The sequence below is a fragment of the Amphibacillus cookii genome (assembly GCF_016908375.1).
GTDB classification, from domain to species: domain Bacteria; phylum Bacillota; class Bacilli; order Bacillales; family Amphibacillaceae; genus Amphibacillus_C; species Amphibacillus_C cookii.
Genome location: NZ_JAFBDS010000015.1, coordinates 1 through 47,920, shown reverse-complemented (window position 1 = coordinate 47,920; position 47,920 = coordinate 1). Strand labels below are relative to the sequence as shown.

The window sequence follows — 47,920 nt, the reverse complement described above, 5'->3', positions numbered from 1 at the left end:
ACATTCAAGCAGCATAATCCGACTTGAATATTTGTGAAATTCATCTATAAAATTGCCGGCAAAAATTCTCACCAACGTCATTTGACAAAGAACCAAAAATAAAACGAACCTTCAATCAGTGTGGGGGTTCGTTCATCCCCTACTGATTGAAGGTTCGCTTTATGTTAAAGCAATACTTTTTTGCCGTGTTAAAATCGCTTCTGCATTTTTTACCCGTTCTTCAGAAGGTGGCTCTATGCCTTCTAACGGATAAGATAGACCTAAATTCTCCCATTTATAAACACCTAACTTATGATAGGGCAAGACATCAATTCGATCGACATTGGATAGTGTCGCAATAAAATCTGACAGTCGTTGCAGCAATTGATCGTCATCGCTACCACCCGGAACTAACACGTGACGTACCCAGATTGGCACTTGCTTCTCATCCAAATAGCGCGCCATATCAAGAATATGTTCATTAGACACACCGGTAAGTTCTTTATGCTTATCATGATCAATTTGTTTCAAATCGAATAAAATCAAATCCGTTACTTCCATTAGTTCATCTAAGGTTTTAATAAAACGAGGGGAACGACTGAAACAGCCACCAGATGTATCAATACACGTATGAACACCCAATTTCTTAAGTTCAGTAAATAATTCAAGTAAAAATTCCGCTTGAATCAATGGTTCTCCACCACTAACTGTCACACCACCATTAGAAGACTCGAAAAATGGAATATAAGATTTAACATCTTCCACTATCTCTTGAACCGTCATCTCTTTACCACCGGTCATCTTCCACGTATCTGGGTTATGGCAAAATTGGCAACGTAATAGGCACCCCTGAGTAAAGATGATATATCGCAAACCAGGGCCATCTACTGTACCTAAGGTTTCTATTGAATGAATGCGACCTTTCATGTTGTTCCCCTCCTTAATTTGATAAAACGAAACTTCAATCTATGGGCGTGTTGTTCTTCACCCACGGATTGGTAGTTGAGTGAATTTAGCGTCCACCTAAATACATGAGCTACTCTCTATTTTATGGCAGCGATTTACGGACGGTTATCTGTGATAAAAGTAGGAGAAGATAAATCTTCTCCTACTTTTAGAATTATTTATAAACTTTCGTGGAACGTACGATTAATGACATCGATTTGTTGTTCTCTTGTTAATTTAATGAAGTTAACAGCATAGCCAGACACACGAATAGTCAATTGCGGATATTCTTCAGGGTGCTCCATGGCATCCAATAATGTTTCACGGTCAAATACGTTAACATTTAAGTGATGACCTTTTTTCTTAGCATACCCATCAAGCATCGCCGCAAGGTTTGCTTTTTGCGTGTCTATATCTTTACCAAGCGCTTTAGGAACAATTGAGAATGTGTTGGAAATACCATCTAATGAATAGTCATACGGCATTTTAGCAACAGAATTCAATGATGCTAACGAACCATTTGTATCACGACCATGTAATGGATTAGCTCCAGGTGCGAATGGTTCTCCCGCTTTTCGACCATCTGGTGTATTTCCTGTTTTCTTACCGTATACAACATTAGACGTAATGGTAAGAATAGATTGCGTATGAACAGATTGACGGTATGTTTTATGCATTTTCACCTTGTTCATAAACGCTTTAACTAAATCAGCAGCAATCTCGTCGACACGATCATCATTGTTACCGTATTTAGGGTAATCACCTTCGATTTCATAATCAATAGCAATACCATCTTCATCGCGAATCGTCCGAACTTTCGCATGTTTAATTGCACTTAATGAGTCGGCAACAACTGATAGACCCGCAATACCACAAGCCATCGTACGTAAGACTTCACGATCATGAAGTGCCATTTCAATTCTTTCATAGCTGTATTTATCATGCATGAAATGGATAATGTTAAGTGCATTCACATAAACACCAGCTAGCCAATCTAACATGACATCATACTTTTTCTTAACTTCATCATAATCTAAATATTCAGAAGTGATTGGTGCATAGTTAGGTGCTACTTGCGCTTTCGACTTTTCATCGACACCACCATTAATCGCATAAAGTAAAGCTTTTGCTAAGTTTACACGAGCACCGAAGAATTGCATTTGCTTACCAATACGCATCGCTGATACACAACACGCAATACCATAGTCATCACCATAATGGGTGCGCATCAGATCGTCATTTTCATACTGGATTGAGCTTGTTTTGATCGACATAGCAGCACAATATTTTTTATAGTTATCTGGTAACTGTTCAGACCATAACACCGTTAAGTTTGGCTCTGGCGCTGGACCTAAGTTATCTAACGTGTGTAAGAAACGGTAAGAGTTCTTTGTTACTAACGGACGTCCATCTTCAGCAATACCTGCTAGTGATTCTGTCACCCAAGTTGGGTCACCACTAAATAATTCATTATATTCAGGTGTTCTAGCAAATTTAACTAGACGTAATTTCATAACAAAGTGATCAACTAATTCTTGCACTTCTTCTTCAGTTAACACACCATTCTCCAGATCACGTTCAACATAAATATCTAAAAATGTTGAGACACGACCGAGACTCATCGCAGCACCATTTTGTTCTTTAATTGCTGCTAAATAGCCAAGGTATAACCATTGGAAAGCTTCTTGAGCAGTGGTTGCCGGCTTAGAAATATCGAATCCGTAAATATCCCCTAATTGCTTAAGTTCTTGAAGGGCACGAATTTGCTCCATATACTCTTCACGATCACGGATAATATCTTCTGACATGACACCATTTCCACCAATTAAATCAAGTTCAGCTTTTTTCACTTCAATTAATTTGTCTGTACCATAAAGTGCCACGCGGCGATAGTCACCAATAATTCGACCACGACCATAAGCATCAGGTAAACCCGTTACTACTCCTGCACGACGTGCCGCTCTAATCTCTGGGGTATAAGCATCAAATACACCTTGATTATGTGTTTTACGATAATCCGTAAAGATCTTCTCTACTTCCTCATCCAACTTATATCCATAAGATTCTGCTGACACTTGCGCCATACGAATACCACCAAATGGTTGTAAAGAACGTTTGAAAGGTACATCCGTTTGTACACCGACAACCTTCTCTTTACCTTTATCTAGATAACCTGCATCGTGTGAAGTAATGGTTGATACAATTTTTGTATCTAAATCATAAACACCACCACGTTCACGTTCTTCTTTTGTTAAATCCATAACGCGATCCCACAATGCTTTCGTTGCATCTGTCGGTCCAGCTAAAAACTCTTCATTACCCTCATATAAATTGAAATTTTTTAAAATAAAGTCACGGACATCAATTTCTTTTTGCCAGTTACCATCAACGAAACCATTCCAAGGATTATTTTTTGTAACTTCTTCTGCTACTTTCATTTCCGTTACCTCCTCATTTTTTAACACTTTTTTAATACCATATCATCTTACTTAAAGTATATACCCTTACTAGCTAAAAATAAAGTGAAAAAGATCACATTTTAAAACTGTTATAATAAAAGTTCATATTTTGTTCAAATTTTAGTCAACTAAAGCGATGATATAGTATCTAAATTATGATAACGCTATATTAGCTGTTTTTATCGCATTTTAATTAATTGAAATTGAAGTTATACATTGTCCTTTTTAACACATAATTCATTCTGTGTCATTCTGTATTACTTATTTTATATATTAATATTAATACAGGTGAATCTGAATGGATTCCAAATATCAACAAATTCCTCTTGCTTCACCGTTTGTCATAACCTCCTATCCAAAGGCATATACTAACACCACTGTGCTTATTACTTTACTTATCTTTTATTTGTGACCATTATATAAATAAGGAGGCGATATAAAGTGAATAACTTTATCTTTAACAACCCTACAAAACTTATTTTTGGTAAGGATATGTTAAACCATTTAAAAGAAGAGATCCCCACTTATGGTAATCGTGTGCTACTCGTTTATGGTGGAGGTAGCATCAAGCGCAATGGACTCTACCAGGAAGTGCTTGATCTTTTAAATGAAATAAACGCTGAAATATTTGAGTTATCAGGTGTCGAGCCAAACCCACGCGTCACGACAGCGCGTAAGGGGATTGAGATCTGCAAAAATGAGCAAATTGATTTTATCTTAGCTGTTGGTGGTGGAAGTACAATTGACTGTGTCAAAGCTATTGCAGCTGGCGCCAAATCGGAGCATGACATCTGGGATATTGTTACAAAAAAATATCAAGCTAAAGATGCATTGCCGTTCGGAACTGTCCTTACGTTAGCAGCAACTGGTTCGGAAATGAATGCAGGCTCGGTGATTACGAATTGGGAAACAAACGAAAAGCATGGATGGGGAAGTGCGGTCACTTATCCTAGATTTTCTATTTTAGATCCTACATATACATATACTGTCCCACGCGATCAGACTGTATATGGGATCGTTGATATGATGTCACATGCACTTGAACATTATTTCCATCACGAAACCAATACGCCATTTCAAGATCGGATGGTAGAAGGTTTATTAAAAACAGTAATCGAAACGGGCCCTAAACTGCTAGCTGACCTTGAAAATTACCAGCATCGTGCTACTATTTTATACTGTGGGACAATGGCTTTAAATGGGATGGTCAATATGGGCTATCAAGGCGATTGGGCAACACATAACTTAGAGCATGCTGTTTCTGCTGTTCACGACATTCCGCACGGCGGTGGTCTTGCTATTCTATTTCCAAATTGGATGACCCATGTTCTAGATGAGAATGTTGGTCGCTTCAAACAATTCGCCATACGTGTATTTGATATTGACCCTGTAAATCAATCGGATCGCGAAATAGCTTTAGCTGGAATAAAAGCTTTAAGAGATTTTTGGAATACAATTGATGCACCTAGCCGTTTGGCTGACTATAATATTAATGAAGAAACTATTGAAGAAATGGCGGATAAAACGGTCATTGCCAACCCTACTTTCGGAAGATTCAAACCGCTCACCCGTGAGGATTCAATCGCTATTTACAAAGCCAGTTTATAAAATAATGTGATGGTGTGATTTTTTACTCACACCATCTTTTTTCTTAGAAGCCCCTTTTACAATAGAAAGAAAAATTCGTTGAATAAAACGAACTTTCAATCAGCGAATCAGGCACTAGCGTCCGTTAGCGCAGGGCTAAATAGATTAGCTCTATGATGTTGTAGCGAGCGTTTTACGGTCGGTTATCTATAATAAAATAGACTCACTTTCCACAGACGAACACCCGATCCTCCTGCCAAAACCCATGCAAATCTCTATTGCATACAACACCCTCTGATTCAATTCATTTCTCCCATTAAATAAAATAGAAGGAATTGTTCTTAGTATAAAAATTTTTGATCAGCACATACTACTAAATATTAATTATAGTAGGTGATAAATAATGAATGAACAAGAACTGAAACAAACCATTATAACCATCTTAGATGATCATCAAATTGGGACAATGGCTACTATCGCTAACAACCGCCCCCATTCTCGTTATATGACTTTTTTTCATGATGACTTCACCCTTTACACCGCTACATCCAAAGATACACATAAAGTAGACGATTTACGTCAAAATCCATATGTCCATATTATTATTGGCTATTCTTATGAGGGAATTGGCGACCAATACTTAGAGATTGAGGGACAATGCGAATTACATGATGAACCCTTGATTAAAGAACGATTATGGAATGACAAATTAAAACATTGGTTCTCTGGGCCAGAAGATCCCAATTATCTAGTGCTTAAAATTTCCCCTTCCGAGTTCCACCTTAAAAATACTAATGACCATCAAGGCCATCGTTATAAACCGACAATGTCAGATTAGAATTAAGGGCTGTTATAACCCTTATTCTAATCTAACTACAACAATCACAAACTAAAAACAGTATATTTTTGCTAATAATTAATTTCAATAAACAGCCACAGACCTTGTCACATCAAGGATTTAATCCTTAAAAAACTTAGTTGTTTAATTAATGTGAATAATTTCACAAACCTGTCACATTTATGTGATTTTGTAAGCGTATACAGATGTTATGATGAAATCAGAAAGAGTGAGGGGGGATCAGATGATATTAACAACATGGAAAGATTTTGGAACAGATGCTGAGTTCTATACGCAAGCAAACTTCGAAGAAGAAGTTGATGACAACTTCGAAGGTGTGTATTTTGAAGAGGGAAAAGACATTCCAAATTATATCTGGACAACGCAATATGTTGTTGTCATTAAGAACAATACTAGAATGTTTAACGATGTCTCATTTGTTAAAGTTCCTCGTAACCCGTCGGTCCTTGCTTAAGTGTTATTTTTTTAAGCTTGTTTGCTCATTATTTCACATAAATTATTAGGAGGGAAAACCTATGGTCACAAAAGTTGAAAAGAAAAATGAAGTAAAAGAACCTAGTGTAGAAGAAAGCATCGATGCGTTAGCAAATAACGCTCAAAAAGCTTTAAAGGAAATGAAAAAATTAACTCAAGAACAAGTTAATGACATTATTAAAGAGATGGCATTAGCTGGTCTAGATAAACATATGTATCTAGCAAAATTAGCAGTTGAAGAAACCGGACGAGGTGTATATGAAGATAAAATTATTAAAAACATCTTTGCTACTGAATATGTTTATCACAACGTAAAATATGATAAAACAATTGGTGTCATCAGTGAAAATGAACATGAAGGCATCGTAGAAATTGCTGAACCGATTGGTGTTGTTGCCGGTGTAACACCTGTAACTAATCCAACATCTACGACCATGTTCAAATCTATCATTTCAATTAAAACAGGTAACCCAATCATCTTTGCATTCCACCCATCCGCACAGAAATGTAGCTCTGAAGCAGCACGTATTCTATATGAAGCTGCAGTTAAAGCAGGGGCTCCAGAACACTGTATTCAATGGGTTGAAAAACCTTCAATTGAAGGTACACAAGCATTAATGAAACACCCTCAGATAGCAACAATATTGGCTACAGGCGGACCAGGAATGGTTAAGTCAGCATATAGCTCTGGTAAACCAGCGCTTGGTGTAGGTGCAGGTAACGTTCCTTGCTATATCAATAAATCAGCCAATGTCAAAAGAGCTGTCAATGACCTTATTTTATCTAAAACGTTCGATAATGGAATGATCTGTGCATCAGAACAAGCAATGATCGTTGATAAAGAAATCTATGATCAAGTAAAACAAGAAATGATTGATAACAACTGTCACTTCTTAACAGCAGCTGAAAAAACGAAAGTTGAAAAGCTTGTTATTAATGAAGATACTTGCGCGGTTAACCCAAAAATCGTTGGTATGAAACCAGTGAAGATTGCTGAGATGGCAGGCGTTAAAGTACCTGAAGATACAAAAATTCTAATTGCAGAACTAACTGGTGTTGGACCGGATCATCCACTTTCACGCGAGAAATTAAGCCCAGTCTTAGCAGCATTTAAAGTAAATAATGCAGAAGAAGGTTTACAACGCGCTGAAGAAATGCTTGAATTTGGCGGTTTAGGGCACTCAGCAGTCATCCACGCAAATGATCAAGAGGTAATTGATGCATTTGGTGCACGAATGAAAGCTGGTCGTCTGATCACAAATGCTCCATCTTCTCAAGGGGCGATCGGGGACATTTACAATGCTTATATTCCGTCATTAACATTAGGTTGTGGTTCTTATGGCGGTAACTCAGTATCTACAAACGTTGGTGCTATGCACTTAATTAATGTTAAAAAAATGGCGAGAAGGAATAATAATATGCAATGGTTTAAAGTTCCACCAAAAGTTTATTTCGAAAAAAATTCAGTTCAATATTTAGCGAAAATGCCTAATATCACAAAAGCTTTTATCGTTACTGATCCTATGATGGTTAAACTTGGTTATGTCGATAAAGTTCTCTACCACTTACGCAAACGCTCTGACTACGTACACTGCGAAATTTTCTCTGACGTAGAACCAGATCCATCGAAAGAAACGGTTATGCGTGGAGCAGAAGCAATGAATGCATTCAATCCTGATGTTATTATTGCTCTTGGTGGCGGTTCAGCAATGGATGCGGCTAAAGGAATGTGGCTATTCCACGAACATCCAGACACTGACTTTAACGGTCTTAAACAAAAATTCTTAGATATTCGTAAACGTGTTTATAAATATCCTGAATTAGGACAAAAAGCACAATTTGTTGCGATCCCAACAACATCTGGTACTGGCTCTGAAGTTACTTCATTCTCAGTAATTACAGATAAGCAACAAAATGTAAAATATCCATTAGCTGATTATGAGTTAACACCTGATGTGGCAATCATTGACCCGCAATTTGTAATGACTGTACCAAAAGTAGTTACAGCCGACACTGGGATGGATGTACTGACACATGCGATTGAAGCTTATGTTTCAAATATGGCTAATGATTACACGGATGGTTTAGCCATTAAAGCGATTCAACTTGTATTCGAATACTTACCAAAAGCTTATCACAATGGTAATGATGAAGTTGCACGCGAAAAAATGCATAATGCATCTACGATTGCAGGGATGGCATTCGCTAATGCTTTCTTAGGTATTAATCACAGCTTGGCACATAAACTAGGTGCAGAGTTCCATATCGCTCACGGTCGTGCGAATGCAATTCTAATGCCACACGTTATTCGCTACAACGCTAAAAAGCCAAGTAAATTTGTTTCATTCCCTAAATATGAGCACTTTATTGCGGACCAGCGTTATGCTGAAATCGCAAAAGCTTTAGACTTACCTGCTAAGACGACTGAAGAAGGTGTTGAAAGCTTAGTCAATGCCATTTACAAACTAGCTAAAGAACTTAATATCCCAATGAGTATTGCTGAAAATGGTGTTAGCAAAAAAGATTTTGAAGCTAAAGTTGATTATTTAGCAGACCGTGCCTTTGAAGATCAATGTACAACAGCTAATCCGAAGTTGCCACTAGTAACTGAACTAGCTGAAGTTTATCGCAACACATTTAAAGGTTAACTTTCACTCCCCTATTTTAATATTTATATACCAAGAAGTCCTTCGTTTTAGTTGACGAAGGACTTCTCTTTTTGTTCTAGTTGCTGCAATCGGTTTACATTACGACTAATCAGGTCATCTAAATACTGATTTATATCACTAGGAAGCTGTGAATCTTCTGATAAGACTAAACCTTCTTGACTACTTTTCAGCAGCAGCCATAATAAATAGCTCACCCATTTATTTTGAGGCTCTTCTCCTACTATAGCAGCCTCTAGATCGACTGCTAACTGCTGCAACATATTTTCTGTAAACATTACCTACCCCCTAACTCGTCACATTTAGTAACAAAGGATTATCAACTGGTAAACCTTCTTCATCCCTATTACTATAATAGAAAGCATCTATTTTAAATCTATATTTCTCTTTAGCCGGCCAAGTCAATGTTAAAGGTAAAGGTTCAGCTCGATCTGCTCGATTAACTTTCTCACCCAAATAGCTAAACCAATATTCGCCGTCCTCATTATGATGATCTTCTAAGAGCTTCCAGTTGGCTTTGATTTTTTGCTGTCCTCCCCTATCCGTAGCTAATAAGTATTTTCCAGATATTTGATAACGAACAGACGCATCTATCCTAACGCAAATCAATAAGTTTTCTAGTGGTTTGACTGTCCCATTAAGTATATGATAACTCATATTTATACAAGACCATTCGTCGCTTTGATTTGATATATCAATTGACGAAGCCAAAAAAGAGATAACTTTATTTAAACTAGCATTTTGACTAGAATGATCTGATGCTTTTTCATAAAGCTCCTGCCAACTACGATCCAAAGCTTCTAGTTTCCCCTTTACTTCCAACCATGATACCACTGTTATACACCCCCATTACATTTTATAGTTGAATGACTTTAATTATGAATGCTTTTACCTCTATTCAGATCAGTAATTTAAAAGGCACAACTTGTCCTTACCCTTTTAAGTTATCCGTGTTAATGTGTTTACCATTCTTCGGGATTGAAATTTTCAACTTTCTCGCTATCCGCTTTTTTATTTACATATAAAACGAAACTTCACGTCCTTTTCCACAGATGGTTATTTGAATGAATCAGGACATTAGCGGCCGTTAACGCCCACCAAAATAAATTTACCTCTACCATCTATTTTGGGGTGGGCGGTTACGGACGGTTATCTTTGATAAAAAAAGAGCTATTTTCACTTTTTATGAAAATAACTCAAATAATTCACCTATTTCTTAGGCGGACAAGGTTTCGATGTCCCAGGAAAAACAACCGGACATTGTGGTGGAACAACCGGGGTCGGACATTCATCAACAGCTAACAGATCACGCGGCTCACAGAAACTTGCTTCTAATTCTAATGTAACATCTGCAACAGATTGAACGCTTTGGCATACATTTAAAGAAATATCTACACTCTCTAATGCGGTTGCAACACAGTTTACAGTTGCACTACAGGTTACATCTGAAATCCGAACAACGAGCCGTGTACCTTCTGGCGCACATAAGAAAACAGATTCAGGAATCTCAATCTCGATCGGATCAGATATTTCTAAAAATGGGGTGGTTCCGTCAAAACCAGTAAATTCAACAACTAGCGATAATGTCTTTTCAAAGCTAACACGTTGCAATTCTACTACTACACCATCAATTATAAATTCGCGATCTTGTCTATCCGCCGTTTCAACGACAGTAATTTCCGCATTTTGTGGCAGTGGATTTCCGGTGGCTGGATCTATTAAATAGCATCTTACTGCTAAATTGCTAACGGTTGGCCCACAAGGATCAATAGCAAGGGCACCGATATCAGCTGCTGGTACATTTTGATTTACTGTTTCTTGAAGAATAACCCAGTCATAAACCTTCTCCGCATTAAAGCAAAGCAATTCTTCTTCGGGATGCGGTGGTCGATTTAACATATGCTCTACTCCTTTACTGATTATTTTTATTTCAATAACAAAATATGTGTATAACCTTATTATGCTCTGTGCGATAGTCTATTTTCAGGTCATTTTATTCAAAATGGGCATCTGTTCACCATTATTCAACTTTATGAAACACCTAAGCTAAAAACATGCATATATTATAATGTATGCTAATGCCCGAGGTGAATAAAAGTGAAAGATGTAAATGAGGATTGGCCTACTTTAAAGGAGCGCTATCAAAAAATAATTAGAAGTTATCAAGCAAATGATTTGAGCCATGCATATAGTACACTCCAACACAAATATCATGAGGTCGTTAAAGCACTTAATCAACAAATCGAGAAAAATACACAACTCGTTGAGCAGCTGAATAAGCAAGAAAATAAGATGAACAGTTTACAAGATACATTGAAAGAAAAAGAATCCTTAATAACGAAAGAAATAATTGAATCTCATGTTATTGATTCGTTAATATTTCATATAAAGGCATTTAATCAGTTAATCACGATCCTGTCGCATTCTGATTTAGAATCCCATTTAAAGGAGGTGGAGTGGATTATGTTTGAAACAACCGAAAAAAAGACCGATTCAACTGAGGAAGCAACTCACCCTGTTAATCATGATGAAATAATTGATAACGAGGGGAATGGTAACAAAGAGACGCCTAAACTTTTTAACTTTCAAGATCTTCAATCTTATCAAAACGCCTACCTATTACCTATAAAAAAAGAACAACAAAATCAAGCCGTAACTACACCAAGATTTTACTATAATAAAAAGAAAGTCTTAGAAAAGCTAAAAGAAAAACAAATGAAAAAAATCTTAGAAGATTATCCTATCGAAAAACCTCTAAACCAAAGCAATAATCAGGAACCCAGTCAACAAATTGCTCAGCCTGAAGCGCCGGAACCTACTACTGAAAACGAACCCACTCAGACTAATATTGACCAAGAATCATTTACTGAAGAAAAAATAAAGATAGAGAAACCCTTTCATCTTATATTGAGAAAGTTAAGAGACTTATTTGGCATAACACATCATTAGCTTGAAAATCTCATGTGCGCCTCCCCATACCAATATCCGAACTTAAACGTATTATAATAGTATGTTACGTTTAAGGGAGGGGAAAAGATGGCAAAGAGAAGAGTGATCAAAGCAACACCTGTCAAACGATCAGGAGGATGTGGATGCGGCAAAAAAAAAGTCATAAAAAATAAACCACTCAACTTTCGCACACTGAAATAATCATTTAACCTTAATCGTGTTCAATAGACTCGGTATTCAATAGGCGCGTTGACTTTACTTCTGCATGGATGAGCCGCATGCGACCTTCTCATACGTTTTGCACGTTATTTCGTTCCGAAAAACAACGGATTCTCTTTTCGCGGGGATGGCTTCAGCTAACTTGAGTCGCAAAGATCACTCCTCAAGTGGTTTTGACTGGGCAAAGTTAGCTCAAGCCACGCCCACGGATTGAAGGTTCATTTTATCATCCTTTTTAAAAACGCATTCGCTTACCTTTCTAGCGAATGCGCTTCTATAACCGTATGTTTATTGTTTTAAGTTGAATAGACCTCATTAACGATCCAGATATTCAACGATAAATTGAAGATAGCTCGCTAGCCCTGCTATACTTAAAATAGTGATTAGCCATTGAAAAAAAGCGGGGAAATAATATAAACCCACTAATAAAAAGATAGCTGACCATATTGAAACACACCAATGACAGGCATAAAGCTCACCAAAAAAATAACGAGCTCCTGTCCCTCTCCCCTTTATGGTGACCTCTATATGATCTTCTCCTAGCGGTTGTTCCCGCTCCTCAAGTAAATAGTTTCTTAATTTACTCGAAATAAAATCATAACGAAGCAAACGCATCAAGCGAAAGGTAGCGATAATAACTAGGAAGAACTCAAAACCTGTCACCACATTAGTCCACCTGCCTTTCTTTCCCTCTTTTTAGTTAGTTTATGCAAGACAGGTATGACGTGACAAAGCATTTGATTACTTTTTCCAAATTTGCACACGATTATTTAGCTCTGACACGACAACTTCCGTATTAAAAAAGGCACTTAAAACAGGGGCCGTTACCAATTGTTTCGTTAGACCACTATGAAATACTTTCCCCTCCCTTAACATTAAAGTGTTTGTGAAGATCGGTATGATTTCATCAACGTGATGCGTCACGTAAAGAATAGTTGGTGCGCGGTCCATAGAGGCAATTTGATCGACCGCCTCAAGTAATTGTTCCTTCGCCAAAAAATCTAAACCGTTGGTTGGCTCATCTAAAATAAGTAATTTAGGCTCATCCATTAATGCTCGGGCAATCATGACACGTTGACGTTCACCTTGAGACAACGTGTAGAAAGATCGGTTCGCGTAATCAAAACACCCTAACTGTTTTAATAATTGCTTTGCTCGCTCTCGCATCTTATCTGTCGGTGTCTCATATAAGCCAATTGAGGCAAATCCTCCACTTAATACAATTTGATAAGCACTATCACTCTCATAAAATCTTGATTGGAGGGTCTGCGAGACAAGACCAATATCCCGCCTTAATTCTTCACCGAGTGTGTCTTTACCAAAACAGCGATCAAGCACTTTCATAACACCCGCTGTAGGAAAATAGTATGCACTTAACATATGTAACAATGCCGTTTTACCCGCACCATTTAACCCTAGTATCGCCCAATGCTCACCTTTTTTTACTGACCAGTTTATATCCTCTAATATCCATTTCCCTTCTCTTAATAAGCCAACATCCTCTAAATAAATCATCTTTATTAATCACTCCAGTAATCATTCTTATTCGTATTATTACTTAATTATCTGAAATATTCGAGTATTTTACAAGATGAAAACGGTAAAGTAACCAAATTTTCCATAAATACGAGAATCTTTAATGATTTAGCCGAAATCCTAACTATATGCTTAATCAATGGTAATCATCATGTTTTATCATTAATAACACTTCATTATCAAGTTTAATCTTGTTTGAGCTAATCTGTGTTTCGTATTATGATAATTAACGTGTGAGTTTGTTATGATATCTGACAAAGAAAGGAGTAGATCATGATTAATCAAAAGATCGAATTTTCGTCTCCCAACCCAGATGATGGTAAACAAATGTGGAGGCTTGTCAATCAAACAACACTCGATGATAATTCTGCATACAAATACATTATGATGAGCCATTATTTCACCGATACGTGTGTAGTGGCTAAAATTGATCAGCAAGTAATTGGTCTCATTACTGGATTTATCCCTCCTAAACAACCCGACACTGTATTCGTCTGGCAAATTGGAGTTGATCCAAAATATAGCGGGAAAGGAATAGGTTCTTCTCTATTAACAACCTTAATGGATCAAGTAAGAGACAAAGGTGTTTACTATATTGAAGCTACAATCACACCTTCTAACAAAACATCACAAGCTTTATTTAAAAAGTTTGCATATCACCACCAAGCCGTTTGCAATATTCAATCCTTTTTTACAGAAGACTTATTCCCGAACAGCGAGTATGAGGAAGAACTCAAATTTAGAATTGGACCGATAAAAGAGAATAACAATGACTTAGGGGGCAATGAAAATGTCAGAAGATATGAAAGTGTTTGAAAATTTAGAGTCAGAAGTACGTAGTTATGTTAGAAATTTTCCAACTATCTTTACAAAAACAAAAGGCTATAAAATGTGGGATAATTCTGGACAGGAATATATTGACTTCTTCTCAGGCGCTGGAGCACTTAATTATGGTCATAATGATGAACACATGAAGCAAAAACTCATTGATTATATTGTTAGTGACGGTATTACCCATTCATTAGACATGGCTTCAGATGCCAAGGCAACTTTTCTGAAAGCTTTTAATGATATTATTTTGAAACCTCGAGATATGAATTATAAAATTATGTTTCCTGGACCCACTGGAACGAACACCGTAGAGAGCGCTTTGAAATTAGCAAGAAAAGTCACAGGACGAACAGATGTCATTAGTTTCACTAATGGATTTCATGGTATGACCATCGGTTCATTATCCGTCACAGGAAATGCAATGAAGCGTAAAGGTGCCGGTATCCCATTACAAAATGTGGTGACAATGCCTTATGATAATTATGTAGATGATCAAGATTCCATTGACTATATCGAGCGATTCTTAGAGGATAATGGAAGTGGCGTAGCCATACCAGCTGCTATGATTTTAGAAACCGTTCAAGGAGAAGGCGGTATTAATGCTGCTAGTCTTAGTTGGATTAAGAAAATTGAAGTGTTATGTAAACGGTGGGGTATTTTACTAATCATCGATGAAGTACAGGCTGGTGTAGGGCGTACAGGATCATTCTTTAGTTTTGAACCTGCCGGAATTAAGCCCGATATTATTTGTATGTCTAAATCTTTAAGTGGTTACGGTTTACCATTTGCCGCTACATTAATTCGGCCTGACATAGATATCTTTGCACCGGGTGAACATAACGGAACTTTTCGCGGCAATAATCATGCCTTTATAACCGCAACAGCAGCACTTGATTACTGGAAGGACGATCAATTAACAAATAATATTAAAGCGAAATCGGCCAAAACACATGACTTCTTACATCAGCTTGTCGAAAAATATCCAGAACTCAAAGGAGAAGTAAGAGGACGTGGATTAATGGTTGGTGTCGCATCTGAAGTTGACGGCTTATCAGCAAAGATTGCTGCTAAAGCTTTTGAATACGGGCTGATTATGGAAACCGCTGGACCGAATGACGAAGTCTTTAAACTGTTTCCTGCCTTAACCATTGACGACCAAGGCTTGGATCAAGGACTTGCTATTATTGAAAAAAGTGTAACTAACGTGCTAGAGACAGAAGTACAACCAGTATAAGAGGGGGCATTTGAAATGAAAGTGGTATCGTTAGAAGATGTATTAGGTACAGAACATGAAGTTGATGGTGGTAATTGGATTAGTCGCCGCCTCATTATGAAAAAAGATAACATGGGCTATTCGGTCAATGATACGATTATTAAAGCAGGCACCGAAACACATATTTGGTATCAAAATCATTTAGAATCTGTATACTGCATTGAAGGTGAAGGTGAAGTCGTTACGCTAAGTGATAATAAAGTATGGCCAATTAAAACGAATCAACTTTATGCTCTAGATAAAAACGATGAACATCTCCTTCGAGCAAAAACCGATATGCGAATGGTTTGTGTATTCAACCCAGCACTATCTGGCCTTGAAGTTCATGATGAAAATGGGGTTTACCCTGTTGATGATAGTAAATAACAGTTAATATTGTTGCTATAAAAAACGAAGACTTTAAATAAGTCTTCGTTTTTTATATTCTTTGTTAACCATTATTTATCACAGATATCCTCCGTGGATGAAGAGCGAAAACCTCCACTAATTAAAGGTTTATTTTATATTTAATCCTTGAATTTGGTATACTATAGGCGAGGTGAACAAATATGCCAAAAAATATAGACGATTATTTAAATGAAGGTATCTATGGTGCTCAACAAACGAAGCCCGATGAGCGAAGACTGTTTCTAGGAAGTTTACGAGAACGCGCTGTTTTTGTTCTTACCGTTGAACAAATTAAACAAGGAGTAGGGGTTCAAGAACTTGATGATAAACTTCGTTCACATTCTGATGCTAAATTATTATTGAATGGACAAATGTTATTAGATAAGCTCACACCTTATCGGCGGCTTGCTTTAAAATATGATACAGATTACACCCTTGTTGATGAGAAAAACAACCAATCCGCCTATGGGCTCGTCCTCTGTTATGATTATGCCGTCAATCATGATGAAATATTTCTAAATGAAAAAGAACCGCTTATCGATGATGATACAAAGGAACAGGTCAATCAAAAAAGACCACTATGGAAGAAACTGCTTGGTTATGAAGATTAATAAATAACACATAGACACCTTGGGAGAAGAGCACAAACTGAAGCTTCATTTTCAGAAGCACTTTTTTCTGAAAATGAGCGACGGTTGTGCCCTAGGAAAGCGTTATGTATTTCAGTAGCCAAGGGTTCTCGATAAAACGAACCTTTAATCAGTGGAGGTTTTCGCTCTTCATCCACGGAGGGTTAGCTGAGTGAATCAGCACATTAGCGTCCGTTAGCGCCATAAATTATAAACAATGGAGATCAGGCGTTTTACGGACGGTTATCTGTGATAAACAACATATGGTCGCACTTAAATTTTATTACTCCTCTAAAAACGCATATCTTCTTTTCTAAAAAGTACAACCATTCGCTAACGCCTAAACATGGACAAGCTTTAATACCTTAATTAATCGTTCCATTCCTTTTTCTATCTGATTAGGTGAAGCATTAGTGAAGTTCAAACGCATCGTTGATTGCTCTTCCCCACTAATATAAAAAGGTCTGCCTGGAACAAAAGCAACACCTTGTTCAACAGCCACATTTAATAATGTTGAAGGATTGATATGATCTGGTAAAGTAATCCAGAAGAACATCCCTCCTTTAGGCTCTAAATAGCTTAATCCTGGAATTTGAGCTTCATCTAAATAACGTTTCATTATCAGCATCCGTTCATAGTAAGTAGCACGGATCGTTTCAATATGACGATCGAGGTCATAGTCATTGAATAAATGCATCAGTGCATGTTGGCTAATCGAATTTGTATGCAAGTCGGCAGCCTGTTTAGCTTGAGTAATTAAACGAATAATTGGACTTGGACCTGTTATCCAACCGAGACGCATAGCTGGTACCACCGTTTTAGAAATGGTACTCGTATAGACAACACACGTATTATTTATATCTAGCGCAGCCAAGCTATCAGGGATCGCAGCTGGATCAAATTGAATATCACCGTAGGGATCATCTTCCATAATTACGACTTGATATTTCTTTGCAAGTTTGACTAACATTTCACGGCGCACTTTTGACCAAACTTTCCCATCAGGATTAGAAAAAGTTGGCACAACGTAAATGCATTTAGGTTTTAGTTTTTTAATCTTCTCTTCAAGATCCTCTTCTATCATACCTTCATGATCCGACGCTACCGCAACTACCTTTGTTTCATAAGAAGCAAAAACTTGTAACGCTGCTAAATAGGTTGGATCTTCTGTTAAGATAACATCGCCTGGATTAAACATAACACGGGAAAACAAATCAATCGCTTGTTGTGATCCTGAGGTAATTAAAATATCCTCAGCTTTACGTATGATCGCCTTTTTTTTCATACGTGCAGATAGTTGCTCTCTTAACGGCAATAAACCTTCTGTTTCAGCATATTGGAGAGCTTTATTACCCGATCTAATCGCTTTAGAGAATGCCTGCTCAACAGCTTCAACAGGAAAAAGCCCTTCGTCAGGTAAACCTCCTGCAAAAGAAATGACATTCCCTTTATTAACAACCTTCAAAATATCCCGTACCGCCGATGAATCAAAATAACGGACGCGATCTGCAAAACCGTACTCCATGATTACTTCCCTTCTTTCAACTTAATTACATCGCTATCCCAGTATAGCACGGTCATCACCCAATTGCTCACCACGAATCCGTTGAAATTCATGAAGCAGCTTTTCAATCGTTAATGCTTGCTTTTCTTCTCCCGCAATATCGAGAATGATTTGCCCCTTATCCATCATAATCAAACGATTACCAAGCTCTAAAGCTTGTTGCATATTGTGGGTAATCATCAACGTGGTCAATTGTGTCTTTTCAACAATTTCACGCGTCAAGTTGGTAATAAGTGTTGCACGCGACGGGTCTAGTGCAGCCGTATGCTCGTCCAGAAGTAGTATATCTGGATTAGTAAAGGTCGCCATCAGCAATGATAAAGCTTGACGTTCACCACCTGATAACAAGCCGACTTTAGCACTTAATCGATCCTCTAGTCCAAGATGTAAGCTGTTTAAGGCTGTCTTGAAGAAGTCTCGTCGCTTTTTATTTACACCTGGTCGGAGCGAACGTTTTTTATCCCGTGAATAGGCTAACGCTAGGTTTTCCTCAATCGTCATGGTTGGAGATGTACCGGCCATTGGATCTTGAAAAACACGTCCAATATATCGAGATCGTTTATATTCAGGCATCATCGTCACTTTTTTTTCATTAATTTGCACATCACCGACATCAGGTAATAACGCACCTGATATAATATTCATTAATGTTGATTTGCCCGCACCATTACTGCCAATCACCGTAACAAACTCACCTTTACTTAGTTTCAGATTAATATCTTGTAAAGCCTGTTTTTCATCTGGTGTGCCTTCATTAAACGTTAGCGAAATATCGTTTACTTCTAACATTTAGACCTCTCCTTTCGCACGTTGTTGGAGTGCTATACGTTTACGCCGCTTCCGTTTACTTTCTTTATGTGTTGAGATTAATTTAGGAATAACAAGCGCCAGAATAACTAATACAGATGTAATTAGCTTTGTATCATTCGCATCCAAAAAGGTTGAACGCAAGGCTAATGCAATAACAATACGGTAAAGAATAGCACCTAAGATAACCGCAAATGTCGTACGCATAATACTTTTTGTTCCGACAATCGATTCACCAATGATAACAGAAGCTAAACCCACGACAATCATCCCCACTCCCATATTAAGATCAGCAAATCCTACATATTGGGCATACAATGCGCCAGACAATGCGACAAGACCATTCGACAAGCCTAAGCCCATAATCTTTAAATAATCTGTATTCGCCGAAAAACTTCGAATCATCTTTTCATTATCGCCTGCTGCACGTAGCGCCAATCCAACTTCTGTTTTTAAATAATAATCCGTTATGAACTTAATCACCAGTGTCACCACTAACATTACGATGAGAATAGACCACGTTCTTGGTAGAGAGCTGGCCCCAATAGCGGATAATCCTTGATTCAAGGCTGAATCAATTCCTAAGCCACTCCAGATTTCACTTAATCTAGTGAACACTGTTGATTGATTAAGTAAGGGAATGTTTGATTGACCCATAATTCTTAGATTAATTGAATACAAAGCAGTCATCATTAAAATACCAGATAATAGCGGGTTAATTTTCCCCTTTGTATTCAACAAGCCGGTCACACTTCCAGCAATAAAACCTGTTATTAAAGCTAGCGTTGTCGCTAAAACAGTGGATACATCATTTGTAATCGCAATAGCAGCAACTGCTGCCCCCGTAACAAAACTACCATCAACCGTTAAGTCGGGAAAATCTAGCACTCGAAATGATAAGTACACCCCAAGTGCCATAATAGCGTATATAACTCCTGCTTCGATGGCACCAAAAATTGAAATAAACACGTTCTTACTCCCCTTCTGTCATTTAAAAATTCAACATTATTTTCACCCTCTGCACAATTGGCCGCAAGAGCAACCGAACTCACTAAGGGTATTTATTTATGTTTCTTTTTATTTTTAGAAAAACGGTTCTTCCGATATCATCAGTATTAATAATAATAATATGAGAAAACCGACCATGTCTATTGGTACATGAGTCGGTTAAATCTTAAGCTCTAATTTGTTTCAGCTAATTCGTCCCAATCACTATGCCATTCGACACCTTGTTCTTCTACTGCCTCTTCATTAATAAAAAGTTGCATTTCAGGTGGGTATTCCACATCAATTTCATTAGGTGTATTTTCTCCAGTCAGAATATCTACGGCCATCTCACCTGTGCGATAACCAATCGTATAATAGTCAATACCAAATGTAGCAAAACCACCACGTTCTAAGGAATCAGGCTCTCCAACAATAAGTGGGATATCTTGATCATTGGCAACACTAACAACGGTCTCTAGTGCTGATACCACCGTATTATCTGTTACAATATAGATCACATCTACTTCCCCAACTAGTGATGTAGCTGCTTGTTGCACATCAGCTGAAGTTGAAACCGTACGATCCACTATACTTAAATCAGTGTCTTCAACCGCTGCCTCTACATGTTCAATTTGTGTAACTGAGTTCTGTTCACCAGCATTATAAATAACACCGATCGTTGCACCTTCAAAATAAGTGTCAATGAAGTTAACTGTCTCTATAATAGCATCCGGGTGCATATCCATTACACCTGTAATATTTTCACCAGGTTGATCCATCGCTTCTACAAGTCCTGCTCCGACAGCATCTGTAACTGAGGTGAAAACAATTGGAATATCATTGGTGGCCTGTAAAGCCGACTGTGCACTCGGTGTCGCATTAGCAAATATTAAGTCTACATTATCAGCAACAAAGTTTTGGGCAATCGTTGCCGTGTTGCTTTGATCTGCTTGAGCATTTTGTATATCATATTCAACATTTAACCCTGCATCTTCTATGGCAGCCTGAAATCCTTGATAAGCTGCATCTAATGATGGATGTTCAACAAATTGTGATACTCCCACTTTAAATGTCTGTTCATCACCCTCTTCTCCTGTGTCGGTAGCACATGCTGTCACTACTAATAACAGACATATACTTGTCAACATAAACCATAGCTTCTTCTTCATAAATCTTGCTCCCCTCAGCGTTCCTCTTTTTAAATTTTCTGAATTTATGCCGACTATTATAACACATATTGATACAACTCGGTACATTTTTATTCGTTAAATCTTAAGAAAAATGGTGGATACGAAAAAAGATAGAATGCCTATTGCAAATACAGATTCTATCTTTTTTGAATGGCTGACAATCATTTATTACGAAAAAAATCGCTAATGCAACTCAATTGCCACCTGTTTCTACAGGTAACTCAGGATAAGAAATCCAATCACTATAACTTCCTGGATATAATTTAATATTTTTATAGCCTAAAGCAGTTAATGCTAAATAATTCATACATGCAGATACGCCAGATCCACAAGATAGAATCACTTCTTTATTCGGATCCAAATCACCAAAATAGTTGTTAAGCTCCTCTTTAGATCGCCATTTTCCGTCCTCATTTAACACAGCTGTCCACTCAAAACATTTAGCACCCGGAATATGACCTGCCTTATGATATAACGGTTCAGTCAAACCCAAATAACGATCTTTAGCGCGTGCATCAATCAGAATACTCGCATCGCTATGGCGTTGTTGTTTCACATCATCAATATTAACAACCATTGCTTGGTTTACTTCAGCTTGGTAAGGTTGCTTTACGGGTCTCTTAACGATAGATGTACTTGGGAAACCTTGGTCTGTCCAAGCTTGATAACCACCATCCAAAATATATTTCTTTTCATGACCATAGTAGTCAAGCAACCAATACAACCGAGCCGCAAACATCGCATTACCTTGATCATAAATAACTACTGTTGTATCTTTGCTGATACCTGCTTGACTTAATTTATCTAAAAACGCGTGTGAATCTGGTAGCGGATGTTGCCCACCATGTTCAAGTGGTCTCGCAGACAGATCTTGATTCAAGCCAAAGTATTGAGCACCAGGAATATGACCTTGCTTATACATTTGATACCCTTTCTCTGGATTAAGCAACTCAAAACGCGTGTCAATAATTACGACTTCAGAAATCTGATCATAGAGCTGATTAGCATTTATTAAAAATTCCATCCCTCATCCCCCCTACTTTTGAAGCGATATATTGATTACTCATCATTACTCAAAAAGAATTATCCTATGTAAAGGACATATTTTATGCCCTAACATCACTTATTATATCACAAGCGAGTTAGGGCATTGTTTTACATTTATGTTAGAAGCACACGGTCTGTTTGTTTTAACTCTTCAATTGTTTTTATACCAAGTCCAAACATAGCCATTTTTAATTCAAGTTCACGTGTCTCCATTACATTTAGCACCGCCTCAGTCGAAGTCGTTGCTTGCTTCAAAATAGAGCGGGCAAACCCAACATGACTTGCGCCTAGCGCCATCGCTTTAGCTGCATCTACGCCTGTGCGCATCCCTCCACTTGCAATAAGTGGGCAACCTTTCACCTTTTCTTTAATCGAGACTAAGCTTTCAACGGTAGAGATGCCCCAATCAACAAAAGCCTCAGCTGCTTCCTTTCGAATAGAATCGTTCGATCGTAGTTTTTCAACTTGGCTCCAAGACGTCCCTCCAGCACCAGCAACATCAATAAATTGGATACCGACATCTTTAAGTTTTTTAGCCGTTTGTCCATCAATGCCCCAGCCCACTTCCTTAATGCCGACAGGAATTTCAAGGCTTTTTGTTAGTTGATCTATCTTAGGTAACAAGTTCTCAAAGTTCGTATCACCATTGGTTTGGATAACTTCTTGAATTGAATTTAAATGGAGCACTAGCGCTGTCGATCCGGTCATATTAACGATGTCTTTGCATTGTTCAGCAGAAAATCCATAATTCAATTGAACCGCACCTAGATTGGCAACAATCGGTATTGTAGGTGCATATTTACGAATTTGAAAAGATTCACGGAAACTTTCTTTTTCAATTAAGGCGCGCGTTGAACCTAAAGCAAAAACCCAGCCTCGTTCTTCTGCAGCAGTTGCCAAATGTTTGTTAATTTCTCCAGCTTGCTCCGCACCGCCTGTCATTGAACTAATTAAAAAGGGCGTTGCGATAGGAGCACCTAAAAAAGAAGTGTTTAACATAATATTATTAAAATCAATTTCCGGTAAGGCATTATGAACAAGACGGACCGATTCCATCCCTGAAGTAACCCCTTTTCCTTCCACTTGATCTGTTAAACATAAAGTAATATGCTCAGCTTTGCGTTTGTTAATTTCACTTCCCATCAATAAAACTCCCTTTTTTAACTATTTAGTCAACATCATTAGCAATTTAGCTTTTCGCTGATTTGTAACAATCGCACGTTTATGAAAAACTTGGTATCGATTTTCTTTCACAACTTTAATAATTTCTTGATAATAACTAGTAGCCAATCTTAAGGTTAAAGCACTCTTGTCTGGGTAATGATCAACATATAACAACCCTTCAGTTTGATCCGCTTGATCGGTTAAATCACCAATAATAGCTTGAAAAGCATGATTAATCACTTTTTGTTCCCATTGTAACTCAGTATAATGATGCTTTTTCATTATTTCAAGCGGGATATATCGTCTACCAAGCTTTTGATCGGCACCAATATCTCGAATAATATTAACAACCTGCATCGCTTTCCCCAATGCAATGCCCGACTCAACCAAGGTGCGATCAGGGTTTGGATGTAAGATTGGAATCAGCATCTCACCTACAGAACCTGCAACTCGTAGCAATAATCTTCTAGTGCTTCCATTGTATCATAAGTTGTTTGAACATAATCAAGACGTTGCTTGCTCAAGTTTTCCTCCCTTTTTAAAAACCTCTTGATCTGAAATGCGTTTCATCAATTATGATGAATTCAAATCAATCAAAAGGGGTTTTTAATAATGATAGTAGGGCTGTTAACCTTTATATTACTCTGTTCTTCTATTTTATTTTTCGCTGCCTCCGCGATAAGATGGGCTGATAAAGCCAACACGCAGCATCATATCGTTAAGGAAACCGATCCTTATGCCCGTTTATTTAATATTTATCACAGATAACCGTCCGTAAACGCCCGCCTCAAAATAGAGAACAGATCATCTATAGCGAGAGCTAACGGACGCTCATGTTCGGATTCACCCAACGACCAATCAGTGAGAGCAGAGCGCAAACCCTACTGATTGAAAATTTGTTTTATTAAGCTCGTTATACAACAAAATTTCAAGTATTATGGATGAAAACAAAGGTATGGTAAAATAAAATTATATCTATATATGGAGTTGAAATTGATGAGACAAACCATGGTGAATCGTTTTATTTCTTATGTCAAGATCGATACACAGTCTAACGAGGACATATCCACTTGCCCTTCAACTGAAGGGCAATGGCAATTAGCCAAACAACTCGTTAAGGAGTTAAAGGCTATTGGTATGACAGAAGTTACACTAGATGAGCACGGCTACGTCATGGCTACTTTACCAGCCAATACAGATCAGAAACTTGCAACGATCGGCTTTTTAGCCCACCTTGACACAGCTACTGACTTTACCGGAAAAAATGTAAATCCACAAATCATAGAAAATTATGATGGTGAAGATATCGTCCTTAACAACACCGATCAAATTGTCATGCGCGTATCTGACTATCCAGCACTTAAAAACTATCAAGGCCAGTCACTGATTACTACGGATGGGACCACTTTGCTTGGGGCAGATAATAAGGCAGGTATTGCAGAAATTCTTACCGCAATGGCGTATTTAATGCATCATCCTGAGATCAAACATGGCAAAATCCGAGTTGCCTTCACACCAGATGAAGAAATTGGACGTGGACCTCATAAATTTGATGTGGAAGCATTTGGCGCTGACTATGCTTATACAGTAGATGGCGGACCAATTGGAGAACTACAATATGAGAGTTTTAATGCTGCTGCGGCTAAAATAACCTTTAAAGGTAACAATGTCCACCCAGGTACAGCAAAAAATAAGATGATTAATGCGATGAAGTTAGCAATGGCATTTCATGACCGTCTTCCTGCTGAACAGGCTCCTGAATTTACAGAGGGATATGAAGGGTTTTATCACCTCTTATCTTTTACAGGCACCACAGAGATGGCTAAGCTATATTATATTATTCGTGACCATGATCATCAGGCATTCCAGAGTAAAAAAGAGCGCTTAACTAAGCTCGAAATGGAGTTCAAACAGAAATATGGTCAACAATCCATTCATCTCGAATTAACTGATCAATATTACAATATGCGCGATAAAATTGAGCCTGTTAAACATATTGTTGATATTGCTGCCAACGCAATGAAGGCACTTGGTATTAATCCCATCATTGCACCTATACGTGGCGGAACAGACGGCTCTCAACTTTCTTTCAAGGGATTACCAACACCTAATCTATTTACTGGTGGAGAGAACTTTCACGGGAAATACGAGTACATTTCAATTGATCACATGGAAAAAGCCGTACAGACAATTGTGAAAATTAGTCAGCTCTTTGCAGAACAAAAAAGTATTTAATGGTGAAAACCTATTAGAAAAGTTAACCCATCAACAAATCTGCGTATTTTTCTGATAGTTTGTACTTAACATTTTTAATTTTTTGCTCATATTACACTTTCTTACCAAAAAGACGGGGCTGGGACAAAAGAGTAACAAGATAAGAAAAATCCGAACATTAATGTCTGATACATGTAGCGCTTCGATAAAACACTTCGCTTTGTTCAGAATGTTCGGATACTCCATTTCAATATTTAGTTATGTCCAAGGCTCTTCTTTATTATTATTTTAAAAAATATAGATGTATCCTACATAATATAAGTAATCACAAACCATAGTATAGCAAAGAAAATAATAAGATAAGTAGCATATTTGATAAAGGCTACGCCTACCTTACTAGGATCTGTCTTTTTCTCGGTTTTCTCCACTTCTACATCTTTATTTTGATCCAAATTATCCATCTCCTTTTACAAACACAAGCATTTACCAACTGTTTACCCGCTGAATTAGGAGCTAAACATTCATGTTCGGGGTTGTCGATCATTGTTAAGTAAATACTCAATTCTTTGATCCAATTTGGTGATCCGTTGTAATGCGAGTTGATCAGTTATTTTCCGATAGTGGTGGGCGCCTCCAGCTTCTTCTACTTTTGTATCCGCTTGAACAACAACCTGTTGAAGTGGGGTTAGCTTTAAGAAACCCTCTGGTAAATAGGAGTCTGTATGAAGTAATACAGCTAATGCGATGGCTTTTGCATCTTTTCGTTGTTCGCCTTGACGAATTAACAACTTATGTGCACGCTCTGCTCCTTTAATAGCGTGAATATCATTTTCTTTATATTGATTAAAATCCCACTCGCCATTCTGATACCACTGATAATGACCAATGTCATGAAGAAAACCTGCCTTGGCTGCATGATCTGGATTCACATCTGATTCCATGGCAATATCAACCGCACATTCTGCCACATCAATCGCATGTGCCATTCCTGAGCGATTAACATATTTTTGGACAATATGGTGGTGAAACAATTGTTCAAGTGTTACAGCACGCATTCAATCACCTCCCAAAACCGCAAGTCAATTTTAATATTGTTTTATAAAATAGCACATTGCTTTCTCTATTTCAAGTAAATGTTATGCATATAAACAAAGACTATATTTGTGTTAAAATATGGGTGAATAATCAAAAGAAGGATGATAGCGATGAAAAATGATAAAGCAATAGTTGTATTTAGTGGTGGACAAGATAGTACCACGTGTTTATTTTGGGCACGCGATAAATTTAAGGAGGTTGAAGTCGTTACCTTTGATTATAACCAAAGGCATCAAGAGGAATTAAAAGTAGCAAAAGAGATTGCTCAGGAATTAGGCGTAGAACACCGTATATTAGATATGTCACTACTTAATCAACTTGCACCTAACGCCCTTACACGAGATGATATCGAGATCACAGAGGGAAGTGATGGTGAACTTCCTTCAACATTTGTTCCGGGAAGAAATTTGTTATTTATTACTTTTGCAACCATCTATGCCAGCCAAATAGGAGCTAAACATATTGTTACCGGCGTGTGTGAAACTGATTTTAGTGGTTATCCTGACTGCCGAGATGTGTTTATAAAGTCATTAAATGTAACTTTAAACTTATCTATGGATCAACAATTTGTCATCCATACGCCGCTTATGTGGTTGAATAAAGCTGAAACATGGGAATTAGCAGATCGTCTTGATGCCTTTACCTTTGTTCGTGACAAAACACTAACCTGCTATCAAGGTATTCGTGGTTCGGGTTGTGGCGAATGTCCAGCTTGCAAGCTCCGACAACGTGGATTAGATAAATTCTTACAAAAAAATAATAGATAGCTTAAGTAACTGGGACAAAAGAACTTTGGCTTTGACCTAATCGTTTTGTCCCAGACTATTCATGCAATAATAGCCAACTTTTATTCAACTATTGAAACTTGTTATTTTGCGTGTTGTAACAGGTGGTGATAAAGGGCACCATATAAATTGGCAGCACTTCTAAAATGGCAAGTTACCACATGTGGTGATGCCATATGTAAAGGATTGTCCGCTTTAATTACCTCAATTGCCTCTTTTATTCCCGCTAATAAAGCAGGTTGAACACTTATCCCTCCTCCAATTGCCACGATCTCTGGATCAATAATGTATTGTAAATTTAAAATTTGAACGGCAACATTTTTACAGAAACGTTTAAAGATAGTGACCGCTTCTGGATCTTGATTATTAATATACTGAAAGACACCTTCACCATCATTTTTCTCAAGTCCTTTATGCTTAGCAATCTCATTTACCATCCTTGAAGCCGAGCAAGTTTTACCAACAAATGTTGCTTTACCTGTCTCATGATCATAATGTTCCATTACATAACTTTGCTCACCTGCTTCTAAATGTATGCCACGGTGCAGTTTGCCATCAATAATGATACCACCGCCAACACCGGTACCTAAAACAAGGACAACACTTTGTTGATAATCTTTCACACTACCTTGCCACTTCTCAGCTAACGCTGCACATTTCCCATCATTTTCTATTGAAACAGGGACGTTGCATCGTTGTTGAAGCTTGTTAGCAAGAGGTTGCTCATCTAGATAGGTTAATGCTCCCCCATGATAGACAATTCCTTGATTAACATCGACCGTTCCCGGGCAACTTATCGCAATGCCTTTAATTTGATTAGGAAAACCTTGATATAGTGCTACCATTTTTTCAATTAAAGCCTCAACATCTTGATACGGCGTTGAAAACTTTCCTTCATCAATTGGTTCACCAGATCGTTTCATTGTTGTGTATTTAATAAATGTGCCACCAATATCAAAAACAAGATACATCTAAACAACTCCATTCTTCTTATCTATTAACACCTATTATACAAGCGCTTTCATAATTTGCACAATAATATCCTATGTTTTTTCATAAAACGAACTTTCAAACTACGGGTGGTTTCGTTCTTATCCACGGATTGCAGGTTCGTTGAGTAAATCCGAACATTAGCGTCCGTTATCGCCCACCTAATGGATTTGCTCTACTCTCTATTTTGAGGTGGGGGTTTTACGGACGATTATCTGTGATAAAATTTGCAATCTTTTTTAATGAATAAACAGACAAAAGTAACTCATTAGTGTTAAAATTCACTAAGACTATTAATTAAGGAGGTCATAACATGACAACAGTATTATATATTACAGCGAACCCTAATGATGCCTCAATGTCATACAGTAAAGCCGTTGGCGATACGTTTATTAAGGCATATCAACAAAGTAACCCTGAGCATGAAGTGATTACCGTCGATCTTTATGCCTCTTACATTCCGTATATTGATTCGGAAGTATTTGCAGGCTGGGGTAAATTACAAAGTGGCTCAGATTTTACTGCATTAACGGCGTCCGAGCAGAAGAAAGTACAACGATTAGATGCTTTATGTTCTCAATTCATTGAAGCAGATAAGTACGTGATTGCCTCACCTTTATGGAATTTATCGATTCCACCTATTTTAAAAGCTTACTTCGATGCCGTAGCGGTAGCAGGTAAAACGTTTAAACACACAGAGCAAGGCGCTGTTGGGTTATTAGCAGGAAAAAAAGCGCTACATATTCAAGCTAGTGGTGGTGTTTACTCGCATGGTCCTGGTGCTGATAAAGAAATGGGACACCGTTACGTCAAGACCATCCTTACTTTCTTTGGTGTTGAAGACTTACGAGGACTATTTGTTGAAGGCCACGACCAAATGCCAGATCGAAAAGAAGACATTAAAACCGAAGCTGAGCAACAGGCTCAAGATTTAGCCAAAACTTTTTAAGAATGATTAGGGGCCGAGATACAACAAAAATATATTCTGTAAATACAAATGATGTTAGAATGTGTGGGTTTAATGCATACCCGCAGAGGAAATATACGTCCTTTCTGCGGGCACGGCTTCGGGCCTACAGGATGTAGGTCAATTAGACGTTGTCACACGAGGTGACGGGTTTAGTCTAATCTTCCACGGTGTGATCACACAATGGATCTTCAGCTCGGGCTGGGGCTGCGATTACTCGCCCCAACGAAATGATTTGTTCCCGCTAGAGTGTCGCATATTTCATCTACTGGTTAGCATCATTAGTATACAGCATAGTAAATGCGAATGATCTATTTACTAAATAAACGAATCATTCGCATTTGATCTTATTTTTTTATTTTTGTCCTCAAACTCTCTCCATTAAGTCTCGATATCTCTCCTTTGGAAACCTAGAAAACCTAGAAGTGAAAGGAGCAGTGCCATTCCGGTTGCCACAACCATTACCACCCAACTTAACTGATCGGTAGGTAACTCAGGTATATGATAATACGGAGAAAGCCCCAAAATAAATGACGGCAAATCAAGTAAATCCCCTAAATACACCGTTAAAAATGAAAAAAGTAGATACAACCAAATAAACCCTGACCATTTATAGCACCAACCGTATAACGCAGTCGCGAATCCGATTAATATCCATACCGCTGGTAAATAAACAAGTTGCGCTTCAACTAATGTGTTAAATGAGATATCAACGTCCATTACCGTTACACCAATACCAGCTAAAGCAATAATACCAGCTAACATCATGACAATGCTTGTTAAAAAGCTTAAACCAAGATACGTACCGAGCATTTTTTTTCTTGAAACTGGTTTTGCGAGTAGATGCTCAAGCCGTCCCTTCTTTTCTTCACCTTTTAAACGGACAAAAACGACTAAAGCTGGTATGGTTGAGAATATAGCCATAATTTTCAATAGAACTGAAATAAATTGCTCAGTTATCGACATATCACCGCTCGCACCAATTATTTCCATTAACGCCTCACTCTCACCAAGAAATGCTTCTAAGTCACCTAATACTGAACCATAACTTATACCAATTAGCATCATCCCAATAATCCAAGCAATCAATGATGTGCGTAATAGACGTAACGCCAAGCCGATTTGAGATTGGAGCATTGGTGAAGCCGCTTTTCTCCCTGATCGTTGTGGAAGCAAACCAGCACCAACATCACGGATCTGTTGCAAATAAAGAGCCAGTGCGATAATGATGATAGCTAATAGAACAATAACAAGTATCGGCCACCAATAATTGTTCACATAAACTTCAGAACCTAACAAAATACCTAATGGCGAGAACCATGATAACAGCTCATTCCCTGAATCTCCAATCGATCGTATCATATAAGAGAGACCTAATACCAAATAACCAAGCATCATCGTTCCCCTCGTATTATCTGAAAGCTGTGCAGCTAGTAATGTAATCGCTCCAAAGAATAAGCCAGTTGTCCCTAGTACTGATCCATATAGCAATGAACCTGCCCAGTCAATTGAATCCAAACCTAACGCAGTAAGTGAGACAGCTGTTATTAGCATTAATACAATATTAGTAATCACGAGAACGAACAGTGCCGCATTCGTTTGAGCGAGACGCCCCATCGGTAAAGCTCTAAGCATTTCGAGTTGCCCATCTTCTTCATCAGCACGTGTTAGTCTTACAATTAGTAACATACTCATAATCGCTACGACTACTGCCGTCATCAGTAACATTTGATGCGCTAACATTGCGCCATCTGTATAATTATCCAAGCCATATCCCTGTCCTACTAAGGCTTTCATCGCTGGGTTTTCCATCGTTTCAGCCAAAGCTTGACGCTCTTCTTGTGTCTCATATAAACCATTAAATGCCAATGCAATGGTAACGGTCATCGCTACAATTGGCACAATCCAAACGAGCAGCTTTACCACTTCACGTTTAAACAGAAAACGGAAAATAAGACCCGTTTGATAATTAGGTTGGTTAGCCATTATTGACCCCCTCCTCCGCTTGTACTCCCTTGATAATGACGCATAAATAAATCTTCTAATGTCGGTGGAGCACTTTCTAAGTTAACAACACCATACTGACTAACATAACGAACCATCTCGTCAAGCTGATCAGCGTCCACTTGGAACACGTAATGTTGGTTTTCTATTTTAAAATCATGAACACCTGGTTGACTATCTAAATCAGGTACTACCTCTTTCGTTGCAATTGTTAATTGAATCCGTGTTAAATGGCGTAAAGATGCTAGTGAACCCGATTCGATAATTTCCCCTTGCCGTATAATAGCCACACGATCACACAAACGCTCAACTTCTGATAATATATGACTGGAAAGTAGCACACTGCTGCCCTTTTTCTTTGCTTCATATACGCATTGTTGAAAAACACGTTCCATTAGTGGATCAAGGCCTGACGTGGGCTCATCAAGAATATATAAATCTGCATCAGCTGCAAAAGCTGCAATCAAGGCGACTTTTTGCCGATTCCCTTTTGAATACGTGCGGCATTTTTTTGTTGGATCAAAATCAAACTGCTCCATTAAACGTGCTTTTCTTGACTGATCTACGCGTACGCCACGCATTTTTAAAAACAGATCAATTACTTCTCCCCCTGTTAAATTCGGCCAAAGATTAACATCTCCTGGTACATAGGCAATACGTTTATGAATAGCGACTGCATCCTCCCAAGCATCTTTACCGAAAAGACGTGCAAAACCTGATGTTGGCTTCAACAACCCTAATAAAATCCGTATCGTTGTCGATTTACCAGCACCATTTGGACCAATAAATCCATAAACTTCTCCCTTATTCACAGCTAAATCGACACCATCAAGTGCTTGCACCTTACCAAAGGTTTTCGTCAATTGTTTCACTTCTAAGACTTTCATTCTAATCCCTCCAAATCATTGATAATAAACACGCTTTAAAATAGCTAAATAATCATAAAATTCCTGCCTGTAAGGGTCTAAGTCAATCTCACTAAATTTTTGGTTGTGAAATCGTGCTTTTATTTCATTTTGATAACCATCAATGGTCCATTCAATCAATTTAAAAACTTTTTCAACATCGAGATCTTCCCTAAAAAGTGAATAATCAATATTTTTATAAGCTTTTTCTAATCCCTTTTTTTGTAATTCCTCATACTTATTAACGATCCTGTCTGGTATATTACTCTGATCAGACAACATAAATGTACCAATAAAGACAATCATATCAGGATATTTTTTGAAGATCTCCAGCTTTTGTTCAACAATTTTATACATCCGTTCAATAAAGTCACGATCACTCGTATCAATTTCATTAAGTATTTTATCTAGTGCCATATCCAAGCCATAATCTAATAAATAATGATATAGCGTTTGTTTATTCTCGAAATAGTAAAAAAGCATCCCCTTACCAATTCCTGCCTGTTTTACGATTTTATTCGTTGAAGCTTTATCGTAGCCTTGTTCTGCAAACTCCTGCATGGCAGCATTAATAATACGGTCACGTTTTTCTTGATCCAATTTTAAAAATTTATCATTCAAGTAGAACCCTCCTCCCAAATTAATAGACCACATCGGTCGACTTTAATATAACACAGTCGACCAATGTGGTCAATACTATTATTTATTATTTTGTTCGCTCGATCAAATTCACGCCTATTCCCATAAATAAAACACCCATTAGCAATAAAATCGAGATTGGCTGAAGCAATTCTACTACATTTTGTTCATATAATATCGCACCTTTTAAAGCTTCTATACCATATTGAATCGGTACTAATCTTGCCAAAAAGAGCAAAATATCATTGCTAACAATTTCTAACGGCCAAAATGCACCGCCTATCATCGCCATCCCCGTTGTCACAATCGGAATGACTGCTTGTAGTTGCTGTGGTGATTGAACAAGCCCCATCACTAACATACCTAGTGCGACAACAGCAAACACAAATGCCATTAACACCATCGCAATCGTAAAATATTGCGAACCAAAATTATAATCCAGTATATGATAAAACAGGTAAAAGCTTAGTCCAATTTGAATCATCCCTAAACAAAAATAATGAGTTAATTGCCCTAAGTAAATACTTGTTTTCTTTAATGGGGAGAATACAAGTCGATTCCAAGTACCCGAACGCTTTTCGGTTACGAGATTAATCATACTAAGCAAAATGGTATACATAGCGAAATATAACGTCATTCCGGTAATAACATGGGTAACTATATCATTATTATCGGAACTATTCGTTGTTAAAGCTTGGATATCCATTTTTAAGAAATCTCGTTCTTCAATCACCAAGTCTGGAAATCGCTGTTTGACTTCTTCTTTTCTTAATTGCGATCGATAGACTTGCTCAATATGTTGATTGGCCGTACCGAGAAAATGTGATTCTTGGCCGACTAAATACTGATAATGATCTTCACCTAACTCAAGCGCAAAACTTATTTCACTCATTCGAATCAAATCTTCCACTTCTGAACGGTCATTATGTTCAAATTCAAACGTCTCACTTTGATTCAAGCGCTCAAGCCATTGATCGATTTCTGCTTCCGATAACTCATCACTATAGGTTTGAATCGTGATCGTCTGAACGCCTTGTGATCCAGCTAGAAAAAAAACAAATACAACTGTTAGCACCAAAAAGGTTAGTGCAAGTAGCGGCTCACGCTTTAACCGTAACCATTGCAAATGAAATACTGTCCACACTATGCTAACCTCCTTTTTGGAAAGATAAATACCGCTACACTAATAAGCACAATTGACATGACTAATACACGGTAAATCATTGGCATTACAGCCCCAAACGATAAACCTTGAATCGTTTGCAAGTAAGCAGTCATCACTGCACCATTTGGCGTCCAATTGCCTAACATACGAATCACTGGAGAGATTTGTTCAACAGGTGTAAAACTTCCACCTAAAAAAGCAAATATCGTTACAATTCCTCCTGAGAATGCAGCTGAAATCGCATCATTATTAAACTGTAGCGCAATCGCAGTTAACAGTGTTGCAACACTTCCAACCGTTACAGCAAAACTAAGTGTAATAACAGAAACTCCTAGCCAAAACGAAAGGTCTTGATTAGCAAATGTTTGAAATAATAATCCTGACAAAATAAATAAAATAGCAAGCTGTAAAGCAGTGAGCACAGTAGCAGCCACAGCTTTGCTTATTAAATAGCGGATCGGCTTTTCTCCTGTGACCATTAATCTTGCAAATACATGTGTTTCTTTCTCCTTAAAAGCGTTACTTGAAACCGTTGCGGCCACATATAAAGCAAACATGACAGCCATACCAATTGTATAGTATTGAAAAGCAGAAACTGGGTCTCGGGTAGATAAATATGTTGTCTCACCAAACGCTTCATTATTTAAAGCTGTCTCAACCGCTTCTCCCTCTGTTGCTAGGGCAATCGACGTTTCAAAATTATATTGATCAACAAAATTGGTGACCACACTTTCAATCACATCAGAACGAATTTGCTCATAATCTTGAACCTTCACTTCTATTGACGCATTTGGCTCTTCGTCTAGGTAAATCGCTATTAACGTTTGATAAGAAAACTGTTCTGGAATCGTGATAATGGCAGCAATTTGATCATCCTCTAACGCCTGTTGAGCTTCCGTTGACTGATATCCTGTCTCAGTAGCGATCGCCCCTTCTAATTCCGGTGCCAATAATAGATTTTTGAGCATTATAGCCGGATCTATCGCTTCAGCACTTTCAATGACTTGATTAATCATCTCTCGCGGGAAACCTTCATCTTCAAGCCTCTGTTCAAAATCTTGCAATTCCTGATCAAAATCTTGACTCATTACTAGTGCAATCGGTATCTCTGCAATCCCTTGATTTTCTTGGTTAATACCACCCAAGGCAAAACCTAAAATTGCGATTAATACAAATGGCATAACCAGTAATACGAGTACTTCTGAACGGTCACGCGAGATCGTTAAGAAATCTTTTTTCAGCATATTCCACATCGCTTGCCCACTCCTAATCTCTTAATTTCCGTCCGGTTAGATGCAAGAAGACATCTTCTAATGTCGGTGTTTGCACATGAATACCAGTAATTTTTACATCAATAGTGCTTGCCAGCTTAAAAATATCTGCTAACAAATCTTCACCCTTTGTCGCAATAACTTTATAACCTTTTTCAACCTCTGTTACCTTTTGTATCGCCTCGTGTGCAACCAGCTGTTCGACTAACTTGAGTGACATTTGTTGAACTTCAACAAATACCGTTTCTTCACCTGATAAAATACTTTTCAACTCGTCTTTCGTACCCGAAGCAATAATATGACCATGATCCATAATATAAACACGGTCACAAAGACGCTCAACTTCTTCCATATAATGGCTCGTGTAGAGAACGGTCATTCCTTTTTCACGGTTAAGTTTGCGAACCATATCGAGGATATAGCTCCGTGATTGAGGATCAATTCCAACGGTAGGCTCATCCATGATCAACACTTCTGGCTCATGCATAAGTGCCACCGCAATATTGATTCGACGTTTCATACCACCTGAATAACGTTTAATCCGCTCTTTTTTACGATCACTAAGACCGACCAATTCTAAAACTTCGTCAACTTTGTTTTCTAATTTTCTCCCTGATAAACCGTAGATTTTCCCAAAAAATCTCATGTTCTCATAGGCAGTTAATTCTTCATATAATGCGATTTCTTGTGGTACCACACCTAAAACTGGGCGAATGATGTCAGGATGCTTTAAAACACTTTTCTTGTTGTAGCGAACATCACCCGATGTCGGTGTGATCAACGTTGACATCATTGAAATCGTCGTTGACTTACCTGCTCCATTGGGACCTAACAACCCGACAGATTCACCCTTATTCAAATATAACTGAACCCCATCAACAGCTTTCGTTGTTTTGTACGTTTTCTTCAACCCTTCTACTTCTAACATAAAGTCACCCTCTTATTTGTAATCATAATCTAAATATATAAAAAAAAAGACAGCATCGAAACTGTCTTCAGTCATTTTATTAATTAAAAACCATGACCTCCGTCATATTTAGCTTTCCCAAATGATTGTGATTCTACTAAACAATATGATGACGAATCGCATAAATCGCGATTTGTGTTCGATCTCGCAAATCTAATTTATCTAAAATCACAGAGATATGATTCTTAATGGTCCCGACAGAAAGGAAAAGGTGTTCAGCTATTTCACGGTTACTTAAGCCCTGACCAATCCCTGTAATAATATCTAATTCTCGTTTAGTCAATTGGGGGTCAATATCGGTTTGCTGGTTTTCTTGGATAAGCGCAGGCATTACTTTTGCGGCGACTTGATCTTCGATAGATAGTCCACCTTGTAAACAACTACGAATCGAACGAATTAATTGATCAGCATCCGCATTCTTCAACATATAGCCATTAGCACCATTCTTCAAAGCTTCCAGTGCATAGTCTTCATCATTAAAAGTCGTCAAGATTAATATTTTTAGGTTTGGCCAGCGCTTCCGAATGATCCGCGTTGCTTCAAGTCCATTCATTATTGGCATCCGAATATCAAGCATCACCAAGTCATAACGATGCTTCTCACAAAGAGTAATCGCCTCCTTGCCATTATCAGCCTCTCCAGTTACTTTTAGTTCTTTATCTGTTTCAATCATCATTTTTAACCCTTGCCGAACTAGCACTTGATCTTCTACGATTAAAATCGATAGCATCAATGGCTCCCCCCTTATTCTAATGGAAATAAACCAGTTAGACGAAATGTATTATCTGCCTGAGCTATCGTTAACGAACCTTGAAGTTGTTCTAACCTTTCCCTCATCGCATGCAGACCAAATCCCTCTTTTATTTCCATTTTCTTTTGGTGTTGATGACTAATTTGAAAGCGAAAGTAGCGTTCAGCAACAATGCTAAATTCAACGAAAGCCTCTCTTGCTCCACTATGGCGCATCATATTGGTTAACGCTTCTTGCACTGCCCGGTAAACAACAACCGATTGTTTGTTAGATAAAACGAGCGACAGCACCCCTGGCTGTAAAGTAAAAGATACGCGAATATGACTTTCCGATTCTAATTGTCGAATCAATTGGATAATAGCTGATAAACCAACAATATCTTCACTCTTTAAAGCTTTAACCGCTTCTCTTGTTTCATCTAAACTTGCTTGAGCTAATCCTTTTAGTTGGACCATTTTCTGTTTTTCTTTATTTTCATTAGCATGTAACCTTGCTACTTCCAATTGCATAAGCAAAGCGGTTAGACGATGACCGACTGAGTCATGGATCTCTCTAGCTATTTGATTACGCTCCTCTTGTCTGGCTACCTTTGCATTGTTAAAAACTTGGCGCTTGAGTTGACGATATTCATTATAGATTTGATCATAGTCATATTGTATTGACCGATGGCTATGTTTCGTCGTATACCAACTATAAAGAAGAAAACCAATAAAGATACTTAACAAGCTAAAATACATGGCGCTTTGTCCATCATTTGTGAAAAGATAAGACAACATAACAGATAGGTATTGCACACTTAGTAATAAATAAAGCTTTCGTCCCGCTAGCGTGTCAATCGCCTGTTTAGCAATAATAAATAGAGTAAGGACCACAAAACCATTAAAATTAGCTGACCAAAATATGATGATAATTAACCCGGTCAGCACATACAAACTAAACAAATAGACCTTTGCGTTTAATAAAGGTAACAGGAAATATAAAGTAAAAAAAACGCCACTTAATAAGATAATGAAAGGATTAGAGCCTTGGTGATAAATCGCTAAGAAGTAAACCGTAAATAAATAAAGCAGACTAAACCAAAATGCATGCATTTTTTTCATCCTTTTTTCTATTCTGTTTTAAGCATAGCAAACTCAATAAGAATCGCAAGACCGTTTTTTGTTTTTCCACGATTTATCGCTCCGTGCTGGTTCGAGCTTTTCAAAATTGATTTGTTGTGTAATAAAAACCTGCTAGCATTGAATAGCTAGCAGGTTTCCCTTTTTATCCATTATTCTCTTTTAAAATCAATCGTGCTTCTTACCGTATCAATCGGTCGGACAACAGATTCGATTTGTTCACGTTTCGGCTCCAAGAAAGGGGGCAGTGACAACTTTTCACCTAACGTTTCATAAGGCTCGTCACCCATAAAACCTGGTCCATCAGTCGCCCATTCAAATAAAATCTGTGGCGCCACACGCGCATATAAGGATTCAAAGAAATGACGGTTAACATAGCCTGAAGTTTGGAACCCAAATTCAGGAAGGTAATCAATCCATTCTTGCAATGCCTCGCGATCCGCCACACGAAATGCGACATGATGAACCGTACCATACCCTTGTACGCCATCTGGTAATACCTTATTATGTTCAACAATGATCTGAGCCCCGTTGCCACCTTCACCCACTTCAAATAAATAATGATCGCCTTGCTGATCAATCATCTTGAATTGCAACACTTGCTCTAATACCTTTTTAAAGAAATCGATATTATTTATACGAATATGAATCGGCCCTAAGCCGGTGATGGCATACGCTAACGGAACTGGCCCATTTTGCCAAGGTATTCCTGCTTTCACACCTTGGTTGTCTTGATCCGAGATAAGTTGATATTTTTGATCATCAAAGTCGACAAAATTAATCACTTTTTTGCCAAATTGCTCTGATATCCCTTCATGATTTACTTCCATTCGATCCAATCGCTTTACCCAATAATCAATCGCAGCATCATCAGGCACACGAAATGCTGTTCGATAAATTTCATTTGTACCATGCGTTCCTTTCGGAATACCTGGAAAATCGAAAAAAGTCATATCTGTTCCTGGATTGCCTTGATCATCTGCAAAAAAGAGATGATACGTTTGAATATCATCTTGATTAACTGTTTTCTTAACAAGACGCATCCCTAGCACATAGGTGAAGAATTGATAATTTTTCTCAGCACTACTCGTAATTGCAGTCACATGATGGATTCCTTTTAATTCACTTACCATTTTTATCCTCCTTCGTAAACATAACAGATTCACTCTACTTTATCAGAAGATAAGATTTACTTATCTCCTCAATGACCATATGCATTGTATCTTAGAGCAAAACCATATTAAATTGAGCATTTTTGTTTATTATCTTTAATTCAAGATAAATGTATCATTATTTCTCCCCATACGTCAACTTTACTGTTTGTTGCTCCTCTTCATTTCAATCATATTCTCACTTTTTATCACAGATAACCGTCCGTAAAACACTCACTTCAAAATAGAGAACAGCGGTCAATCTATTCAGGTGGGTGATAACGGCCGCTAATGTTCGGATTCACTCAATTAACAATCAGTAAGCAGGTAAGTTCGTAGGCTAAAACCGCCACATCTTTAAGAAGGATTACAGACTAAGACCGCCACGTCCTGTGGCAAGTCTGCATAACCTACATCCTGTAGCCCTCCGCTCACTAATTGAAGGTTCGCTTTATGAAAAAAACTTTAAATTCTTGTTTATCCACTTAAAAATTAGGTGATATACAAATTAGAGGTGATCAAAATGACGCAATCTTTAGTAATAATCGCCATTATTATTATTCTCACAAACTTATATTATTTCTTTTCTAACAAATACTATCGACAAAGCTATTTCAGTACGGCGTTATTTTTCAAATTATTCTTTGTATTAATTGGCGTAACACTTGGCTTTACCATCCTGTACTACGCTTTATCTATTCAAAATACCATCTTAGTTTATGAAGGACATAATGGAGAAAAAGCAGACCAATCATTTTTTGAATTATTATACTTCAGCGGCACCACCTTATTATCTGTTGGTTACGGTGATATTGTTCCAGTTGGCGCCGCACGTTTCTTTGCCTTGATCCAAGCAGCCATTGGCATTTTACTCCCCACTGCTTATTTTCTAAAAGCCTTTGACCATAACAATAATCATTAGTCCACATCATATTATTCAGAATATAATTCATTTTCAAATATTTTTTATTTCGATTCTCGAATAAAGTGTGCTAAAATAAAAGGAAAAGTTTAGGGGAGTGATCTTATTAACGGATTAACAGCGGAAGATTTGTTGAAATTCTCGTTTATTCAAGAACCACAAATAGCACCTAATGGGGAGAGGGCTGTTTATGTAAAGCGAATGATTGATGAGCATAAGAAATACCAATCGCATTTATTTATGATCGATCTTAATACCCAAGAAGAGCGATCATTCACGCAAGGAGAAGCAACGTTACAAACCCCGCGTTTCTCTCCTGATGGAAAACAGATTGCTTTTGTGAGCAAGCGCTCCGGTAAAAATCAAGTCTGGTTAATCCCTGTCGATGGAGGAGAAGCTAGACAACTAACGGATTTCCCCAATGGAGCCAATGATCCGATTTGGGCACCTGACAGTAACAGCTTGATTGTAACAGCTCCACTGCGAGCGAATCAAACAGTTGACAGCGAAAAGGACGAAAAGGACGATGAAACACTGACAGCTTATACGACGGAGCACATCAAATATAAAGCTGATGGAATCGGATTACTCGATGAAACATTTAAACAACTGATCCACATTCAGTTATCAGATCAATCGACAACACAGTTAACTGATGGAGACTTCAATCATGCTGACCCTGCTTTCTCTCCTGATGGAAAGCAACTTGCCTTCGTGGCAAACCGGGAAGATGATGCACATTATTTACTATCCAACGATCTTTATTTACTTCACTTGAATTCTAAACAATTAACAAAACATACAAACAATGACTTTCGATTAGAAAAACCGATTTTTTCACCAAATGGCGAGAAAATTTCAATGATCGGCAACAATATGGAGTATACTGGTGCTACATTGGCACGTGTACTGATATATGACTTAACCAAGCAGACAATGACCGCTTTAACGAGCGAATTTGATGCCATGTGTCAAGATGTTTCCAGTAATGATATGGGAACAGGAGGCCCAAGTGCTGGTGCAGTTTGGTCAAAAAATGGAGAGCACCTTTATTTTCTAGCAAGTGACCATGGCGCAACCTCCCTTTACCAAGTCGATTTTAAGAAACAGGTTAAAAAAATATTTGGTGAGAAAGAGCAAGTGTACCAGTTTTCTTTTAACGAAAGACAAGATCAATGTCTTTTATCGGTCAGTGATCCTAAAACGCCGGGTGATCTGCATGTCTATGATCTTCACGAAAATAGGGCAACTCGATTAACCCATGCGAATCAGTCTTGGCTTGATCAACACACTTTAGCAAAGCCAGAAACCTTTCATTGCACGAGTAAAGATGGGACGCCTTTACACGGTTGGATTCAAAAGCCACTTCAATTTCAAAAAGATAAACAATATCCTTTAATCGTTGAAATACACGGCGGTCCCCATATGATGTATAGCTTTGGCTTTATGCATGAATTTCAGGTCTTAGCTGAGAAAGGTTATGGTGTTCTCTATATTAATCCACGTGGGAGTCATGGTTATGGCCAACATTTCGCTAATGCTAACCGTGGAGATTATGGAGGTGGGGATTACCAAGACATTATGGCAGCGGTCGATTATGCGCTTGAACATTTCGACTGGATTGATTCAGAGCGACTAGGCGTAACGGGTGGTAGTTATGGTGGTTTTATGACGAACTGGATTGTCAGTCATAGTCAGCGCTTTAAAGCGGCGGTTACCCAACGTTCAATATCAAATTGGCACAGTTTCTTTGGTGTAAGCGACATCGGTTATTTTTTTACAGATTGGGAATTGCAAGCTAGTATATTAACTGATCCTGATAAATTATGGTTTCACTCACCTATTCGTTACGTCAATCAAATCGAGACCCCATTATTGATATTGCATAGCGAAGAGGATCATCGATGTCCAATCGAACAAGCGGAACAACTTTATGTCGCTCTAAAAATGCGTAAAAAAACAACACGATTAGTGCGCTTTCCCAAGTCAAATCATGGGCTATCACGTAACGGGGAGCCAAGTTTAAGAATTGAGCGGCTCAATGAAATGACCAATTGGTTTGACCGTTATTTACTTTAATCCTTAATGTTTTACCCCCACCTCAACGCCTAGCTTAGCTAAGCGCTTTTAATCAGGTGGAGTGGATTTCACAATGTTTCAGCTTGCTAAAACGCGTTCGCCCTCTATTTGGATTCGTGTTCATTTCGTTAACTAGGCTTGGCTTACTTTGACCGAGCCTAGTTAATCCACTGTAACACCTTGACGGCTAACACTTAGATTAAGTGGTTCAATTCCGTTTTCTCTCCATTTATTACAAACGAATTCAACATCCGATAACTGATTAATAAAGGCAATGCCACAGTCACCGCCACCTGCGCCAGATGTTTTGGCCGCTCCATAAGGAGATGCAATTTCAATTAACTTTTCCAAGGTTGGAGATTCTATCGGAACGTCTGCATCAATCCCAATTCCCTTCAACGCTTGACGGTTTGCTTTTATACCAGCTAGTAAAGGTTTGACATCGTCTGTCTGAAACCCTTGCAAAATACGAGCAACCGCGGCTTGAGTTTGATTCAAGAAAACGTGATAGCGCTCAGTATCACTCTCTTTTAGCTTGCTAATCTTTGTTACCATTGGTGCAGTAGCTGCTGCTTCGCCAGTCCAACCCATTAAAAAATGCAGTCCGTTTGGTAAAGTTAGTGGTTTCATTTGTAAATATGGCCATTTCTTTTGGACAATATCGATTGTTGATGGATTATGTTCAAGCTGATTGGTTAACCAATCACTGTCAAAAGTCCGGTAGTTTAGCCATCCACCATATGTTGACGCGGCTATATCAGCACAGGAACCATTTCCTTGTGTTTTAAAATGAGCAATACTAGCTAACTTGAAAATCGTTAATCGATCGGAATGTTTTTCGTCTGTATAAAGTAACAAGGCAGCAACAAGTGCAACAGATAAGGCAGCACTTGAACCGAGACCGTACTTTTCCCCTGAACGTTTATCTAACTCACTCGTAATAAAAACATGAACGGTGGGAAGCTCCCCAACATAATCATTGATCGTCTCGATCACTTGCTTAATAAAAGCGAGCCGTTTATCTTTCTTCGAAAATTTAACTTCTCCATCTTCAACTTTCCAAGTTAAGTCTGTTAATCCAAGCTGTGGCAAATCAAGTCGATTATTACGATGTGATTGAATATCAACAGTTAAATAACGATCAACTGCAACCACAATACCTTCACTTTGATGTTCAGTAATCGCATATTCACCTGCTATAAATAATTTTCCTGGCGCGCGTACCGTATAGCGTTGAGCATTCATGCTGTTCTCTCCTATCATTATCCTTCTAAATAACAAAGCCCAGGGCCGATTTGACACGGATAAATATGCTTCACAACATCAAGCCGTGAAAGCTCATTAATCAGTTTTTGCTCGACTTCCGGCTTACAAATAACCTTCACATTTGGCCCTGCATCAATGGTAAAATAAGCTTCTAACCCTTTATCTCTCAAGGCTTGGACCGTTTCCATCACGATTAATGTTGAACTTTGCCAATACATAAAAGGAGGATCAGCGCCAAGTGTTGTCGCATGCATTTTTAAGGCATTGGATTCAAGCGTTTCCCCTAATAGCGTAAAGGATCGCTGAGCAATCGCCTTTTTAGCAGTAACTAAGTCTACCTCAGTAGCTTTTAGCCAGCCTTGATAGAAAGGGGACGTGGCAACGGTACGTTTCATCCCTTCTCTGCTTAATACTTTCTTTGCTTCTGTTGATACTTCAATAGCAAGGATACGAAGATCCCACGCCTTTTGATCAAGAAGTTGAACCGCATAGCTATCACTGCCATCCGTTGCGATTCCTTTTTGCCATTCAACAAATCCGCCAAAAATTGACCGACATGCAGATCCGGAGCCTTGTCGAGCGATTTGTGAAAGTTCGCGTTCCGACAAGGTAACCCCTGATGCTTTTACAGTAGCACCAGCCAAAGCAGCAAAACCCGAAGCGGACGAAGCAAAACCCGAAGCGGTTGGCACATGATTTACAGACTCAACACGAGCGGATCGGACTTCACCTGTTAAGTCACGAACCTTATTAAGGAATGCACGTATTTTTTTTGTTTCTTTTTGATCAGCTTGAACATGATTTAACCAGAAAACATCCTCACTTAGACAGTGATCAAAATGAACGGTCGTTTCTGTATAAAAACGATCGAGAGTGATCGACAAACTACTGTTCGTTGGCAAAAACAGATTCTCATCACGTTTACCCCAGTATTTAATTAAGGCGATATTAGTATGTGCGCGTACTGTTGCTTTCATAATCGATCACCTCATTTGAAATTTGACAATACCATGTGTGTGCTGCGCCAGCATTTTTTAACACACGTTCAATATAGAAAGCTGTCTCAATTGACTCTGCCAACGCTAATATACAACCCCCACGGCCACCACCAGTCAATTTAGCTCCCAGTGCGCCTGCATGCTTGCTGACTTCAACATAGTAATTTAAACCTGGATCACTGACACCTAATGCATTCAATTCAACTTGAGCTAGATCAAGTTGCTTACCTAATTTTTTAAGATCACCATTTTGTATGGCTTGACGCGCATACGCTGTTAGTGTGCCTAGCTTTTCAATACGGGTCCTCGTCTGTAAATAATCTTTTTTATATAAATCTTTAACATGGGTGACTGCCGTATGCGTATCACCAATACGTCCCGTATCAGCAACAACCAAATGAAGCGGTCGTGAAATCGACACCAACTCAACCTGTTGATGCTTTTTAAACCAAATTGGGTGCTGACGGCTCGTTGCTTCACGATCAATACCGCTTGGTGTTCCATGTGCATAAGTCTCAGCTAAATCAACAAAACGCATTAACGTTTCTCGGCTAAGCTTTTGATTAAAAAAGGCATATAGACTTCTTACAAGAGCAACAGCTATCGCAGCACTTGAACCTAATCCTCTTCCAATTGGTATCGTCGATTTAAGTTCAATTTTAAAATGTGCAACAGGCTGCATCATTGCGTGACAAACTGCCTTAACGCAATTAGCTAATCCTTGCATTTTTTCTGGAATATGCTCAATATCCCCTTGATAAAAAGTGCTGATAAACTGTACACGCCCAACAGATCGGGTGATCTCCGCTTTCACATTTGCAGCATCAAATGGAATAGCGATAGCTGGTTCGCCATAGACGACAGCGTGCTCACCAATCAATATTAATTTGCTATGCGCTTGTCCGATCGCGTGACGCTCTGAGTGTTCCCCCATAAAAGCTGACTCCTTTTTATATAGTAACCCATTTTACAATGACCCATTTAGGAATTTTTAAAAAAGCCCGTTATATAATGTAGCATATGTTATAAAGCAACGACTTGGACAATCCACGGAGCGGCATATAAGATCATAAACTGCACACCATAATTAATGCCTAACCGGTGCATAAATCCAGCAACTAAACCTATTAGAATCACACCACCAATATTAATCCACCCTGCATCAATGTATGCTAATAAAATAACAAGGCCGAAAAACAAACCAATCATGGCTTCATGTGGTATTTTTTTAAATACAAATAAACAAATCCGCTCAGCATATTTTACAATGAAAAAGTAAGTAATCATGATGGCTACAAGCGCCCCAATAAGTGTAGCCCAAGCAAAATCACTCATTGATAGTATATGGTGCATATTATTGTCCTCAGTAAAAACAGGTGGTGCATTAAAAAGAGCATGTGCCGGTCCAAGTGCAACTGGTGACAATGGTCGACCCAGAGCAATAAGCGGAATTAAAGTCCCTGATAAATAAGCTGCATTCGTTAATGCATCCATACTTGAAATCGCAAGTGCACTTTTCTTAATTGGATCCTTAACACGTGCGGCTACCAGTTCACCTAAAAGAATTGTAATGCCTACTGGGCTCATTACAAATACAAGGCAGCCCAAAAATGAAGCAATTGTACTTAGACTTAGTTCTTGTGTCGTTAATATTTTAAAAGGGTTAGGTAATCCTTTATATTTACGTTCAGTTGTAGACTCTACTAATTTTTTATCGAAGCGATCCATAGATTGTCGTAAGTTCTTATTTAAGAGTTCAAATAACGTTAATATAATCGGTCCAATAGTAATGCCTAGAAAGAATGAAACAAATACATTCGTTCCTTCAGGGATAACATCTAACCCCCAATATAAATGTCGCATTCCTTGAATAAGTATAGCAAATGGTAGAATCGATGCAAGTGCTATCCAACGTTGTTTTGACATTAATGCTAAGATAATTGCCCCTACAAAAAAGATTTGGCTAGAATATGCACCTATGATTTCAGATAAAGGCTCCAACAAATGAGCTAGCAGGAAGCTTACTGGGATAGCGACTAGTGTACCAATTACAGAACCGGATACCATTTTCCGAATCGCTAATTCTGGTTTCCCATACTCTTTTAGAACGATCGCATGCTCAACCATTGGTGCAGCCATGACACCCCCCGGGATTCCAGCCACTGCTACAGGTATAGAATCAGTTAACTTCTTAGCGACAATTGATGCAATAAAAAAACTAAGCACGACAATCGGTTCAAGGCCGGTTAAAATCAACACAAGTGTAACCGGCGCTAACACTGCCGTTTCATCTGTACCTGGTGCTATGCCAATCAATGTATAAAGAATTGTACCAGCTGCTGCCGCTAAAAGCATTTGGATAATCAAATTGACATCCATTATTGATCGCCTCCTTGCCTTGACGGTTTAAATTGGCGTTTTGGCTTTATCATTATACTTGAAATGATAAAACCAATTACCGCACCCACTAATCCAAAAATCAGGGGCATCGGCTCATCGGCTGGTGCGACAAAATATCCTACCAGCGTGGTTATAACTGTTATGGAAATAGCAATGGTTAGATCTCTAATGCTAACGAGATCAGCCCAAATCTCTATATTTTCACCAGTCTCTTCTTGAGAGTGGGTCAGTTCATCTTTATTCATTAATTACCCTCCATTCAAATTAAGTCCTTTAGTAATAAAGACGCATTTTATTATAATCTAACTGAAAATCATTATCAATAAATTTCATGCAAATAGAGTGACGTCCGTCACAATGTTAGCATGAATTTTTTTTATACTAAACCATCTTGCCTTTATTATCTAATTATGAAAGGAAACATTATTTAATGGAGATCTACCTGTTTCAAATTTAGATTGTTTTTCTTTTTCATGCGAACGCATACTACTTTCGTGCGAAGTTTACTTTTTTCGTGCGAACGCATGATAATATGTGCGTTCGCACGAAAAGACTTCCCTCACCTCAAAAAAAAGCAGGGGATAAATAATCTGTACCCTTTGTAAAGGACTTTTTAAAAAAAGACTATGCTACACTGGAAAGGTGATTCCTGTATTGTACAGGGGTCATCTTTTTTAAATT

Annotated in this window: 45 protein-coding genes; 14 read left to right on the top strand and 31 right to left on the bottom strand. The window is 38.1% G+C overall.

What is annotated here, in order from left to right:
- Positions 1–159: 159 nt before the first annotated feature.
- Together pflA and pflB are read right to left on the bottom strand one after the other, a co-directional pair.
- Complete coding sequence (gene pflA / locus JOE23_RS16765; protein WP_204440404.1) at positions 160–906, bottom strand: pyruvate formate-lyase-activating protein; 747 nt, start codon at positions 904–906, stop codon at positions 160–162.
- A 197-nt stretch (positions 907–1,103) separates the two neighbouring features.
- Positions 1,104–3,362, bottom strand: coding sequence for a formate C-acetyltransferase (gene pflB, locus JOE23_RS16760; protein ID WP_204440402.1), 2,259 nt, complete (start codon positions 3,360–3,362; stop codon positions 1,104–1,106).
- A 462-nt stretch (positions 3,363–3,824) separates the two neighbouring features.
- Here pflB and JOE23_RS16755 point away from each other — a divergent pair, with 462 nt between their 5' ends.
- From JOE23_RS16755 to adhE, 4 genes are all read left to right on the top strand, one after another.
- Positions 3,825–4,991 carry an iron-containing alcohol dehydrogenase gene (locus JOE23_RS16755; protein WP_204440400.1) on the top strand — a complete coding sequence of 389 codons (1,167 nt, stop codon included), beginning with the start codon at positions 3,825–3,827 and terminating at the stop codon, positions 4,989–4,991.
- Between the two features lie 382 nt (positions 4,992–5,373).
- Positions 5,374–5,808, top strand: a complete 435-nt coding sequence (locus JOE23_RS16750; protein WP_204440398.1) for a pyridoxamine 5'-phosphate oxidase family protein — start codon at positions 5,374–5,376, stop codon at positions 5,806–5,808.
- A gap of 244 nt (positions 5,809–6,052) precedes the next feature.
- Positions 6,053–6,283, top strand: a complete 231-nt coding sequence (locus JOE23_RS16745; RefSeq protein ID WP_204440396.1) for a hypothetical protein — start codon at positions 6,053–6,055, stop codon at positions 6,281–6,283.
- A 61-nt stretch (positions 6,284–6,344) separates the two neighbouring features.
- Positions 6,345–8,951 (top strand): bifunctional acetaldehyde-CoA/alcohol dehydrogenase, encoded by a 2,607-nt coding sequence (adhE, locus tag JOE23_RS16740; RefSeq protein ID WP_204440394.1) that lies wholly within the window; start codon positions 6,345–6,347, stop codon positions 8,949–8,951.
- Positions 8,952–8,998: 47 nt separating this feature from the next.
- Here adhE and JOE23_RS16735 read toward each other — a convergent pair whose 3' ends face one another.
- The 3 genes from JOE23_RS16735 to JOE23_RS16725 all read right to left on the bottom strand — a co-directional run bounded on the left by JOE23_RS16735 (position 8,999) and on the right by JOE23_RS16725 (position 10,868).
- Positions 8,999–9,247 carry a hypothetical protein gene (locus tag JOE23_RS16735; RefSeq protein ID WP_204440393.1) on the bottom strand — a complete coding sequence of 83 codons (249 nt, stop codon included), beginning with the start codon at positions 9,245–9,247 and terminating at the stop codon, positions 8,999–9,001.
- 10 nt (positions 9,248–9,257) lie between these two features.
- Positions 9,258–9,803 (bottom strand): hypothetical protein, encoded by a 546-nt coding sequence (locus tag JOE23_RS16730; protein ID WP_204440392.1) that lies wholly within the window; start codon positions 9,801–9,803, stop codon positions 9,258–9,260.
- 375 nt (positions 9,804–10,178) lie between these two features.
- Positions 10,179–10,868 (bottom strand): BMQ_0737 family morphogenetic spore coat protein, encoded by a 690-nt coding sequence (locus JOE23_RS16725; protein ID WP_204440391.1) that lies wholly within the window; start codon positions 10,866–10,868, stop codon positions 10,179–10,181.
- Positions 10,869–11,066: 198 nt separating this feature from the next.
- Here JOE23_RS16725 and JOE23_RS16720 point away from each other — a divergent pair, with 198 nt between their 5' ends.
- Complete coding sequence (locus tag JOE23_RS16720; protein WP_204440390.1) at positions 11,067–11,918, top strand: hypothetical protein; 852 nt, start codon at positions 11,067–11,069, stop codon at positions 11,916–11,918.
- Positions 11,919–12,452: 534 nt separating this feature from the next.
- Here the strand turns inward: JOE23_RS16720 and JOE23_RS16715 are convergent.
- Together JOE23_RS16715 and JOE23_RS16710 are read right to left on the bottom strand one after the other, a co-directional pair.
- Complete coding sequence (locus tag JOE23_RS16715) at positions 12,453–12,800, bottom strand: DUF1360 domain-containing protein (protein WP_204440389.1); 348 nt, start codon at positions 12,798–12,800, stop codon at positions 12,453–12,455.
- 78 nt (positions 12,801–12,878) lie between these two features.
- A complete protein-coding gene (locus JOE23_RS16710) occupies positions 12,879–13,652 on the bottom strand; it encodes an ABC transporter ATP-binding protein (RefSeq protein WP_204440387.1) in 774 nt (257 codons plus the stop codon).
- A 294-nt stretch (positions 13,653–13,946) separates the two neighbouring features.
- Here JOE23_RS16710 and ectA point away from each other — a divergent pair, with 294 nt between their 5' ends.
- The 4 genes from ectA (at position 13,947) to JOE23_RS16690 (ending at position 16,775) form a co-directional block, all read left to right on the top strand.
- A complete protein-coding gene (ectA, locus tag JOE23_RS16705; RefSeq protein WP_204440385.1) occupies positions 13,947–14,489 on the top strand; it encodes a diaminobutyrate acetyltransferase in 543 nt (180 codons plus the stop codon).
- A complete protein-coding gene (gene ectB / locus JOE23_RS16700; RefSeq protein WP_204440383.1) occupies positions 14,464–15,738 on the top strand; it encodes a diaminobutyrate--2-oxoglutarate transaminase in 1,275 nt (424 codons plus the stop codon). The genes ectA and ectB overlap by 26 nt, the downstream gene beginning before the upstream one ends.
- 15 nt (positions 15,739–15,753) lie before the next feature.
- Complete coding sequence (locus tag JOE23_RS16695; protein WP_204440381.1) at positions 15,754–16,143, top strand: ectoine synthase; 390 nt, start codon at positions 15,754–15,756, stop codon at positions 16,141–16,143.
- Between the two features lie 182 nt (positions 16,144–16,325).
- A complete protein-coding gene (locus JOE23_RS16690; protein WP_204440379.1) occupies positions 16,326–16,775 on the top strand; it encodes a YueI family protein in 450 nt (149 codons plus the stop codon).
- A 358-nt stretch (positions 16,776–17,133) separates the two neighbouring features.
- Here the strand turns inward: JOE23_RS16690 and JOE23_RS16685 are convergent, their stop codons facing one another.
- From JOE23_RS16685 to JOE23_RS16655, 7 genes are all read right to left on the bottom strand, one after another.
- Positions 17,134–18,318, bottom strand: coding sequence for an aminotransferase-like domain-containing protein (locus JOE23_RS16685; protein ID WP_204440377.1), 1,185 nt, complete (start codon positions 18,316–18,318; stop codon positions 17,134–17,136).
- A gap of 33 nt (positions 18,319–18,351) precedes the next feature.
- Entirely contained in the window at positions 18,352–19,146 is a 795-nt protein-coding gene (locus tag JOE23_RS16680; RefSeq protein ID WP_204440375.1) for an ABC transporter ATP-binding protein, read from the bottom strand.
- On the bottom strand, positions 19,147–20,133 hold the full coding sequence (locus JOE23_RS16675; protein ID WP_204440373.1) for an ABC transporter permease subunit: 987 nt from the start codon (positions 20,131–20,133) through the stop codon (positions 19,147–19,149). It abuts the gene before it with no gap.
- Positions 20,134–20,345: 212 nt separating this feature from the next.
- Positions 20,346–21,320 (bottom strand): ABC transporter substrate-binding protein, encoded by a 975-nt coding sequence (locus JOE23_RS16670; protein ID WP_204440371.1) that lies wholly within the window; start codon positions 21,318–21,320, stop codon positions 20,346–20,348.
- A gap of 214 nt (positions 21,321–21,534) precedes the next feature.
- The gene (locus JOE23_RS16665) at positions 21,535–22,365 is read right to left on the bottom strand and encodes a sulfurtransferase (RefSeq protein ID WP_204440369.1); all 831 of its coding nucleotides are present in this window, start codon (positions 22,363–22,365) and stop codon (positions 21,535–21,537) included.
- Between the two features lie 137 nt (positions 22,366–22,502).
- Entirely contained in the window at positions 22,503–23,531 is a 1,029-nt protein-coding gene (gene fni, locus JOE23_RS16660; protein ID WP_204440367.1) for a type 2 isopentenyl-diphosphate Delta-isomerase, read from the bottom strand.
- Positions 23,532–23,552: 21 nt separating this feature from the next.
- Complete coding sequence (locus JOE23_RS16655; RefSeq protein WP_204440364.1) at positions 23,553–24,011, bottom strand: phytoene/squalene synthase family protein; 459 nt, start codon at positions 24,009–24,011, stop codon at positions 23,553–23,555.
- 537 nt (positions 24,012–24,548) lie between these two features.
- Here JOE23_RS16655 and pepT point away from each other — a divergent pair.
- Complete coding sequence (gene pepT, locus JOE23_RS16650; protein ID WP_204440363.1) at positions 24,549–25,787, top strand: peptidase T; 1,239 nt, start codon at positions 24,549–24,551, stop codon at positions 25,785–25,787.
- 287 nt (positions 25,788–26,074) lie between these two features.
- On the opposite strand, the gene JOE23_RS16645 is transcribed toward pepT, so the two are convergent.
- Together JOE23_RS16645 and JOE23_RS16640 are read right to left on the bottom strand one after the other, a co-directional pair.
- Entirely contained in the window at positions 26,075–26,218 is a 144-nt protein-coding gene (locus JOE23_RS16645) for a hypothetical protein (protein WP_204440362.1), read from the bottom strand.
- Positions 26,219–26,287: 69 nt separating this feature from the next.
- Complete coding sequence (locus JOE23_RS16640) at positions 26,288–26,821, bottom strand: HD domain-containing protein (protein ID WP_204440357.1); 534 nt, start codon at positions 26,819–26,821, stop codon at positions 26,288–26,290.
- A gap of 150 nt (positions 26,822–26,971) precedes the next feature.
- Here JOE23_RS16640 and queC point away from each other — a divergent pair, with 150 nt between their 5' ends.
- Complete coding sequence (gene queC, locus JOE23_RS16635) at positions 26,972–27,628, top strand: 7-cyano-7-deazaguanine synthase QueC (RefSeq protein ID WP_204440355.1); 657 nt, start codon at positions 26,972–26,974, stop codon at positions 27,626–27,628.
- Between the two features lie 101 nt (positions 27,629–27,729).
- Here the strand turns inward: queC and JOE23_RS16630 are convergent, their stop codons facing one another.
- Positions 27,730–28,617: an ROK family protein gene (locus tag JOE23_RS16630; protein WP_204440345.1), complete on the bottom strand. Its 888-nt coding sequence runs from the start codon at positions 28,615–28,617 to the stop codon at positions 27,730–27,732.
- A gap of 332 nt (positions 28,618–28,949) precedes the next feature.
- Here JOE23_RS16630 and JOE23_RS16625 point away from each other — a divergent pair, with 332 nt between their 5' ends.
- Complete coding sequence (locus tag JOE23_RS16625; RefSeq protein WP_204440343.1) at positions 28,950–29,585, top strand: FMN-dependent NADH-azoreductase; 636 nt, start codon at positions 28,950–28,952, stop codon at positions 29,583–29,585.
- 399 nt (positions 29,586–29,984) lie between these two features.
- On the opposite strand, the gene JOE23_RS16620 is transcribed toward JOE23_RS16625, so the two are convergent.
- From JOE23_RS16620 to JOE23_RS16580, 9 genes are all read right to left on the bottom strand, one after another.
- On the bottom strand, positions 29,985–31,589 hold the full coding sequence (locus JOE23_RS16620) for an ABC transporter permease (RefSeq protein WP_204440341.1): 1,605 nt from the start codon (positions 31,587–31,589) through the stop codon (positions 29,985–29,987).
- Positions 31,589–32,494 (bottom strand): ABC transporter ATP-binding protein, encoded by a 906-nt coding sequence (locus tag JOE23_RS16615; protein WP_017473552.1) that lies wholly within the window; start codon positions 32,492–32,494, stop codon positions 31,589–31,591. Before JOE23_RS16615 ends, JOE23_RS16620 begins: the two co-directional genes overlap by 1 nt.
- A 15-nt stretch (positions 32,495–32,509) precedes the next feature.
- Complete coding sequence (locus tag JOE23_RS16610) at positions 32,510–33,133, bottom strand: TetR/AcrR family transcriptional regulator (protein ID WP_204440339.1); 624 nt, start codon at positions 33,131–33,133, stop codon at positions 32,510–32,512.
- A gap of 85 nt (positions 33,134–33,218) precedes the next feature.
- The gene (locus JOE23_RS16605) at positions 33,219–34,295 is read right to left on the bottom strand and encodes an ABC transporter permease (protein ID WP_204440337.1); all 1,077 of its coding nucleotides are present in this window, start codon (positions 34,293–34,295) and stop codon (positions 33,219–33,221) included.
- Positions 34,295–35,569 (bottom strand): ABC transporter permease, encoded by a 1,275-nt coding sequence (locus tag JOE23_RS16600; RefSeq protein WP_204440335.1) that lies wholly within the window; start codon positions 35,567–35,569, stop codon positions 34,295–34,297. Before JOE23_RS16600 ends, JOE23_RS16605 begins: the two co-directional genes overlap by 1 nt.
- A 13-nt stretch (positions 35,570–35,582) precedes the next feature.
- Positions 35,583–36,515 (bottom strand): ABC transporter ATP-binding protein, encoded by a 933-nt coding sequence (locus JOE23_RS16595; RefSeq protein WP_204440332.1) that lies wholly within the window; start codon positions 36,513–36,515, stop codon positions 35,583–35,585.
- 136 nt (positions 36,516–36,651) lie between these two features.
- Positions 36,652–37,284: a response regulator gene (locus JOE23_RS16590; protein ID WP_204440330.1), complete on the bottom strand. Its 633-nt coding sequence runs from the start codon at positions 37,282–37,284 to the stop codon at positions 36,652–36,654.
- Between the two features lie 14 nt (positions 37,285–37,298).
- On the bottom strand, positions 37,299–38,396 hold the full coding sequence (locus JOE23_RS16585; protein WP_204440328.1) for a sensor histidine kinase: 1,098 nt from the start codon (positions 38,394–38,396) through the stop codon (positions 37,299–37,301).
- Positions 38,397–38,575: 179 nt separating this feature from the next.
- Positions 38,576–39,556 carry a ring-cleaving dioxygenase gene (locus JOE23_RS16580; RefSeq protein WP_204440325.1) on the bottom strand — a complete coding sequence of 327 codons (981 nt, stop codon included), beginning with the start codon at positions 39,554–39,556 and terminating at the stop codon, positions 38,576–38,578.
- A gap of 541 nt (positions 39,557–40,097) precedes the next feature.
- Here JOE23_RS16580 and JOE23_RS16575 point away from each other — a divergent pair.
- Complete coding sequence (locus JOE23_RS16575) at positions 40,098–40,496, top strand: potassium channel family protein (protein ID WP_204440323.1); 399 nt, start codon at positions 40,098–40,100, stop codon at positions 40,494–40,496.
- Between the two features lie 132 nt (positions 40,497–40,628).
- A complete protein-coding gene (locus JOE23_RS16570; RefSeq protein WP_204440321.1) occupies positions 40,629–42,575 on the top strand; it encodes a S9 family peptidase in 1,947 nt (648 codons plus the stop codon).
- Positions 42,576–42,737: 162 nt separating this feature from the next.
- Here JOE23_RS16570 and JOE23_RS16565 read toward each other — a convergent pair whose 3' ends face one another.
- The 5 genes from JOE23_RS16565 to JOE23_RS16545 all read right to left on the bottom strand — a co-directional run bounded on the left by JOE23_RS16565 (position 42,738) and on the right by JOE23_RS16545 (position 47,484).
- Complete coding sequence (locus JOE23_RS16565; RefSeq protein ID WP_204440319.1) at positions 42,738–43,820, bottom strand: phosphomevalonate kinase; 1,083 nt, start codon at positions 43,818–43,820, stop codon at positions 42,738–42,740.
- 17 nt (positions 43,821–43,837) lie between these two features.
- A complete protein-coding gene (gene mvaD, locus JOE23_RS16560) occupies positions 43,838–44,818 on the bottom strand; it encodes a diphosphomevalonate decarboxylase (RefSeq protein WP_204440317.1) in 981 nt (326 codons plus the stop codon).
- Positions 44,790–45,773, bottom strand: a complete 984-nt coding sequence (gene mvk, locus JOE23_RS16555; RefSeq protein ID WP_204440314.1) for a mevalonate kinase — start codon at positions 45,771–45,773, stop codon at positions 44,790–44,792. Before mvk ends, mvaD begins: the two co-directional genes overlap by 29 nt.
- A gap of 89 nt (positions 45,774–45,862) precedes the next feature.
- Entirely contained in the window at positions 45,863–47,218 is a 1,356-nt protein-coding gene (locus JOE23_RS16550) for a tripartite tricarboxylate transporter permease (RefSeq protein ID WP_204440305.1), read from the bottom strand.
- The gene (locus JOE23_RS16545) at positions 47,218–47,484 is read right to left on the bottom strand and encodes a hypothetical protein (protein WP_204440303.1); all 267 of its coding nucleotides are present in this window, start codon (positions 47,482–47,484) and stop codon (positions 47,218–47,220) included. The genes JOE23_RS16550 and JOE23_RS16545 overlap by 1 nt, the downstream gene beginning before the upstream one ends.
- Positions 47,485–47,920: the final 436 nt, after the last annotated feature.

What these genes read in the sequence shown, in the direction of transcription:
- pflA (WP_204440404.1), bottom strand. Translation starts at nt 906, where the DNA reads ATGAAAGGTCGCATTCATTCAATAGAAACCTTAGGTACAGTAGATGGC.
- pflB (WP_204440402.1), bottom strand. Translation starts at nt 3,362, where the DNA reads ATGAAAGTAGCAGAAGAAGTTACAAAAAATAATCCTTGGAATGGTTTC.
- JOE23_RS16750 (WP_204440398.1), top strand. Translation starts at nt 5,374, where the DNA reads ATGAATGAACAAGAACTGAAACAAACCATTATAACCATCTTAGATGAT.
- JOE23_RS16745 (WP_204440396.1), top strand. Translation starts at nt 6,053, where the DNA reads ATGATATTAACAACATGGAAAGATTTTGGAACAGATGCTGAGTTCTAT.
- adhE (WP_204440394.1), top strand. Translation starts at nt 6,345, where the DNA reads ATGGTCACAAAAGTTGAAAAGAAAAATGAAGTAAAAGAACCTAGTGTA.
- JOE23_RS16735 (WP_204440393.1), bottom strand. Translation starts at nt 9,247, where the DNA reads ATGTTTACAGAAAATATGTTGCAGCAGTTAGCAGTCGATCTAGAGGCT.
- JOE23_RS16725 (WP_204440391.1), bottom strand. Translation starts at nt 10,868, where the DNA reads ATGTTAAATCGACCACCGCATCCCGAAGAAGAATTGCTTTGCTTTAAT.
- JOE23_RS16710 (WP_204440387.1), bottom strand. Translation starts at nt 13,652, where the DNA reads ATGATTTATTTAGAGGATGTTGGCTTATTAAGAGAAGGGAAATGGATA.
- ectA (WP_204440385.1), top strand. Translation starts at nt 13,947, where the DNA reads ATGATTAATCAAAAGATCGAATTTTCGTCTCCCAACCCAGATGATGGT.
- ectB (WP_204440383.1), top strand. Translation starts at nt 14,464, where the DNA reads ATGTCAGAAGATATGAAAGTGTTTGAAAATTTAGAGTCAGAAGTACGT.
- JOE23_RS16695 (WP_204440381.1), top strand. Translation starts at nt 15,754, where the DNA reads ATGAAAGTGGTATCGTTAGAAGATGTATTAGGTACAGAACATGAAGTT.
- JOE23_RS16690 (WP_204440379.1), top strand. Translation starts at nt 16,326, where the DNA reads ATGCCAAAAAATATAGACGATTATTTAAATGAAGGTATCTATGGTGCT.
- JOE23_RS16685 (WP_204440377.1), bottom strand. Translation starts at nt 18,318, where the DNA reads ATGGAGTACGGTTTTGCAGATCGCGTCCGTTATTTTGATTCATCGGCG.
- JOE23_RS16680 (WP_204440375.1), bottom strand. Translation starts at nt 19,146, where the DNA reads ATGTTAGAAGTAAACGATATTTCGCTAACGTTTAATGAAGGCACACCA.
- JOE23_RS16670 (WP_204440371.1), bottom strand. Translation starts at nt 21,320, where the DNA reads ATGAAGAAGAAGCTATGGTTTATGTTGACAAGTATATGTCTGTTATTA.
- JOE23_RS16665 (WP_204440369.1), bottom strand. Translation starts at nt 22,365, where the DNA reads ATGGAATTTTTAATAAATGCTAATCAGCTCTATGATCAGATTTCTGAA.
- fni (WP_204440367.1), bottom strand. Translation starts at nt 23,531, where the DNA reads ATGGGAAGTGAAATTAACAAACGCAAAGCTGAGCATATTACTTTATGT.
- pepT (WP_204440363.1), top strand. Translation starts at nt 24,549, where the DNA reads ATGAGACAAACCATGGTGAATCGTTTTATTTCTTATGTCAAGATCGAT.
- JOE23_RS16640 (WP_204440357.1), bottom strand. Translation starts at nt 26,821, where the DNA reads ATGCGTGCTGTAACACTTGAACAATTGTTTCACCACCATATTGTCCAA.
- queC (WP_204440355.1), top strand. Translation starts at nt 26,972, where the DNA reads ATGAAAAATGATAAAGCAATAGTTGTATTTAGTGGTGGACAAGATAGT.
- JOE23_RS16630 (WP_204440345.1), bottom strand. Translation starts at nt 28,617, where the DNA reads ATGTATCTTGTTTTTGATATTGGTGGCACATTTATTAAATACACAACA.
- JOE23_RS16625 (WP_204440343.1), top strand. Translation starts at nt 28,950, where the DNA reads ATGACAACAGTATTATATATTACAGCGAACCCTAATGATGCCTCAATG.
- JOE23_RS16620 (WP_204440341.1), bottom strand. Translation starts at nt 31,589, where the DNA reads ATGGCTAACCAACCTAATTATCAAACGGGTCTTATTTTCCGTTTTCTG.
- JOE23_RS16615 (WP_017473552.1), bottom strand. Translation starts at nt 32,494, where the DNA reads ATGAAAGTCTTAGAAGTGAAACAATTGACGAAAACCTTTGGTAAGGTG.
- JOE23_RS16600 (WP_204440335.1), bottom strand. Translation starts at nt 35,569, where the DNA reads ATGTGGAATATGCTGAAAAAAGATTTCTTAACGATCTCGCGTGACCGT.
- JOE23_RS16595 (WP_204440332.1), bottom strand. Translation starts at nt 36,515, where the DNA reads ATGTTAGAAGTAGAAGGGTTGAAGAAAACGTACAAAACAACGAAAGCT.
- JOE23_RS16590 (WP_204440330.1), bottom strand. Translation starts at nt 37,284, where the DNA reads ATGCTATCGATTTTAATCGTAGAAGATCAAGTGCTAGTTCGGCAAGGG.
- JOE23_RS16585 (WP_204440328.1), bottom strand. Translation starts at nt 38,396, where the DNA reads ATGCATGCATTTTGGTTTAGTCTGCTTTATTTATTTACGGTTTACTTC.
- JOE23_RS16580 (WP_204440325.1), bottom strand. Translation starts at nt 39,556, where the DNA reads ATGGTAAGTGAATTAAAAGGAATCCATCATGTGACTGCAATTACGAGT.
- JOE23_RS16575 (WP_204440323.1), top strand. Translation starts at nt 40,098, where the DNA reads ATGACGCAATCTTTAGTAATAATCGCCATTATTATTATTCTCACAAAC.
- JOE23_RS16565 (WP_204440319.1), bottom strand. Translation starts at nt 43,820, where the DNA reads ATGAATGCTCAACGCTATACGGTACGCGCGCCAGGAAAATTATTTATA.
- mvaD (WP_204440317.1), bottom strand. Translation starts at nt 44,818, where the DNA reads ATGAAAGCAACAGTACGCGCACATACTAATATCGCCTTAATTAAATAC.
- mvk (WP_204440314.1), bottom strand. Translation starts at nt 45,773, where the DNA reads ATGGGGGAACACTCAGAGCGTCACGCGATCGGACAAGCGCATAGCAAA.
- JOE23_RS16550 (WP_204440305.1), bottom strand. Translation starts at nt 47,218, where the DNA reads ATGGATGTCAATTTGATTATCCAAATGCTTTTAGCGGCAGCAGCTGGT.
- JOE23_RS16545 (WP_204440303.1), bottom strand. Translation starts at nt 47,484, where the DNA reads ATGAATAAAGATGAACTGACCCACTCTCAAGAAGAGACTGGTGAAAAT.